Here is a 57,671-nt window from a genome sequence, read left to right on the forward strand (position 1 = left end):
CCCCCCCCCCCCCCCCCCCCCCCCCCCCCCCCACCGATCCGAAAGCCGCTGTCACCACTCGTCCGAAAGCCGCCATCACCGGAGATCCGGAAAGCCGCCGTTACCGGGGATCCGGAAGGCCGCTGTTTCCGGGGTCCGAAAGCCGCCGTCACCGGGATTCGAAAGCCGCTGTCGCCAGGGTCCGCGGACAGCACAGGGCCCCGGAACCGGCGCAAGGGTCCCGGGGCCCGGTCAGGACGGCGGGGCCCGGACGGGGCCCGCGCGCCGTGACGGTCAGACGCGGCGCAGCACCGCCACCACCTTGCCGAGGATGGTCGCGTCGTCGCCGGGGATCGGCTCGTACGCCGAGTTGTGCGGGAGCAGCCAGACGTGGCCGTCCTCGCGCTTGAAACGCTTGACCGTGGCCTCGCCGTCGAGCATCGCGGCGACGATGTCACCGTTCTCGGCGACCGGCTGGCGGCGGACCGTGACCCAGTCGCCGTCGCAGATGGCAGCCTCGATCATCGAGTCGCCGACCACCTTGAGCACGAACAGCTCGCCGTCACCGACCAGCTGCCGGGGCAGCGGGAAGACGTCCTCGACGGACTCCTCGGCGAGGATCGGGCCGCCGGCCGCGATGCGCCCGACGAGCGGCACGTACGACGCGGCCGGCTTGCCCGCGGTGTCCGTGGGCTGCACGGAGGCGGCCTGGTCGGAGCCGCGCACCTCGTAGGCGCGCGGGCGGTGCGGGTCGCGGCGCAGGAAACCCTTGCGCTCCAGCGCCATCAGCTGATGGGCGACGGAGGACGTGCTGGAGAGGCCGACGGCCTGGCCGATCTCCCGCATCGACGGCGGGTAGCCCCGGCGCTGGACCGAGTCCCGGATGACTTCGATCACCCGGCGTTGGCGGTCGGTGAGTCCTGAGCTGTCCGCCCTGATTCCTGGAGGTCGGCCCGGCATCGAGCGCTTGACCCCCTCGGGATTCGTGGCTTCGTTCATCGCGTGCACCGGCTCGATCCGCCCAGCGGAGCGGTCCTGGGCGGTGATGGCGGCACTGTCTGCGGTGGTGGTCACGTCGGCCCCTCTCGATGGTCTCCCTGCTGGACAACGGTAGTTGCTTTCGAAAGGTTGCGCCAAACACACGTTCGAGTGAAAAAACGCGGTTTGCCTGACGTGATCAGGTGTCCAGGTGTATCGCCTTATCGCCCCACGGGGTTCGGCGGACATAAAGGTCCATTGCTGTACCCTTCACCGCCGGGTGTGACCTCGCGAGCCGTGCCCCAGTCTGCCATTCGGCATTCCGTCGGACGGGGAGCGGTCCCCATCTGTGCGGGAGTCCCACCTCGCCTCCCCGCGGCGCCCACGGTATCTCCGCACGCGCCACGCCGGTAGCTGGTGCCCACGCGCGCGTGCCGTGCCGTCCGGCCCGCCGGATGCGCGGCCGTACGGGTCCCGGATTCGCGAACGCGCATGTTCCGGCTTTGCGGTCGCGCACGCGCGGCCCGGTCGGCGGCGCCGCGCCGGCGGACCGCGCGCGGTGCTGGGGACGGGCCCGGAAGCGGGCCCGGTGGCGGTCCCGGTGAGGACCCCGGCCGGGTGCGGTCCGGTTCGCCGAGGTGAACGGCCGGGTGGTGGGTGCCTGCCGGGGTGCGACACGCGTGACGGCGTGGATGTATGAGCCAATCCCCATATCTAGTGGTTGGATTGCATCAGTGGCCCACAAGTTGTGGTCCCCCCGGTCTTGAGGCTGGTGGCGATCGCCTATGCTGGGGGCTGCTTCGAGGGGCCTGAAGGCCCTTGTGAGGCTATTGAGTCTGCCGTGAGGAGGGTTGGAGCCCCATGCACTGCCCCTTCTGCAGGCACCCCGACAGCCGCGTCGTCGACAGCCGTACGACCGACGACGGCACGTCGATCCGCAGGCGCCGCCAGTGCCCTGACTGCTCCCGTCGGTTCACGACCGTGGAGACCTGCTCACTGATGGTGGTCAAGCGGTCCGGAGTCACCGAACCGTTCAGCCGCACCAAGATCATCAACGGTGTGCGCAAGGCGTGCCAGGGCCGGCCCGTCACCGAGGACGCGCTCGCCCAGCTCGGCCAGCGGGTCGAGGAGGCGGTGCGGGCCACCGGAAGCGCCGAGCTGACCAGTCACGACGTGGGGCTGGCCATACTCGGCCCGCTCCAGGAGCTGGATCTCGTCGCCTACCTGCGGTTCGCCTCGGTCTACCGGGCGTTCGACTCGCTCGAGGACTTCGAGGCCGCGATCGAGGAACTCAGGCAAGAGACGGGACGGCCCGGCGAGGGCGGCGGCGACGGCGCCGGCGCGGGGAGCCAGGAAGAAAACGGCCGCGGGCCCGAGGGGGCGACGCAGGTCCCCGAGCCCGCAGGCGCCGCCGACTGACCGGCGGGCCGGCCCTCGCCCCTCCAAGAGTGAGGACCGGGGCCCGGCCGGACGGCGGCGAAGAAGAGACCTGTTGCGGGCCGTGCCAGGGGGCTCGCAGCACCAGACAGAACACCGTGTCACGGGAACATCGTGGCACTTCAGGGCGTTTTCGCCCGTACAGGGAGGCGGCATGACAGAGACGGCGAGCGGTCCGGCACGGAGTTCCCGCGCCAAGGGCACGAAGGCGAGCAAGGGACTCCGCGTCGAGCGCATCCACACCACCCCGGGGGTGCACCCCTACGACGAGGTGGCCTGGGAGCGTCGTGACGTCGTCATGACCAACTGGCGCGACGGCTCGGTCAACTTCGAGCAGCGCGGCGTGGAGTTCCCCGACTTCTGGTCGGTGAACGCGGTCAACATCGTCACCAGCAAGTACTTCCGGGGTGCCGTCGGCACCCCGCAGCGCGAGACCAGCCTCAAGCAGCTGATCGACCGCATCGTGAAGACGTACCGGAAGGCCGGCGAGGACTACAAGTACTTCGCCTCGCCCGCCGACGCCGAGATCTTCGAGCACGAGCTGGCCTACGCCCTCCTGCACCAGATCTTCAGCTTCAACAGCCCCGTCTGGTTCAACGTGGGCACGCCCCAGCCGCAGCAGGTCTCCGCCTGCTTCATCCTGTCCGTCGACGACTCCATGGAGTCGATCCTCGACTGGTACAAGGAAGAGGGCATGATCTTCAAGGGCGGCTCCGGCGCCGGCCTGAACCTCTCCCGGATCCGTTCCTCCAAGGAACTGCTGTCCTCCGGTGGCAACGCCTCCGGCCCGGTCTCCTTCATGCGCGGCGCCGACGCCTCGGCCGGCACCATCAAGTCCGGCGGCGCCACCCGCCGCGCGGCCAAGATGGTCATCCTGGACGTCGACCACCCCGACGTCGAGGACTTCATCCAGACCAAGGTCTCGGAGGAGGAGAAGATCCGCGCCCTGCGCGACGCGGGCTTCGACATGGACCTGGGCGGCGACGACATCACGTCCGTCCAGTACCAGAACGCCAACAACTCGGTCCGCGTGAACGACGAGTTCATGAAGGCGGTCGAGCAGGGCGGCAAGTTCGGCCTGCGGGCCCGGATGACCGGCGAGGTCATCGAAGAGGTCGAGGCCAAGGGCCTGTTCCGCAAGATGGCCGAGGCCGCCTGGGCCTGTGCCGACCCGGGCATCCAGTACGACGACACCATCAACCACTGGCACACCTGCCCGGAGTCCGGCCGGATCAACGGCTCCAACCCGTGCAGCGAGTACATGCACCTGGACAACACGTCCTGCAACCTCGCCTCGCTGAACCTGATGAAGTTCCTGAAGGACGACGGCAAGGGCAACCAGTCCTTCCAGGCCGACCGCTTCCAGAAGGTCGTCGAGCTGGTCATCACCGCGATGGACATCTCGATCTGCTTCGCGGACTTCCCGACCCAGAAGATCGGCGAGAACACCCGCGCCTTCCGCCAGCTCGGCATCGGCTACGCCAACCTCGGCGCCCTGCTGATGGCCACCGGCCACGCGTACGACTCCGACGGCGGCCGCTCCCTGGCCGGTGCCATCACCTCCCTGATGACCGGCACCGCCTACCGCCGCTCCGCCGAGCTGGCCGCGGTCGTCGGCCCGTACGACGGCTACGCCCGCAACGCGGACGCCCACAAGCGGGTCATGAAGCAGCACTCCGACGCCAACGGCACGGCCGTGCGCATGGACGACCTGGACACCCCGGTCTGGGCCGCCGCCACCGAGTCCTGGCAGGACGTACTGCGCCTCGGCGAGAAGAACGGTTTCCGTAACTCCCAGGCGTCCGTCCTCGCCCCGACCGGCACCATCGGTCTGGCGATGTCCTGCGACACCACCGGTGTCGAGCCCGACCTCGCGCTGGTCAAGTTCAAGAAGCTGGTCGGCGGCGGCTCGATGCAGATCGTCAACGGCACCGTGCCGCAGGCCCTGCGCCGCCTGGGCTACCAGGAGGAGCAGATCGAGGCGGTCGTCGCCCACATCGCCGAGCACGGCAATGTGATCGACGCCCCCGGCCTCAAGCCCGAGCACTACGAGGTGTTCGACTGCGCCATGGGCGAGCGGGCCATCTCCCCGATGGGCCACGTGCGCATGATGGCCGCGATCCAGCCGTGGATCTCCGGTGCCATCTCCAAGACGGTCAACATGCCGGAGTCGGCGACCGTTGAGGAGGTCGAGGAGATCTACTACGAGGCCTGGAAGCTCGGCGTCAAGGCGCTCGCGATCTACCGCGACAACTGCAAGGTGGGCCAGCCGCTCTCGGCCAAGACCAAGGACACCAAGGCGGAGCAGGCCGAGGCGCCCGCGCCCGTCGAGGCCAAGGTCGAGAAGGTCGTCGAGTACCGCCCGGTCCGCAAGCGCCTCCCGAAGGGACGTCCCGGCATCACCACGTCCTTCACCGTCGGCGGCGCCGAGGGCTACATGACCGCCAACTCCTACCCGGACGACGGCCTGGGCGAGGTCTTCCTGAAGATGTCCAAGCAGGGCTCGACCCTCGCGGGCATGATGGACGCCTTCTCCATCGCGGTCTCCGTCGGCCTCCAGTACGGCGTGCCGCTGGAGACGTACGTCTCGAAGTTCACCAACATGCGCTTCGAGCCGGCCGGTATGACGGACGACCCGGACGTGCGGATGGCGCAGTCGATCGTCGACTACATCTTCCGCCGTCTGGCGCTGGACTTCCTGCCCTTCGAGACCCGCTCCGCGCTCGGCATCCACTCCGCCGAGGAGCGCCAGCGGCACCTGGAGACCGGCTCCTACGAGCCGTCCGACGACGAGGTCGACGTCGAGGGCCTGGCCCAGTCGGCGCCGCGCGCCCAGGAGCTGAAGGCGGTGGCCACGCCGAAGGCCGAGGTCGAGGCGGCCAAGCCCGCTCCCAAGCAGGCGCACACCAGCGCCGAGCTGGTGGAGATGCAGCTGGGCATCCAGGCCGACGCCCCGCTGTGCTTCTCCTGCGGCACCAAGATGCAGCGGGCCGGTTCCTGCTACATCTGCGAGGGCTGCGGCTCGACCAGCGGGTGCAGCTGACACCCGGTGACGCATGAGTAAGGGGCGCCGGCCAATGGCCGGCGCCCCTTACTCATGTACGGCGCTCAAGGCCGCCGGGTGGCTCCCATGGTCCTGGTGAAGTCGGCGGGATCGTCCTCGTAGCCGTGCACACCGGCGCGGAACTCCCACGCCCCGTCCGCGTCCCGGACGAACTCGGCGACCGTCGCCGCCGTCGACCCCAGGACCTCGCCGAAGTCGGTCGCGGCCAGCTCGGTGTAGCCCTCACGGATGCGCAGGCCCGGGTGGGTCACGCCGACGAAGGTGCGCCGGCCGGAGCGCTGCTGTATGACCACACCGACCACCACGCGCGCGTACCGCGCGTCGAGCCGTTCCACTTCCAGCGTCATGACCTCGTCGAAGCCGAAGCCCTTGCCGTCCTGGCTGTCCCGGTTGAGATAGATGGTGCCGTCCGGGGAACGGCTGTCGAAGTGCACCACATAGGAGGGATCACCGTACGGATCGCCCGCCAGGTAGGTCGCGGCGACCAGGTCCAGATCGGCCGGCGGCTCGCCCGCCGGGTTCGGGTCCCATCTCAGGGCGACCTCGACCTTGCCGATCCCCTTGCTGAGGCCGTTCACTCACTTCCCCTTCCCGGTAGCCCGTCCTGCCCGTGCACGCCAACTCCCGAACAGCGACGGCCGGTTGTCCATCCTGCCACGCATGCGCGGGCCGGAGCGGAAAGCAGACTTCGCAAGGGCGACCGGGGCCGTGTTTCCTGGCCGTACGATGGCGCGGTGCTGGTCAAGTGGATTCGCTGCACCGTGGTGGACCGCCGCGGTTTCGAGCGGGGGCAGCGAAAGTGGGCGGGGCTTCCGGGGGAGCCGGGTTTTCGCGGACAGGGCGGTGGCTGGAGCCGGATACGGCCGGACGTGGCGCACGTCTTCACCTTCTGGGAGAGCCGCACCTTCTACGACTCCTTCATGGCCCGTTCCCACGACCGGCTCGCGGCGTCCCAGTCGGGCACCTTCAAGAACGCCAGGACCAGGCTCTTCGACCACCGCTTCGATGTGAAGACCGGCTTCGAGCCGCGGTTCACGGACGCCGATCTGGTACGGGTGGCCCTCTGCCGGGCCCACGAGGAGCGCGCCGAGCACTTCGTCCTGATGCAGGAGAAGGTGTGGAACCCCGCGATGGCCGGTTCGCCCGGCATGATCCGCGGCCTGTTCGGCGAAGCGCCGGGCCACGAGTACCTGGTGCTGTCGATGTGGCAGGCCGCCGCCGAGCACGGCAAATACCGCGCCGAGCGGGTGGAGCGGCTCGCCCTGCGGGCCCAGACGGAGGCCGACATCGCGGCGCTCACCGGGGACATCGTGGAGCTGGAACCGTCCTGGACGGTGTGAGGCCCTGTGTGACGTACGCCGTATGGAGGCCGCCCGGGTGCTCGGCGGCGGCCGGCGCGATCTAGGGTCTTGGCATGGCACGACCACGGCGCATCGTCCTTGTCCGGCACGGAGAGTCAACCGGCAACCTCGACGACTCCGTGTACGAGCGCGAGCCCGACCACGCCCTGGGGCTGACCGAGCAGGGCTGGCGCGAGGCCGGGCGGACGGGCGAGAAACTGCGCGAGGTGTTCGGCCGCGAACGGGTCAGCGTGTACGTCTCCCCCTACCGGCGCACGCACGAGACCCTGCGAGCCTTCCGTCTCGACCCCGAACTCATACGGGTACGGGAGGAGCCCCGGCTGCGCGAGCAGGACTGGGGGAACTGGCAGGACCGCGAGGACGTACGCCTCCAGAAGGCGTACCGCGACGCCTACGGCCACTTCTTCTACCGCTTCGCCCAGGGCGAGTCCGGCGCGGACGTGTACGACCGGGTGGGCGGCTTCCTGGAGAGCCTGTTCCGCAGCTTCGAGGACCCCGACCACCCGCCCAACGTGCTCCTGGTGACGCACGGGCTGGCCATGCGGCTGTTCTGCATGCGGTGGTTCCACTGGACGGTCGCGGAGTTCGAGTCGCTGTCCAACCCGGGGAACGGCGAGATACGGATGCTCGTTCTCGATGACGACGGGCGGTATCGGCTCGACCGGCCGTTCCACCGCTGGCGCGATCCGGAACCGTACTGGATGACTGGATGACTGGATGACTCATGACTGGATGGCGGACCAGATGGCCGGTTCACCAGGTGACCAGGTGACCAGGTGACCAGGTGGACTGGATGAGCGGACCCGATGACTGGACGGGAGGGCAGGGCCATGACGACCGCACATTCTGCTGCCGAGGAGCGTCCTTTCCCGGCCGAGGAGCGCCTGGACCGGGCCCTGGCCAGTCTGCGCGGGCTGTCGGTGGGCGACGCGCTGGGCTCGCAGTACTTCGTGCCCGTCAACCTTCCCCTGCTGAAGCGGCGTGAGGTACCGCCCGGAATCTGGCAGTGGACGGACGACACGGAGATGGCCTGCTCCGTGGTGGCCGTGCTCGCCGCCCACCAACGCGTCGACCAGGACGCGCTGGCCCGCTCCTTCGCCGAGCACCACGACTTCGACCGGGGGTACGGCCCCGCGGTCAACCGGCTGCTGCGGCTGGTCCGCGAGGGCGGTGACTGGCGGGAACTCGCCGCCGCGCTCTTCGACGGACGGGGCTCCTGGGGCAACGGCGCCGCGATGCGGATCGCCCCGCTGGGCGCCTGGTACGCGGACGATCCCGAGCAGGCCACACATCAGGCGGAGATCTCCGCCTACCCCACGCACCAGCACCGGGAAGCGGTGGTCGGAGCCATGGCCGTGGCCGCTGCCGCCGCGCTGGCCGCGACGCCCGACGGCCCGCCGGACGTGGAGGCGCTCCTCGACGGGGTGATCGCCCTGGTACCGGGGAAGAGCGCGGTCGGCGCGGGACTGCGCCGGGCCCGGGACATGCTCGACTACGGTGACGCGGGCACGGTGGCGGCGGTCCTTGGCTGCGGGCGGCGTACCACCGCTCATGACACGGTGCCGTTCGCGATCTGGTCGGCCGCGCGAGCCCTCGGAGACTACGAAGGGGGCTTTTGGACCACGGCCCAGGTCGGTGGGGACGTGGACACGACCTGCGCCATCGTGGGAGGTGTGATCGCGGCGGGCCGGGCCGGGGCCCCGCCCACGGCCTGGGTGGAGCGGACGGAAGCGCTGCCGGACTGGCTGGCGGCGGAAGTCTGAGCCGCCGTGCCGGTAACTCACCGCATCCATCGGGAACTCTCTGTGACCGGCCACTCGTTGTCGTGGCAAGTGCGGTGTGACCTCCATGCATGAGGCAGGGAGGCCGCGCACCGATCGGCCGAGCGTCAGGAGGAGGTCATGGAGTCCCTGTCCGTCCTGATCATTTTCGTATCGGTCGCCTTGCTCGCCGTCCTGCTCGCCGTCTTGTTCGTCGTCTTGTTGTTCGTCGTCCCTTGGGTGTGGCCGGCCCTGGCGCCGTCGGCTGTGCCGCCCGGCGGGCGGCGGACGGGAAGCGCCCGCTCCCTGGCGTCACGGACGGTCATGAAACCGCCGGACGGAGCCGTGAGCCGACGAGACGACGGCCGGCAGGTGGCGGAGTACAGACCTGTCGGCCGGTCTCGGCCGGCCCGCGGGGTGGTCACCTCATCTGGCGGCGGGTCCGGCGGTCCCGGACAGAGCCTCCAGGTCGCTTTTGCGGACCCGGATCACCAGCCAGGCCGTGGCCAGGGCGAGCACGGCCATCACGGCGGCCGGGATGAACGACGCGGAGATGCCCTGTGCCAGTACGTCGTGCCCCCAGGGTGCGGGAAGCTGCTGGGTCCGGGCGAACTCCGCCTTCTGCTCCGGCGAGCTGTCGGCGAGGAAGCTCGGCAGTTGCTTCTCCGCCTCGTTCCTGCTCGCCGTGCCGAACACGGTCGTCAGGATGGACAGCCCGAGGGCCCCGCCGACCTGCTGCATGGTGTTGAGCAGGCCGGAGGCCGCGCCGGCCTCGTGCTGGGCGACGCCGGAGACCGCGGTGAGCGTCAGCGTGACGAAGTTCAGCCCCATTCCGAAACCGAAGATGAGCATGGGGCCCAGTACCCCGCCCGCATACGTGCTGTCGGAACGGATGAGCGCCTGCCAGGCCAGTCCGATCGCCGCGAGCGTCGAGCCGGCGACCATGAACGGCTTGGGACCGAGGACGGGGAGGAAGCGCTGGGACAGGCCGGCACCCAGCGCGATCACCACGGTGACCGGCAGGAAGGCGAGCCCGGCTTCGATGGGGGTGTAGCCCAGTACGTTCTGGACGAACAGCACGATGTAGAAGAACATCCCGAACATCGCGGCGGCCAGGCTCAGCATGATCACATACGTGCCGGAGCGGTTGCGGTCGGTGAACATTCGCAGCGGGGTGATCGGTTCCCGGGCCCGGGACTCGATGCGGACGAACGCCAGCAGCAGGACCACGGCGGCCCCGAAGGAGCCGATGGTCAGGCTGTCCCGCCAGCCCTCGTCCGCGGCCCTGATGAAGCCGTAGACAAGGGTCGCCATGCCCGCCGTGGAGGTCACCGCACCGGCGATGTCGAAGCGGCCGGAGTGCCGTTCGGACTCGTTGATGTACAGCGGGGCGAGGGCGGCGATCAGCAGGCCGATGGGCACGTTGACGAAGAGCACCCAGCGCCAGTCGAGCCATTCGGTGAGCATGCCGCCCGCCAGCAGGCCTATGGCACCGCCTCCCGCGGAGACGGCGGCGAAGACACCGAAGGCGCGGTTGCGCTCGGGACCCTCGGGGAACGTCGTGGTGATGAGAGCCAGAGAGGTGGGGGACGCGATCGCGCCGCCCATGCCCTGAAGCACCCGTGCGGCTAGCAACTGCCAGGGCTCCTGGGCGAATCCGCCGAGCAGTGAGGCGAAGGTGAAGATCAGGATGCCGGCCATGAAGACCCGGCGGCGGCCCAGGATGTCACCGGCCCGGCCGCCGAGGAGCAGCAGACCGCCGAAGGTGAGCGTGTAGGCACTGACCACCCAAGTGAGGTCGGTGGTGCTGAACTTCAGGGCGTCTTGAATGTGCGGGAGAGCGATGTTCACAATCGTCGCGTCGAGTACCACCATGAGTTGGCAGGCCGCGATGACGGTGAGCGCGATGCCGGGGCGTTGGTTCCTGCGGGCCTGGCCCGGCTTCGGGTCCTGGAGTAATGGAGAGGTTGTCACTGTGAATCCCCCACGAGAGACTTAGTGAACGCTGACGTTCACTGTCACGCCGACGGTAGTGACCCTCGGACAGTGAACGCAAGCGTTCACTGTCCCCGGTGTCGCGTTTCCCTCCCCCTCGCGGTCGCGCGGCGCCTCCCCGCAGCCCCCGAATCCCCGCTTCGCATGCCTCTGGAGGCAGCTGAATGACTACTTCGCAATGGGGGGTCGCCACCGCTCAGACGGCCTCTCGCCGACGTGGCGCGGTACTGGAACGCGCGATCCTCGACGCGGCGCTGGAGCAGCTCGGCACGGTCGGCTGGAACGGGCTGACGATGGAGGGTGTCGCGGCCGCCGCGCAGACCGGCAAGGCGGCCGTCTACCGGCGATGGCCGTCCAAGGAAGATCTCGTCGCGGACGCGCTGCGGTCCGGGCTGCCGCGTTTCGACACCGCGCCGGACCTGGGAAGCGTGCGCGAGGACCTCCTCGCCCTGTGCCGGCGGGCACGCGACGCCATGTTCTCCCGGCCTGGACTCGCCCTGCGTTCGGTCATTCACGAATGCGACACCGTCCAGGCGGAACGCTTCCACGCCGTGATCGCGGAGGTCGTGATCGAGCCGACCGTCAGGCTGCTGTGTGAGGTCATCAATCGCGGAATCGGGCGGAATGAGGTGCGCTCCGACGCGGCGAACGGCTATGTATTCGATGCTCTTCCGGCGATGATGATGTATCGCTCAAAGGTGTGCGGCTGCGAATGGCCGGACCAGGAGATAGAGAAGATGATCGACCAGTTGATGGTGCCGCTGCTGCGTCCTGCCGGCCCCTGACCATGCGGCGGGGAAAGCGGCGGAGAAGGGTGTCGCGCCGCTGAGGGAACCGGGGTGTCGCCGGCGGTTCGGGGCGGCGTACGCTATGAACGCCATGCCGTACGAACCACCCACCCACACCGTCGAGCGCTCTCTTCGCGCCACGACCGGAGCGAAGACCATTGCCGGTGTCGACGAGGTGGGGCGTGGCGCTTGGGCCGGCCCCGTCACCGTCTGCGCGGCCGTCACCGGTCTGCGCCGGCCCCCGGAGGGCCTCACCGACTCCAAGCTGCTCACCGTCAAGCGGCGGGGCCAGTTGGCCGAGGTGCTGCGTACCTGGGTGACGTCGTACGCCCTGGGGCATGCCTCGCCCGAGGAGATCGACGACCTGGGGATGACGGCCGCGTTGCGACTCGCTGCGGTCCGTGCCCTGGAGACCCTGCCGGTCCGTCCCGACGCGGTCATCCTCGACGGCAAGCACGACTACCTCGGGACACCATGGCGGGTACGCACGGTGATCAAGGGTGACCAGTCGTGCGTGGCGGTCGCGGCGGCCTCGGTGATCGCCAAGGTCCAGCGCGACAAAATGATGGCCGAACTGGGTAGCGACCATGCAGACTTCGGTTTTGCGGACAACGCCGGGTATCCGTCGCCCGTGCACAAGGCCGCACTGGCGGAGCGGGGCCCCACCCCGTACCACCGTTTGTCGTGGGCGTATCTTGATGCGCTGCCCCAGTGGCGGCACCTCAAGAAGGTCCGCAGCTTGGCGGAGGGAAGCGTTCCGGCGATCGAGGGTCAGCTCGGCTTCGACTTCTGACGCTTCCGTTCGTGCGTATGTGCCACCCGCTGGCGCGAGCCGCACCAATGTTTGATAAAAATCAGCTCATGCCTCTCATTCCCGAGGAGCCTCAGATTCACGAGAGTGCCCAGGGTCCCCGCGCCACTCCGGCCAGCGGCCGCGTCGCGCCGACCCCCCGCCCTGTTCCCGGTCCCCGCCCCGCGGCCCCGCCGCGACCCGGGCGTCCCGGCCCACTCCGCCCCGCGCCTCCGGCGCAGCGCACGCCACGTGACGCGGCTGCGGCCAAGCCCGGCCCGTCGGGTCCTGCGGCTCCCGCCGCACCCGTCGCGGGCTCGGCCGCTCCGCAGATCCAGCTGATCCCGGCCTCGGTCGAAGGCGCCCTCGACGCCGCCGAAGAGGCCGTGGACCTGCTGCTGGACGCGGGTCGCGCCCCCGGCGACGTGCTGGTGCTCACCACCGGCGAGTCACACCCGTGGGCCACCCACGAACTGTCCTTCGGTGAAGCCTCCTACTGGGCCCAGCACGACGCGGGCGACGACGTCTTCTACGCCGACGCGGTCGCCGCGGACCGTGCCGCCGTGCGGCCCGTGGTCGTCGTGGCGGTCAACGGCGGTTCCGAGGCCGTTGCCGCCACCGCGCTGTCGCTGGCCCACACCCGTGCCGGTGCCCTGCTGATCGTCTGCGGCGACCCGCAGCGCATCAACACGGTGCTGGGCGCGAAGGCCTGAGCCGGCTTTCGCGCGCCGGTTCCGCGCCGGGCTGACGAAGGGGTCGCCGTGCGGCATCCGTACGGCGGCGGCTTTCGCCTGCCCGGCGGACCCGCCCTCCGCTGGTCCTCGCACTGACCGGCGGCGGGTGGCGTGGTGCGGCCGCAACCGGCTTCTCCGACCGGCGACACCGGGCACGCGGCCCGCTTCCCCGATTCTGCCCTGGACCGTGACGCCGGGTCGGTGGGGCGTGGAGATGGCGGGGGCGCGTAGCCAGGGTGTTCGCGCGGAGGTGTGGCGGTCGTGCAACGGGGTCGCTTGTTCGGCGGTGCGAGCCGCGTGCAACAGGGGACTTGCGCCGAGGTGCGGTGTCCGCGCAACAAGGGCGCTTGCGCGGAGGCATGAGGGCCGCACGCGGCAGGTTTGCCGTCCAGCGTGCACGGGTCTGTTTCCCGGCGTATCCGAGTCGCGGCGGGCCGACCGGCTGGGTCTAGGCGGGCCGACGGCGCGATGTCCCGGCGTACGTGCGCGACGAATGCCGCCGACGCGGGGGACGTGCCGGGGCCGTCAGCGAGCGGCCGCGCGACGCAGTACCTCCGAGGCCACACCGCCCGTACGCGGCGGGGGCAGCGGCACCTCCGACGTGGCGAACGGCTCCGGCGCCGAAGCCGAGTTGGGCCGGCGCCCGCCCCGGCCCTCGCCCAGTACCTGCCACCCGTCCCGGGTCAGCGTGATGTACGCCCCGCAGCGCAGGCCGTGCAGGGTGCACGCGTCCCGCAGCCCCCACATCCACGCCCCGTCCTCCTCCGTCCAGCGGGCGTCGCCGTCGCGGCAGGACAACAGCACGGCGGTGCGCACCGGTGTGCGGCGGCGCAGGTCGTGCGGGATGACCCGGCGGAGCTGGGCGAGCAGGACGTTGCGGAACATCCACCCGTCGGCCTGGGCCGGACGGCCGGCGAACGAGGCGCTGGCGCGCAGGCGTTCGTCCGGGTCCAGTACGGCCACGATCGTGGTGGCGGGCCTGGGACGATGGCGCGCGTGCAGCCCGCTGACGATCTCCCGGGGGTTGCGCAGCAGGGGGATGCCGGCGGCGGCCCACTCCGCCGGTTCGAGTACACGGGTGGCGGACGTGGTGGACGGCGACAAGGACGCCGCCGAGGACGGAGCGAATCCGAAGGTCACGTTCCTCCCTTCGGCTACGCGCCCGCACGCGGGCAGGGTCTGATTCGGGGGACGCGCACCGCGGTGCGGCCCTGCCGGGTCACGGACGGGCCACGCGGGGAGCGGAGTCCAATTCTTCCTGTCGAACTGGGTTGCGGCAACGAGCAATTGGAACCGGCGACCGGTATCGGATGATGTGTGTTTTATATCCCTACCCAGGGCTTCCCCCGGTGACGCATGGAACAGCCAGAACCGGCACGGTCGTACGTCTCGTGCGGGCGCCGTCGGCTGTGCGGGTCCGCTGCTCCGTGCGCCCGTCCGGGGCGGTCAGCCCTGTACGGCCAGGACCAGCGGCAACACCTCCTCCGCGCCGGCCCGCCGGAGCAACCGGGCGGCGACCGCGAGGGTCCAGCCGGTCTCGGTGAAGTCGTCGACGAGGAGCACCGGCCCCGGCTGCCCGGCGAGGGCGGAGGCGAGCTGGGGCGGCACGGTCAGGGCCCCGTCGAGGACCTTGAGGCGCTGGGCGCTGTTGCTGCGCGTCGCCCGGGGCGCATCGGACGTGTACTCGACGGCGCCGAGCAACGGCAGCCGCCCCACCTCACAGATGCGCTCGCCCAGGGAACGGACGAGGTGCGGCCGGGTGCGGGAGGCGACGGTGACCACGCCGACCGGGCGCGACCGGGCTTCCGGCACACCCGGGGCCCAGCCGCCGGGAGCCCTCGCCCAGTCCGCCAGTACCCCGACGACCGCCTTGGCGACATCGTCCGGCACCGGGCCGTCCGGGGCCTGAGCCGCGAACATGGGCCGCAGCCGGTTGCCCCAGCCGATGTCGGACAGCCGCCCCAGCGCCCGGCCCGTCGCGGCCTGTTCACCGGCCGGGATACGCCCCTTCAGCTCGACCCCGATCGCCGGCAGGCCGGTCGGCCACATGCGGCGCGGCTCCACCTCCACGCCGGCCCGGCCCAGATCGGCGCGGGCGGCGTCGAGTGCGGCGTCGGACATCTCGGCGGTGAACCGCGGGCCCGCGCAGTTGTCGCAGCGGCCGCAGGGCTTGGCGCCCTCGTCGTCCAACTGCCGTTGCAGGAACTCCATCCGGCAGCCCGTCGTCGACGCGTAGTCGCGCATCGCCTGCTGCTCGGCCTTGCGTTGCCGCGCGACCCAGGCGTACCGCTCGGCGTCGTACGTCCACGGCCGTCCGGTGGCGGTCCAGCCGCCCTTGACCCGCTGCACCGCGCCGTCCACGTCGAGGACCTTGAGCATGGTCTCCAAGCGGGAGCGGCGCAGTTCGACCAGCGGCTCCAGGGCGGGCAGCGACAAGGGCCGGCCGGCGTGGGCCAGGACGTCGAGCGTGCGGCGTACCAGGTCCTCGGACGGGAAGGCCAGGGAGGCGAAGTACTCCCAGATCGCCTCGTCCTCCTTGCCCGGGAGCAGGAGCACTTCCGCGTGCTCGACGCCGCGGCCGGCGCGGCCGACCTGCTGGTAGTAGGCGATGGGGGAGGAGGGCGAACCGAGGTGCACCACGAAGCCCAGGTCGGGCTTGTCGAAGCCCATGCCGAGCGCCGAGGTGGCGACCAGTGCCTTGACCCGGTTGGCCAGGAGGTCGTCCTCCGCCTGCTGCCGGTCGGCGTTCTCGGTCTTGCCGGTGTAGGAGGCGACCGGGTGCCCGCGCCGGCGGAGGAAGGCGGTGACCTCCTCGGCCGCGGCGACCGTGAGGGTGTAGACGATCCCCGACCCCGGCAGCGCGTCGAGGTGGTCGGCGAGCCAGGCCATCCGGGCCGACGCGTCCGGCAGCCGCAGCACGGACAGGCTCAGGCTCTCCCGGTCCAGCGGACCGCGCAGCACCAGGGCGTCCGAGGCGGCTCCCGTGCCGAGCTGCTCGGCGACATCGGCGGTCACGCGCGCGTTGGCGGTGGCCGTGGTGGCGAGCACCGGCACCCCGGGCGCGAGGTCGGCGAGCATGGTGCGCAGCCGCCGGTAGTCCGGCCGGAAGTCGTGGCCCCAGTCGGAGATGCAGTGGGCCTCGTCCACCACGAGAAGGCCGGTGGCGGCGGCGAGCTTCGGCAGGACCTGGTCCCGGAAGTCCGGGTTGTTCAGCCGCTCCGGACTCACCAGCAGGACGTCGACCTCGCCCGCGGCGATCTCGTCCTGGACCGCCTCCCACTCCTCGGTGTTGGAAGAGTTGATGGTCCGGGCCCGGATGCCCGCCCGGGCAGCCGCGTCGACCTGGTTGCGCATCAGCGCGAGCAGGGGGGACACGATCACGGTGGGCCCGCCACCGCGCGCGCGGAGCAGCGCCGTCGCGACGAAGTAGACCGCGGACTTGCCCCAGCCGGTGCGCTGGACCACCAGCGCCCGGCGGCCGTCGGCGACCAGCGCCTCGATCGCCCGCCACTGGTCCTCGCGCAGCCGGGACGCGCCGGAGGGGTCCCCGACAAGACGGGAGAGGACCGTGTCGGCGGCCGTCCGGAGATCCGCGTTGCTCGTGTGCTCCATGCGGTCCATACAACAGGAAGCCACTGACAGCCGGGGCGCCGCCGCGGACGCCGGGCCGGCCCTTGGTACGGCTGACGTGCCCCTGATCGAAGTTATCCACAGGCAAAAGCGGAGCTTCACGTTCCGCGAGATCGTCGGGCCATGACGAACCACAGCGGATCGACCGGATCCTCCGAAAACGGCGACATCAGCGGGCGCGAGCGGTCGGACGCCCCGCCCATGTACGGGCATGAGGACGAGGGCCCGATCACCTTGCGGACCCCGGCCGAACTGGCCGACGCGCTGCCCTACCTCCTCGGCTACCGCCCCGAGGACAGCATCGTCCTGGTCGCCCTGTACGAACGGGACGGGCGCGGCCGGTTCGGCGGCCGGGCCCGGCTGGGCATTCCCCCGGACCAGGACGACTGGGACGCCGCGGCCAGGCAACTGGTCCACGGCCTCGTGACCGGCGGCGCGCGCCGGGGCGCCCGGCCCGGGCAGGTGGTCGCCTACCTCTGCCAGGAACCCGCGAAGGGCAAGACCGGGCAGCAGGTCATGACCCGGCTGCGGACACTGGCGCAGACACTGCGCGTCGAATGCGGCTCCCTCGACGTGCCGGTGGTCGAGGCCCTGTGCATCTCCGACGGACGGTTCTGGTCGTACTGCTGCGACGACCAGTCCTGCTGCCCGGCCGAGGGCACCGCGATGGGCCTGCCCGGCACATCCGTGCTGGCCGCCGCCGCCACCTACGCGGGCCTCCAGGTGCGGGGCACGCTGAGCGAACTGCACGCGAGGCTGCGTCCCCGGGAGGGCACTATCGTCCGGGAGCAGGAAGCCGCGCTCGACGCGGCCAGTGTGGCGCTGGTCTCCCGCATCCTCGACGACGGCAGCCGTACGGAGGTGGCCGAGGAGACCCTCGACCTGGCGGAGCGGCTGATGAGGCGGCTGGCCGACGCCCCAGCGGTGACCGGTACGGACCGGGCCGACCTTCGCGACGACGGACTCCTCGCCCACGACGAGGCCGCGCGGCTCATCCTCGGACTCCAGGACCGCACGACCCGTGACCGCGCGGCCGAGTGGATGGAGGGCGACGAGGCGCCCCGGGCCCTTCGGCTGTGGCGCGCGCTGGCCCGCCGCTGCGCCGGGTCGTACGGCGAGTACGCCGCCGCGCCGCTCACCTTGGCGGGATGGGTCGCGTGGTCCACCGGTGACGAACTGGAGGCGCGGGAAGCTCTGGCCATGGCCTTGGCGGCGGATCCCGACTACCTCTTCGCCCGGCTGCTGCACCAGGCCTGCAACGAGGGCCTGGACCCGGAGTCGGTCCGCACCTGTCTGCGCGGTGAACGGGGGAGCCGCGACCGCCCGGGCACCGGGACGCAGGACGCCGGCGCGACCACCGAGGAGGCGGAGGAGAACACAGCGGCCGGTCCCGGCGACGAACCTTCCTCGGCTCCGGATCCGGTGTCCTCGGCTCCGGATCCGGTGTCCTCGGCTATGGAACCGGGGCCCGCCGCGCCGGAAGTGGCTTCCGGCGCCCCGGCATCGGCGTCCTCCTCCGCGCCGGAAGCGGCCCCCTCCGCCCCGGCATCGGCGTCCTCGGCCCAGGAGGAACCCGCGTCCCTCGCTCCGAAACCCGCGTCCTCCGGTCCGGAACGGGCCTCCGGCCGGCCGGCGCGCTCGTGCGCGGCGGATTCGGCGGGCGGCACCCCTCGCCGTCCCGGAGCACAGGCCCGGGAGACGTCCATGAACCGCGTCCGTCCGCGCACCCCCGCGAGTGGCACCCGCCCGGGAAGGGCGCAGGCGGGCCGTACGCGGCGAGTTGGGCGGCGGCCTCATGAGTGAGAGCGGCGGGTGCCCGAGTGAGCCGCCTCCGCGGCGGGCGCCGGGCCGCGGGCGTGACCTGGAGGAGGCCGGCGCCGTTCACCTGGGTGGCGGAGCACCGGGACGGGCCGTGCTGCCGCGCCCCGCGCGCCCCGGTGGAGCACGCACCCGGCACCGCTTCCGCCCGAGTCCTGTCGAGCGCAGAGGAAGTCCCCGTATGCACCAGCCGACTCCGCCCCACGCCGCCGACGACACCGGTCCGGCTCCGGGCGACGCCGGGGTGTCTCGCGGGCTACGGGGTCAGGGGCAGGGACGAGAAATCGACTTACAGATGAATCGACCTCAGACCGCCGCCATTCCCCCTCATTATCCTCTTCCCCCTCTTCTCCCTCCTCCCTCTCCTCCTCTCCGGGGCTCCGTCCGTCCGGGAGGGCGGCGGTCCGGTGTGCTGCCGTCCGCCCACGACGTCATGATCTGCGTCGCGCTTCCGGGGCTGGCCGTCTCGACCGGCCAGGGTCAGCTGGCCGGCCGTGGGCTGGAGGGGTTCTACCGCGAAGGCCGGCGGCTGCTCTCCCGCTGCCGGCTCCTCGTGGCGGGCCGCGAACCGGTCCCCGTGCAGGCGCACCGGACCGCCGCCGACCGGGTCCGCTTCATCGGGACCGTGCGGATCTCCTCAGCACCGGGGCCGGACCCCGACGTGGTGGTCGAGCGGGTCCGGCAGGCGGACGGCACGGAGTGGATCACTCTGCGCAACTGGGCCCCCCGCTCGATACGTCTGCCCGTCGAACTGTCCCTCGGCACGGACCTGGCCGACCTCGGCGCGATCGCGGCGGGTGCCGAGGGGCGGGACCTGCCCGCCACCGTGCACGACTCGGGCCTGCGCTGGTCCTGCGCCAACGGCACGTCCTCGGTGACGGCGGACCCGTCCCCCGCGGACGCGCTGGCCTCCGCGGGAGTGCTGCGCTGGGAGTTCGAACTGCCGCCGGGCGGCAGCCGGACCTTGGAACTGCGCGTGCGGCCGGGTGGCGCGGGGCCGGTCAGGGCCGTCGGCCACGCGGCGAACAGCCCGTTCGCGCCCGCCGCCGCGAGGGGCGACGACCCGGGAGTGGCGGCGTTCCTCCGGGCTAGCGTCGAAGATCTTCGTGCTCTCCTGCTACGAGATCCCACCCACCACGCCGACCTCTACCTGGCGGCGGGGGCACCGTGGCGCTGCGGCCTGGCCCCCGCCGAGGCACTCGCGGCGGCCCGGACGGCGCTTCCCCTCGGCACCCGGCTCGCGGCGGGGACACTGCGCATCCTGGCCCGTACGCAGGTAACCGCCCCCGCGCCCCGCTCCGGCCTGATCCCCGGGCCGAGGCGGGACGCGGGCCCGCACCTGCCGCCGGGCTCTACCGGCACCGAGGCCACCCTGCTCTTCCCCGTCCTGCTCGCGGAGGCCCGCCGCTGGGGGCTTCCCGCAACCGAGACGGAGCAGCTGCTGCCGGCGGCCGAGCGCTGTCTGGCCTGGCTGCGGAACACGGCCGGGGACGGCGTATACGTGCGCGACCCGCATCCCGGTGGACCGATCCGCTGCGAGACCCAGGCCCATGCCCACCGGGCGGCCCTGCTCGGTGCCGATCTGCTCGACGCCTGCGGCAGACCGGGGGCTGCCGGACTGCGGCAATGGGCCAAGGAACTGCGGAGCGCGTTCCGGCGAGACTTCTGGATCGACGACCCGGGCGGTGGCCGGCCCGCCACTGCCTTGATCGTCGGCGGACACCGTGTACCCCATCTGGGGTCGGCCGCCGCGCACCTCCTGGACACCGGGCTGCTGGGCGGGGGCGTCCATGCCCCGGGCCTGCTGGACATGGCGCAGACCGAGCAACTGGCCCGGCTGCTGGGCAGCCCGGACATGGACTGCGGCTGGGGACTGCGCGGACTCGGTGCGAGGGAGCGGGGGTACAACCCGTTCGGCCACCGGGCCGGCGCCGTGCGGGTCCACGAGACGGCGATCGCGGTGGCGGGGCTGGCCGCCGCCGGGTTCGAGAAGCCGGCGGGCGCGCTGCTCAGAGGTGTGCTGGCCGCGGCCGCCCCCTTCGAGTACCGGCTGCCCGAGATGTACGCGGGGGAGCAGCGCACGGAGGGGAGCGTGCCCGTGCCGCACCCGGCGGCCTGCCGTCCGGCCGCCACCGCGGCGGCGGCCGGTGTGCTGCTGCTCACCACGCTCACGGGCATCCGCCCCGACGTCCCCGCCGGAACGGTGGCACTGCACCCCCTGCGCGGCACCCCCCTGGGAGAGATCGGCCTGACCGGGCTGCGGGTCGCGGGCGCCCCCTTCGCCGTACGGGTCGGCAGACTGGGTCTCGCCATGGTCGAGGAAGCGGCCGAAGGGCTTCAGTTGGGGGTGTGACCTGGCCGGACACGGCACCGAATGGCAACCGGGAGAAAACGGTGCGCCCCCGCTCGTGCCCTGCTGGACCAGCGGCCGGCGGACGCGTCGAAGGGCGTGTTTATCGTCAGGCAGACGACTATGATCGCGGCATGCCCTACGACCCGTCAGCCTTTCCGCCCTTCGCCGTCACAGTGGACCTGGTCGTGCTGACCGTGCGGCGCCACTCCCTGTGCTCGCTGGCGGTGCGCAGGGGCGAGTCGCCGTACCAGGGGCGCTGGGCCCTCCCCGGGGGCTTCGTGCGGGCCGACGAGAACCTGGCCCAGGCCGCGGCGCGCGAACTGGCGGAGGAGACCGGACTGTGCGTCCACGACCCCGCCGCACCCGCCCAGGACAACGGCGCCCACCTCGAACAACTGGCGACGTACGGCGACCCCGAGCGTGATCCCCGGATGCGGGTGGTGAGCGTCGCCCACCTCGCTCTCGCGCCCGACCTGCCCGCACCCCGGGCGGGCGGCGACGCCAGCAACGCCCGCTGGGCGCCGGTCGAGGAGTTGCTGGAACAGGGCTCCTACGGCCGTGAGGGCGAGTCCGGCGCCCCTCTGGCCTTCGACCACGCCCAGATCCTGGCCGACGGGGTGGAACGGGCCCGCTCCAAGATCGAGTACTCGTCACTGGCCACGGCGTTCTGCCCGCCCGAGTTCACGGTGGGCGAGCTGCGCCGCGTCTACGAGGCGGTGTGGGGAGTGGCGCTGGACCCGCGCAACTTCCACCGCAAGGTCACGGGCACGCCGGGCTTCCTCGTCCCCACCGGCGGCACGACCACCCGCCAAGGCGGGCGCCCGGCCCAGCTCTTCCGCGCGGGCGGGGCGACCCTGCTCAACCCGCCCATGCTGCGGCCCGAGGTCTGACGCCTCGCCCGCAGAGTGCGCCAGCCACAGAGCGCACCAGCCGCGGGGCGCCCCCGACGCCGAGCGAGGCGCCCGCGGGGGCGAGGGCCCGGAGCGCCGAGCCTCCGGTGCCGAGCGGGCCTTGCGATGCCTGGAAAACTGGACATACCGCGCTATCTTGCTGCGAGTGATCCAGGCCTTCGGACTGACCAGCACGCCACGCAAAGAGCTTCCGCCAGTTGTCGACGACGTCTCCTTCGAGGCACGCGCGGGTCGCGTCACCGCGCTGCTCGGAGCGCCGGGCGCCGGCAAGACGACGGTGCTCAGACTCATGCTCGAACTGCAACGGGGCCGAGGCATCACGCATTTCAGAGGCCGCCCCCTGCACCGGATCGCCCACCCGGCACGCGAAGTCGGCGTGCTGCTGGGGGAGGTGCCCGGACACCCGGCCCGTACCGTGCGCGGACATCTGCGCATGCTGTGCGCGGCGGCCGGTGTCCCGGTCCGGCGCGCCGACGAAGTGCTGGAAGCGGTCGGACTCGTGAGCCTGCGCGACGAACGCCTCGGCACCCTGTCGCGCGGCATGGACCGCCGCCTCGGTCTCGCCTGCGCCCTGCTGGCCGACCCGCACACCCTCGTCCTCGACGGCCCCGCCGAAGGGCTCTCCGTACGCGAGAGCCGCTGGCTGCACGACGCCCTGCGCACGTACGTGGTCCAGGGCGGCACGGTCCTGTACACCACGGGCGACCCCAAGGAGGCCGCGCGCGCCGCCGATCATGTCGTGACGCTGGAGCGGGGCAGGGTCGTCGCCGACCAGCCGGCGACGGACTTCGCACGTACCCGGCTGCGCCCTCGCGTCGCCGTTCGCAGCCCGCACGCCGCCCGCCTGGCCACGCTCCTCACCAAGGAGGCGCGCACCGCTCACCGTTCGGTCGAGGTGGTTTGCGACGGGGGCAACCGCCTCTCCGTGTACGGCAGTACGTGCGCGGACGTCGGCGAGACAGCGTTCCGCCACGGCATCCTCGTCCACCAACTGGCCCACGAGGTCGGTGACATGGGACCCGGCGAGGGGGCTGGAGCGCAGGCGGAGGGGCAGGCCGACCCGGAGTTCCGCGCGGTCACGGCCAGGGACGGGGCGGCGTCGGCACGCCCCGCGACCGTCACGGGCACGGTCACCGAGGGCGCCGAGCAGAGGACGGACCCGACCCTCCGGACCACCCCCGCGGTACCGGCCGGGACCGGCACGGAACCCGGACAGCCCAGTGGCCCCGCCGGGACCGGCACGGAATCCGGCGGACCGCCCGACACCGTAGCCATGACCGCGCTGTTCGCGCGGCAGCCCGGCCCCACGGCCGGGACTGGACCGGAGTTCGGCGGACCGCCCGACACCGTAGCCATGACCGCGCTGTCCGTGCCGACCTCGCCGACCACGCTGTCCGTGCCGACCGTGCCGACCGCGCCGTCCGCGCCGTCCGCGGAGCAGACGGCAGCCCACTCCCGACCGCCAGGCGCCGCGGCCGAGGCGGGGCGTCCAGCCGGGCCGGGCCACCCGGACAGCGCGTCCCGCCCGATCGCGTCGGCGTCAGGTCACCGCGCCCCCTCCCGTACCGGGCCCCGCCCCCCTTCCCGCACCGCCTCCCTCACCCCCGGCAACGGCCCCGGCGCCGCTACGTCGTCCGCCCTCCCGCCCCCCATTTCCGTCCGTTCCGCACCCAGCCCGCTCCGCCCCCTCCGCTACGAACTCCGCCGCGTCACCGGTGTCGGCACCGGGCTGGTCACCTGCGCGGTCGTACTCGTCCTGTCCGCCGCCGCCGCCGTACTCCTCGCCCGTATCGGACACACCCCGCAGCCGCGGCTGCTGGCCGGGTGGCCGCGGGAGGTGCCCCTGCCGCCGGCGGCGCTGGGGGCGGGGCTGCTGGGGGCGCTCGCGTTCGGTGACGAGTTCCGCCATCCCGCCCTGGCGGCGGATCGCGGCACCGTGCCCCGCCGGCTGGGGCTGCTGACCGCCAAACTCGTCGTCTCCGCCGGCACCGCACTGCTGCTGGCCGTCCTCACGGTCGGCTGCGACGCACAGGTGCTCCACCTGTTCTACGGACGGGAACTCGCGCGGGTTCCCGTCGACTGGTTCTCCCTCAGCGCGGGTTGGGCCGGTCTGATGATCGGCTGCGCCTGGGCCGGAGTACTGGCCGCGGGTCTTTTCCGGTCCACCACGGCCGGACTGGCGGCCGTGGTCGCGGTGCCCGTCCTCGTCGTCCCGCTCGTACAGAAGGTCTGGAACGGCCGGTCCGTACGCACCGCCGCGGATTTCCCGATGCGGGTGCGCGAGGTCCTCCTGACCCAGTGGCCCTTCGGCGGCGAGCGCTACGTGGCGGCGGTGCTGCGCGCGCTCGGCCAACCCGTGGGCAGCGCCCTGGCGTTGTCGCTGACGGCGCTGCTCTGTGCGTATCTGCTCACGACCCTGCGCGGACGGGTCCGATGACGACCGCCCGGACCCCTCCGGTCCGGGCCTGCGCGCAACTCCCCGGGGAAAGTCCATTTCTTTCCGATAAGGCGTCAATTGCGAAGGGGTGAGCGATCACCCTTTCGTGTGCTTTTCACCAAAGACCTCAAGGGAGTTGGGAACGGCGCCGACAAAGGATGCGTGAGTACCCTTGCGCACACCATGATGACCGCCGCCCGCTCCGCTGACTCCGGCCTCCAGAGCCCGGGCGAACTCGACCGCTACCCCTACGCCGAGACGCCTGGCGTCGACCGCGTCGGGGCCCCCGCCTGGGAAGGGGCGGACCCCGAACTGGGCCGCGTGGGCCGGCGCACCGCGGGCAACCGCGGCCGCGGACTGCACGGACAACTGGTTCAGCAGCTCGGTCAGATGATCGTTTCCGGCGACCTGGGCGCGGACCGCCCCCTGGTGCCCGAGGAGATCGGCCAGCGCTTCGAGGTGTCCCGCACCGTGGTCCGGGAGTCGCTGCGCGTCCTGGAGGCCAAGGGGCTGGTGAGCGCCCGGCCGAACGTGGGCACGCGCGTGCGTCCGGTCAGCGACTGGAACCTGCTGGACCCGGACATCATCGAGTGGCGGGCCTTCGGGCCGCAGCGCGACGACCAGCGCCGTGAGCTGACCGAGCTGCGTCTGACGATCGAGCCGCTGGCCGCGCGGCTGGCCGCCGGGCACGGCCGGGAGGACGTGCAGCAGCGCCTCTCCGACATGGTCGGCGTCATGGGACACGCCATGGCGCAGGGCGATGCCCTCACCTTCTCCCGCGCCGACGCGGAATTCCACATGCTGCTCATCCAGGTCGCCGGCAACCGCATGCTGGAGCACCTCTCCGGGATCGTGGGCGCCGCCCTCCAGGTCTCGGGCAACCCGGTCACGGGCTGTGACCGGCCGAATGACGTGTCGCTGGCGCAGCACGCGCGGATCGCCGACGCCCTCGCCGCCGGTGACGGCGCGGCGGCCGAGGCGGCCATGCGTCAACTGCTCACCGTCCACCCCGAGGTGGAGCGCGTGGTGCCCGCCCCGCGCGAGCACTGACCGCGTCCGCACCGGCGGCGCGGCCGGCCCCGCCATCCCCCTCCTGTGGCGGTGTCCGGCCGGGTCGCTGCCGCCGTCGACCCCGCAGTGCCTGGACGGCGCTGCGGGGTCGACGGTGTGACGTCGCACTTCTGGCGCGATCGGGCCGGACCGGTGTCATCGCTGATCCCATCTGACAGTATCTGGCCGAGTTTGCTCTCTTACGGGGTGTGACTCGGGCCACGCGGATTGGGCGTAACGCTCGTGGGAACAACGCGATGACCTAAGAGGTGACAGCCGCGGAGGGAATACGGACGCCGTTCACGGCGCTGTGCTTCTCCCCGGCCCCCGCCCGCGCCGTCGGCCCATCCCCAAGCCGGCGGTCGGCTCCTGTCCGCCAGGACGGGGCCGGAAGCCGTTTTCAACGTTCCGAGAGGTTGTTCGTGTCGGCCAGCACATCCCGTACGCTCCCGCCGGAGATCGCCGAGTCCGTCTCTGTCATGGCGCTCATTGAGCGGGGAAAGGCTGAGGGGCAGATCGCCGGCGATGACGTGCGTCGGGCCTTCGAAGCTGACCAGATTCCGGCCACTCAGTGGAAGAACGTACTGCGCAGCCTCAACCAGATCCTCGAGGAAGAGGGTGTGACGCTGATGGTCAGTGCCGCGGAGCCCAAGCGCACCCGAAAGAGCGTCGCAGCGAAGAGTCCCGCCAAGCGCACCGCCACCAAGACGGTCGCGGCCAAGACGGTGACCAGCAGGAAGACCGCCGCCAGCCCGGCGCCCCCCGCGGCCGAGCCCGCCGTCGAGGAAGAGGCGCCCGCCAAGAAGGCGGCGGCCAAGAAGACCACCGCCAAGAAGCCGGCGGCGAAGAAGACCACGGCCGCGAAGAAGACGGCGGCCAAGAAGACCACGGCCAAGAAGGACGACGCCGAGGTCCTCGAGGACGAGGTGATCGAGGAGACCAAGGCCGAGGGCGAGCCCGAGGGCACCGAGGCCGCCGGATTCGTCCTGTCCGACGACGACGAGGACGACGCGCCGGCCCAGCAGGTCGCCGCGGCCGGCGCCACCGCCGACCCGGTCAAGGACTACCTCAAGCAGATCGGCAAGGTCCCCCTGCTCAACGCCGAGCAGGAGGTCGAGCTGGCCAAGCGCATCGAGGCGGGACTGTTCGCCGAGGACAAGCTGGCCAACTCCGACAAGCTGGCGCCGAAGCTCAAGCGCGAGCTGGAGATCATCGCCGAGGACGGCCGCCGTGCCAAGAACCACCTCCTGGAGGCCAACCTCCGTCTGGTGGTCTCCCTGGCCAAGCGCTACACCGGCCGCGGCATGCTCTTCCTGGACCTCATCCAGGAGGGCAACCTCGGTCTGATCCGCGCGGTGGAGAAGTTCGACTACACCAAGGGCTACAAGTTCTCCACGTACGCCACCTGGTGGATCCGGCAGGCGATCACCCGCGCGATGGCCGACCAGGCCCGCACCATCCGCATCCCGGTGCACATGGTCGAGGTCATCAACAAGCTCGCGCGCGTGCAGCGCCAGATGCTCCAGGACCTGGGCCGCGAGCCCACCCCGGAGGAGCTGGCCAAGGAACTCGACATGACCCCGGAGAAGGTCATCGAGGTCCAGAAGTACGGCCGCGAGCCCATCTCGCTGCACACCCCGCTGGGCGAGGACGGCGACAGCGAGTTCGGTGACCTCATCGAGGACTCCGAGGCGGTCGTCCCGGCCGACGCGGTCAGCTTCACGCTCCTCCAGGAGCAGCTGCACTCGGTCCTCGACACCCTTTCCGAGCGCGAGGCGGGCGTCGTCTCCATGCGTTTCGGTCTCACCGACGGTCAGCCGAAGACCCTCGACGAGATCGGCAAGGTCTACGGCGTCACGCGCGAGCGGATCCGCCAGATCGAGTCCAAGACGATGTCCAAGCTGCGCCACCCCTCGCGCTCCCAGGTGCTGCGCGACTACCTCGACTAGGTCAGGACGATCCGGTCGGCAAGGGCCCGCCTCCCCCTTCGGGAGGCGGGCCCTTCGCCATGGCGCGCAGGCCGGCGGACTCGTTCGCGCGGGGTGCGGGGCGACGCCGAGTGGATCACTCTGGGTGTTTCACGAACACACGGAGTGAGGAGTCTGTATGCGCCGTCCTTTCGCTCGGACGCTGGCCCGGCCGCTGGTGCTGGCGGCCGCCGCGACCGCCATACCGCTGGTGTCACCGCTGGCGGCCGCGCACCCCGCGGCCGCCGACAGCGTCGTCGTCGGGGGCTTCCCGGTGGAGGCCGCCGACAGTCCGTGGACGGTGGCGCTGTCCAGCCGTGACCGGTTCGGGGGGACGCGGGCGGGGCAGTTCTGCGGGGGAGTGGCCGTCGGCCGGACCACCGTGCTCACGGCGGCCCACTGCCTGGGCCAGGAGGTCCTCGGGACACCGCCCGAGCAGGTGGGCGACCTGAAGGTCGTCGCGGGCCGTACGGATCTGCTGGCGGACGGGGGTGCGGAGATCCCGGTGCGCGATGTCTGGGTGAACCCGGACCACGACGACGTCAGCAACACCGGCGACTTCGCGGTGCTCACCCTCTCCAAGGCGCTGCCGGCCGGCTCCGTCCTGGCCATGGCGCCCGACGGGGACGCCGCGTACGAACCGGGGACGGCCGCGGTGGTCTACGGCTGGGGCGACACCTCGGGGGCCGGGGACTACGCGAACAGCCTGCACGGGTCACGTGTGCAGGTGCTTCCCGACTCCGTCTGCGAGCAGGCGTATCCGGGCAGTGACGAAGGGCAGTACCGCCCCGCGACGATGCTGTGCGCCGGAGACCGGGCCGGTGGCCGGGACGCCTGCCAGGGTGACAGCGGCGGGCCGCTGGTGGCCGGGGGCAAGCTGATCGGGCTGGTGTCCTGGGGGAGCGGCTGCGGGCAGACGGGCAGCCCGGGGGTCTATACGCGCGTCTCCGCCGTCCTGGGCAGCCTTGGGTGGAACCAGGTCGCCGCCGCCTCCAAGGGCGGCACGAGGGCGTCCGGCAGGGCCTGAGGGGTCTTCGCGCCCCACCGGCGGCCCGGCCGCGAGTCCTGGACGAAAGCGAGGGCGGCCCGCCTCCTGGTAGGGAGGCGGGCCGCCCTCACCGGCCTGTGCCGGGTTCGCTCGTCGTGGGACGCGAAAGGTCAGCGCTCTTCTTCTGAGTCGCTTGCCGGAACGGAGGTCAGGCGTTCGCTCTCGTCCTGTATCTCAGCGGCGATTTTCTTGAGTTCCGGCTCGAACTTGCGCCCGTGGTGGGCACAGAAGAGCAGTTCTCCGCCGCTCAGCAGGACGACGCGCAGGTAGGCCTGGGCGCCGCAGCGGTCGCAACGGTCGGCGGCCGTAAGCGGGCTCGGGGAAGTCAGAACAGTAGTCACGTCGCCTCTTCTCTAGCTCGACGAGCTGTCGTACCAGGGTCAACATCCAACCAGCCCCAAAACGTTCCCGCTCGTGGCTTTTCCTCGAAACTTTTTTCCGAGGAGGCTGGCTGTTGCCGGTTGGCGGCGAATGTGCCGTATTGCGTGTCTATGTGTCTTACGGGTTCGCGCTGTCGGTCGGTGTCGGTCCCCGCCGGCTGGCTTGCCGGTTGTTCATGAGGACGTGCCCGGAGCCTAAATGGTTCATGCCTCGAAGGGAACGTGATGTGTACTTCACTCCATCGAGGGATCGAACAGGCATGCGACCGTGGACTAGGCTGCCTCTGCGACGAGGGTGGCGTTACAGCGGCTCTACCAGGGCTCGGTACCCTCTGAGCGGTGAACGAAGCCGCGCCCTTACCCAACAGGGCCCCATCTGAAATTCAGCGAGGAGCGAACCGCGTGACCGCCGAGACGTCCGTGCCGTCCACTGCGCTGCTGGCAGGAGCAGACCGGGACGGTTCCAACTACACCGCGCGGCACCTGCTCGTCCTCGAGGGGCTCGAGGCCGTACGCAAGCGCCCCGGTATGTACATCGGGTCGACCGACAGCCGCGGTCTCATGCACTGCCTGTGGGAGATCATCGACAACTCCGTCGACGAGGCCCTGGGCGGCTACTGCGACCACATCGACGTGACCCTCCACGACGACGGCTCGGTGGAGGTCCGGGACAACGGCCGGGGCATCCCGGTCGACGTCGAGCCCAAGACCGGCCTCTCCGGTGTCGAGGTCGTCATGACCAAGCTGCACGCCGGCGGCAAGTTCGGCGGCGGCTCGTACGCCGCCTCCGGCGGTCTGCACGGCGTCGGCGCCTCCGTGGTGAACGCCCTGTCCGCGCGCCTGGACATCGAGGTGGACCGCAGCGGGCACACCCACGCCATCAGTTTCCGGCGCGGTGTCCCCGGCGCCTTCGCCGGTGCCGGGCCGGACGCCGGGTTCGAGGCCGCCAGCGGACTGCGCAAGGCCAGGAAGATCCCGAAGTCCCGCACCGGCACCCGGGTGCGCTACTGGGCGGACCGGCAGATCTTCCTCAAGGACGCCAAACTCTCCCTCGACACGCTGCACCAGCGGGCCCGCCAGACCGCCTTCCTGGTGCCCGGCCTGACCATCGTCGTCCGGGACGAGTTCGGCCTCGGCGAGGGCGGCAGCAAGGGCGAGGAGTCCTTCCGCTTCGACGGCGGCATCAGCGAGTTCTGCGAGTACCTGGCCAATGACCGGGGTGTCTGCGACGTCCTCCGCTTCACCGGGCAGGGCACCTTCAAGGAGACCGTCCCGGTCCTGGACGAGCACGGCCAGATGACACCCACGGAGGTCACCCGCGACCTGGGCGTCGACGTGGCGATGCGCTGGGGGACCGGCTACGACACGACGCTCAAGTCGTTCGTCAACATCATCGCCACGCCCAAGGGCGGCACCCACGTCGCCGGCTTCGAGCAGGCCGTCGCCAAAACCATGAACGAGGTGCTGCGAGCCAAGAAGATGCTGCGCGTAGCCGAGGACGACATCGTCAAGGACGACGCGCTCGAAGGGCTCACGGCGGTCGTCACGGTACGGCTGGCCGAGCCGCAGTTCGAGGGGCAGACCAAGGAGGTGCTCGGCACCTCGGCGGCCCGCCGCATCGTGAACAACGTGATCACCAAGGAACTCAAGGCGTTCCTGACCTCCACCAAGCGCGACGCCGCCCAGCAGGCCCGGGTCGTCATGGAGAAGGCGGTTGCCGCGGCGCGCACCCGCATCGCCGCCCGCCAGCACAAGGACGCCCAGCGCCGCAAGACGGCCCTGGAGTCCTCCTCGCTGCCCGCCAAGCTGGCCGACTGCCGCAGCGACGACGTCGACCGCAGCGAGCTGTTCATCGTCGAGGGGGACTCCGCGCTCGGCACGGCCAAGCTCGCCCGGAACTCCGAGTTCCAGGCGCTGCTGCCGATCCGCGGCAAGATCCTCAACGTCCAGAAGTCGTCCGTGACCGACATGCTGAAGAACGCCGAGTGCGGCGCGATCATCCAGGTCATAGGGGCCGGCTCGGGACGGACCTTCGACATCGACACAGCGCGCTACGGCAAGATCATCATGATGACCGACGCCGACGTCGACGGCTCGCACATCCGTACGCTGCTGCTGACCCTCTTCCACCGCTACATGCGGCCGATGGTCGAGGCCGGCCGGGTCTTCGCCGCGGTGCCGCCGCTGCACCGCATCGAGATCACCCAGCCGAAGAAGGGCCAGGACAAGTACGTCTACACGTACTCGGACCGCGAGCTGCGCGACAAGCTCATGGAGTTGCAGAGCAAGGGCGTCCGGTACAAGGACTCCATCCAGCGCTACAAGGGGCTCGGTGAGATGGATGCCGACCAGCTGGCCGAGACGACCATGGACCCGAGGCACCGGACCCTGCGCCGGGTCAACCTCACCGACCTGGAGGCCGCGGAGCAGGTCTTCGACCTGCTGATGGGCAACGACGTCGCGCCGCGCAAGGAGTTCATCTCGAACTCGGCGGCGACGCTCGACCGGTCGCGGATCGACGCATAACCCGGTGGCGGATCGAAGCGGAGCCGGGTGATCGAGCGGTCACGGAGAGGTTACGGACCGTCCGGAGGCCGTGCTGAGCGGGAGCACGGAGCCGTCACCGAGAACGGAGCCGTCACCGAGGCGTCTCCACCCGTGGGTGGAGCCCCGCCGAGATGAGGCTCCACCCATGATCCACCCGGGCTCCGATCATCCGGCCTGGCGTTTTCCGTAGCGTCGGGGGTGTCGGCAGGACTCGCTGCCGACACCCCCTTCTCGCACACGGAGGCTTCGATGTCCGGCGTTGTCGACGCATTGGCGATCATGGTCGTGGTCGGTGTGGTGATCTCTCGCCAGCTCCGCCCGAGCCGGATCAACACGGAGAAGCGCTGGTGGATAGCGCCCGTGGTCCTGGGCCTGGTCGCACTGCGGCAGCCGGGACTGCTCGGCGCCGACCATCACACCGCGTCGGCGGCCCTGCTCGGCACCGAACTGCTCCTCGGAGCGGCCGTCGGAGCCGGCCTGGCCTGGACCACCCGCATATGGACGGAGGCCGACGGCACCGTCTGGAGCAAGGGCACCAGGGCGACCGCCTCGGTGTGGGGAGCCGGCATCGCCGTCCGCGCCGCCGTGTTCGTCCTCGGTTCGGTCCTGGGCGTGCACCAGGACACCTCCGCCCTGCTGCTCGCCGTCGCGGCCACCCTGCTGGCCCGCTCCGCGACGCTGGCCTGGCGGCTGAGCACCGTGCGCCCGGCGGTCCCGGCGGCCGCGGGGTACGGTGCCGGCCTGCCCCGGTCCGCGCCCGCAGGGAAGGAACGTGTGTGACGGAGAACGCCTGGACGCGGTGGCCGTCCAAGGAAGCGCTCGGGCGGGAGCGGCGCTCGGGGCACCGGCGCCTGCTGGCCGTGGTCGTGCGGGTACTGGGGATCGGCGCGCTCCTGTGGGGTGCCGTCGCCGGCGGCGAGGACGGGTGGGGCGCGGTCGGCGCCACAGCGCTGGTCCTGCTGTCCGTGATGGTGGTCTGGGCGCTTTTCCGGACCACGTTCGCCCACCGGCTCCGGCCGTCCCTGGGCCTCGCGGCGGCCCTCCTCGGCCTCGCGGGCACAGCCCAGGCCGCCGGCTTCGAGGTCCCCGCGGCGGTCCTCTGGTGCGGGTGCGCGGTCGTCGCGCTGGAGCGGCTGCCCTTCACGGCGGCGTTGCCCGTGGCCCTGGCGGCCTTCACCGCCTACGCCGCGGTCAGCGACAACGCCTGGCCGAGCAGCGCCGCCCTGGCGGCCGGGCTGGCCCTGGGCGGATATGTCCTGCGGCTCGACGCGGAGGCCCGGGGACACGCACAGCGACTGCTGGTCCAGGAGCGTGCCGCGCGGGCGGCCGAGGCGGAGTCGGCGGCGCTCGCCGAGCGGGCCCGCATCGCGCGGGAGATCCACGACGTGCTGGCGCACAGCCTGTCGGCCCAGATGGTGCACCTGGAGGCGGCGCGGCTGCTGATCGAGAGGGGAGCGGACCGGGACCGGATCCTGGAACGCGTGGTGGCGGCGCGGGGAATGGCCCGCGACGGCCTGGCCGAGACCCGGCAGGCGCTGTCCGCCCTGCGCGGAGAACTGACGCCGCTGGAGGACTTCCTGGAGCAGCTCGTCGGCATGGCGGACGGCGCGCACACGAAGGTCACCATTACGGGTGAGCGTCGGCCGCTGCCGGCCGAGACGTCGCAGACGGTACGCCGGGTCGCCCAGGAGGCGATGACCAACGTCCGCAAGCACGCTCCGGGCGCCCGGGTACGGATGGTCCTCGACTACGGCACGCGGGAAGTGACCCTGGACGTCCGGGACTCGGGCGGCGGTTCCGGCGAACTCGCCGACGCGGGGGGCGGATACGGTCTCCTGGGCATGCGGGAGCGTGCCGAACTGCTGGGTGGCTCGCTGCGGGCAGGACCGGGCGAGGAGGGGTTCGTGGTGACGTTGAAGGTGCCCGTATGACGGGGGAGGTCCGGGACAAGGACGCCCGGGTCGTGGTCGTGGACGATCAGACGGTGGTGCGCGAGGGCATCGTCATGCTGCTCGGGCTGCTGCCGGGCGTCGAGGTGGTGGGTGCCGCGGGCGACGGTGAGGAGGCGGTGCGACTGGTGGCCGAACTCGCTCCGGACGTGGTGCTGATGGACCTGCGCATGCCGCGGTGCGACGGGGTCGAGGCGACCCGGCGGATCCGGGCCGACCACCCGGGAACGCAGGTCGTGGTGCTCACGACGTACGTGGACGACGAGTCGCTGTTCCCGGCGCTGCGAGCGGGGGCACGCGGTTATCTCACCAAGGACGCGGGCGGGGAGGAGATCGTGCGGGCCGTGCACAGCGTGCTCTCCGGGGACGCCGGTCTGTCCCCCGGCATCCAGCGGCGGTTGCTGGAGCGGCTGTCGGAGCCGGAAGCGCGCCCGGCAGCGCCGGCCGAGGCACCGGACGGGCTCACCACGCGGGAGACCGAGGTGCTGGTACTGATCGCCGAGGGGCTCAGCAACCAGGAGATCGCCCGCAGACTGCATGTCTCGACCGCGACGGTGAAGACCCACATCAACAACCTGTTCGCCAAGACCGGGATCAAGGACCGTGCGCAGGCGGTGCGTTACGCCTACGGGAAGGGGCTTGTGCGGCCTCCTGCGGGGTGAGTCACCTGAAGGGGTGAAGAGCGGAGGGAAGAAGAGTCGGGGATCTTCCCGTTCTGTCCATCCTTGGGCATGCAGTCAAGCAACGATCGCCTCCACGAGGCGGGGGCCTATGACGACCCTTGGTACGACGCCCTCGCCTCCGGATGGGGTGAGGCGGTGGGTGCCGCCGCCCCCGCGGCACCGGGTTCCCCGCCGCCGTCGCGACAGGAGCCGGGCAACGGGGCCCCGGCGAGAGCCACGGCCCACGCGACGACCACGGCCACAGCTACGGCTGCGGCTACCGCCGAGGTGTACGTGGAGGTGCAGGAGAGCGCGGCGTTCCGGGAGGTGCGGAGCCGGTACCGGAGGTTCGTGGTGCCGGCGGGGATCGGCTTCCTCGTGTGGTACCTGGGGTACGTGGTGGCGGCCACGACCGCGCCGGAGCTGATGGGCCGGCCGGTGGCGGGGGCGGTGAACGTGGCGATGCTCGCGGGGCTCGGCCAGTTCCTCAGCACCTTCCTGCTGACCTGGGCCTACGCCCGGCATGCCCGGCTGCGCCGGGACCGGGCGGCACTGGAGCTGCGCTGGCTCACCCAGGAGCGGGCCCGGGCCCGGGGCGGTGCGGTATGACCGAGGAGCATCAGACGCTGGCGTTGGCGCTGTTCAGCTGCTTCGTGGCGGTCACGCTGGGGATCACCACCTGGGTGAGCCGGCACCGGCGGGGATCGGCGGAGGAGTTCTACGCGGGCGGCCGTCTCTTCTCCCCGTTGGAGAATGGTTTTGCCATCGCGGGCGACTACATGTCCGCCGCGTCCTTCCTCGGCATCTCGGGCCTCATCGCGCTCTACGGCTACGACGGCATGCTCTACTCGGTGGGCTTCCTGGTGGCATGGCTGGTGGTGCTGTTCCTCGTCGCCGAACTGGTGCGCAATTGCGGCCGGTTCACCCTCGCCGACGTGGTGGCGGCCCGGATGCGGGAGCGTCCGGTGCGGATCGCGGCGGGTACTTCCTCGGTCACCGTGTCCGTGCTGTACCTGGTGGCGCAGATGGTGGGCGCCGGCAGTCTGGTCGCGCTGCTGCTCGGCGGCACCGGGGAGGCGGCGCGGGCCTGGACCGTCGTGGGCGTCGGCGCGCTCATGGTCGTCTATGTGTCGCTGGGCGGGATGCGGGCCACCACCTGGATCCAGATCGTGAAGGCGGTGCTGCTGCTCGGCGGCACGCTGGCGCTGACCGCGCTGGTCCTGGTCCGGTTCCACGGCGACTTCAACCAACTGCTGCTCAGCGCGGCCGGGCGCAGCGGGCACGGGGAGGCGTTTCTGGCGCCGGGGCTGAAGTACGGCGGGGACTGGACCGCCCGGCTCGACTTCATCAGCCTCGGACTCGCCCTGGTCCTGGGCACCGCCGGGCTGCCGCACATCCTGTCCCGTTTCTACACCGTGCCCACGGCCCGGGCGGCCCGGCGGTCGACGGTCTGGGCCATCGCTCTGATCGGCGGGTTCTACCTGATGACAATCGTCCTCGGGTTCGGCGCCGCCGCGCTCGTCGGGCCGGACGCCGTACGGCAGTCCAACGCGGCCGGGAACACGGCCGTGCCGCTGCTGGCGCTCGACCTGGGCGGCGGACCGGACTCCACCGGCGGGACCGTGCTCTTCGCGGTCGTCGCCGCGGTCGCCTTCGCCACGATCCTCGCGGTGGTCGCCGGAATCACCCTGGCCTCCTCCGCGTCCGTCTCCCACGACCTGTACGCCTCGCTGCGCCGCCGCCGGGCCAAGCCGCGCAGCGAGGTGGCCGTGGCCCGCTGCGCCGCGGTCGGCGTCGGGGCGGTGGCGATCGCTCTCGGACTGCTGGCCAAGGACCTCAACGTCGCCTTCCTGGTGGGCCTCGCCTTCGCCGTGGCCGCCTCCGCCAACCTGCCGGTCCTGCTGTACTCGCTGTTCTGGCGCCGCTTCACCACTCGCGGCGCCGTCTGGGCGGTCTACGGCGGACTCGTCCCGGCGGTGCTGCTGGTGCTGGTGTCGCCGGTGGTGTCGGGCGGTCCGGGGGCGCTGTTCCCGGACGCCGACTTCCGGTACTTCCCGTTGCAGAACCCCGGCCTGGTCTCGATCCCGCTGGGTTTCGTCGCGGGCTGGCTCGGCACCGTCACCTCCGCCGAGCCCGCGGACCGGGCCAAGCACGCGGAGACCGAGGTACGGGCGCTGACGGGGGCGGGGGCTGTGTGACGGAGCGCGCTCCGCGGTGCCGTACCGGCCGACGCGGGATCGCGGCGGTTGCCAGGGGAAGGCCGCTGTCCGTCCAAGCCGGTCGCTCGTCCATGCCGGTCGTCCGGCCGGCCCCTCGGCCGCTGGGCTTCAGGTGCGGGTCGCCCACACGTAACGGTGTTCCGGGCGGCCCGCGTCGCCGTAGCGCAGGGTCAGTCTGGCCCGCCCGGTGCGCTCCAGGAGCTTGAGATACCGCTGGGCGGTCTGCCGGCTCACGCCGGTCCGCTCGGCGATCTCCTGGGCCGACAGCGACCCGTCGGCCCGCATCAGACACTGACGCACCAACTCCACGGTGGTGGGGGAGTGGCCCTTGGGCAGACCGGGCTCCGAGGGTGCCGACAGGGCCCCGAACATCCGGTCCACCTCGGCCTGTTCCGCCTCGCCGCCGCCGTCCAGGGTGCGGCGCAGCTCCGCGTACGCCTCCAGTTTGACCCGCAGCCCCGCGAAGGCGAACGGCTTGACCAGGTACTGAAGCGCGCCCTGCCGCATCGCCGCCTGCACGGTCGCCACGTCCCGCGCCGCCGTCACCATGATCACGTCGGACTGGTGGCCACGCCGCCGCATCTCCTGGACCACCGTCAGACCGGTCCGGTCCGGCAGATAGTGGTCCATGAGCACGAGGTCGAGGCGCGGCAGTGTCTCCAGCCGGTGCAGCGCCTGGGCCGCGCTGTGCGCCTCGCCGGCCACATGGAAGCCCGGCACCTTCTCGACGTAGGCGGCGTTCACGCGCGCGACGCGGGTGTCGTCGTCCACGACCAGGACCTCGATCATCGCGCGTCCTCCTCGCCGCCGGCCCCGACGGTTTCCGGCCGCGGCGAGGGCAGCGTGACGTCCGCCGCGGGACCGGGCTCGGCCAGTGCCTCGGGCAGGACGACGGTGAACTCGGCGCCCCCGCCGGGCGCCGCACCGGCCACCGCGCTGCCGCCCTGCCGTTCGGCGAACGTCCTGACCAGGGACAGCCCGATGCCGCGGCGGCGATGCGCCGGCGGTTCCTTGGTGGACCACCCCTCGGTGAAGATCGTCTCGCGCTGCCCGGCGGGCACCCCCGGCCCGGTGTCGCGGACGCGCAGTACCGCCGTACGCCCCTCGCCCCGGAACTCCACCTCCACGCGCGCGTGCCGAGTGCCGGCGGCGGCGTCGACGGCGTTGTCGACCAGGTTGCCGACGACGGTGACCAGTCCCCGGGGGTCGATCAGCCGGTCCGGCAGCAGGGTGCGGTCCGAGACCCACAGGGTGACGCCGCGCTCGGCCGCGACGGTGGCCTTGCCGACCAGCAGGGCGGCCAGCAGGGGGTCGGTGATCCGTTCGGTGATCTGTTCCGCGGTGGCCCGGTGGTTGCCGACCACCTCGCCGACGAACTCCGCGGCGTCGTCGTACATCTCCAGCTCCAGCAGCCCGAGCAAGGTGTGCATGCGGTTGGCGTGCTCGTGGTCCTGGGCGCGCAGGGCGTCGATCAGGCCGCGGGTGGAGTCCAGTTCGCGGCCGAGCTGTTCCAGTTCGGTGCGGTCGCGCAGGGTGGCGACGGCGCCGTCGTCGTCGGTGGGCATCCGGTTGGCGACCAGCACCCGCGGGCCGCGGACGGTGAGCAGGTCGGTGCCGGTCACCCGGCCGGCCAGCACATCGGCGGTACGTCCCGCGCCGAGGGCCTCGCCGGGGGTTTGGCCCACGGACTCGTCGCCGAGGTCCAGCAGGCGCCGCGCCTCGTCGTTGAGGAGGCGGATCCGGCCCGCTCGGTCCAGGGCGACGACGCCCTCCCGGATGCCGTGCAGCATCGCCTCGCGCTCCGCGAGCAGCGCCGCGATGTCGGAGAAGGCCAGGTCCCGGGTCTGCCGCTGGACCCGGCGCGCGATCAGCCAGGCGGCCAGCGCGCCGACCGCCAGCGCGCCCCCGGCGTACGCGAACAGGCCGGGAACGGCGTGCAGCAGCCGCGCCCGGACGCTGTCGTAGGCGATGCCCACGGAGACCGCTCCGACGATGTCGCCGGTGCCGTCGCGCAGCGGGACCTTGCCGCGGGCCGAGCGGCCCAGGGTGCCGTCGTCGATCTCCATCACCTCGTGCCCGGCCAGGGCCTCGCCGGGGTCGGTCGACACGGCCGCGCCGATCCGGCCGGGATCGGTGTGCGACCAGCGCACTCCCCGCCGGTCCAGTACCACGACATACTCCGCCCCGGTGGCCTTCCGGATCCGTTCCGCCTCCCGCTGCACCGGACCGTCCGCCGTCGCGGGGGTAGCGCGCAGGTCCGCCGCGAGCTGCGGCTGCTGTGCGGTGGTCTGCGCGATGGCGAGCGCCCGGCGCATCGCCTGGTCGTCCAGCTGATCGCCGAGCGGCGCGAGGAACAGCCCGGTGGCGAGCACCGCGACTCCGGCGGCGATCGCCAGCTGCATCAGCAGTACCTGCGAGAACACTCGCCGGGGCAGACCGAGGCGCAGGCGGCGCGGGGGAGTAGTGCGGCTCATGGCCCTCGACGGTACGTGGTGCGGACGCGGGGCCGAAAAGGGGTATGACCACGGAGACGCGCATCCTTCGCGGCGAGCACGGCGAGCACGGCGAGCGGTGAGCCCGTACGGGCTTCCGTACGGGCTTCCGTACGGACTTCCGTATGGAAGCCCGGGACTCGGTCACCCGGCGAGTGCCACCGCCCCCACCACCGCCAGTTCACGGATCCCGGTGACCTCCATCCGCGCGGGTGAGCCGAGCACCGACGCGCCGCAGCTTTCCGGGCGCGGCGGCAGCGACGCGCCCTGGGCCACCGTGACCCGCCAGTGCCGTCCGTCGACGTGCGCCACGGTCACCTCCCAGTGCGGTGCCGCTCCGTCGGTGCGCACGACGCCGAGCGTCTCGGCCGCGTATTCGCCCACCGCCGCGCGGACGGCCAGTTCGGCGGCCTGCCCGGGCCGCTCCCAGGCCGAGCTGCCCCGGCACCCGGTCAGGACGATCCGCCGCTCCCGCACGCCCCGCAGGATCTCCCCGACGGCGTGCGCGTCGACCCGGCCGTACGCGTAGCCGTACGGCAGGACCAGCACGGTCGGCGAGAACCGGTGGCCGCCCAGATGCGTGACCTCCCAGACGCCCTCGGTCCCGGCGGCGGCGAGGTCCGCGGCCAGCGGCCGGCCGAGCAGCGCGCAGCACCGGTCGCGCTTGCCGTTGGTGCAGACCAGCACCAGCGGGTCGCCGGTGTGCGGCCCGCCCCGCAGCACAGTGTCGAAGCCGCGCCCCTCGCCCCGGCCGAGCGCGGCGAAGTCCAGGTCGAGCAGCCGGGACGGGTCGGCGACCGTGGCGGCGCGCAGCCAGGTGGACCCCGGTGCGCTGTGGGCCGCGTAGACGCGCCGTTCGGCGGACGTACCGGAGTCCGCGTGGCGTCCGGGGCGTCGGATGAGCGCGATCCGCACGCCCGTGCCGCGTGTGGCCTTTTCCAGGGCACGGCCCAGGGCGGGGTCCAGGTGGCTCGCGGTGAGCGCCTTGGCACCCCACGGGCCGGGCTGCTCCAGCAGCAGCCAGGTCCGGGCGGTCGCCGCGGTTCCCGAAACGGGCTCGTCGAGGTCCTGGGAGACGGTTGAGCACCTACTCACAGAGGTGAGCCTAACCTGAGTTGACAGCGCTGACCTCCCGCCGCACTCGGACAGCCGCCGGTGGAGTGACGTCGGTGGAGTGACGCCGGCGCCGGTACCCGCCCGGGGGCCGGGCTACTCGGGCAGCGGCCGGGGCGGGCGCGGCCCCACGTACAGCCCGCTCGGCCGCATCCGCAGCGGCCGTTCCGCGTACTCCTCCAGGGCGTGTGCGATCCAGCCCGCCGTACGGGCCACCGCGAAGATCGTCTCGCTCGCCGAGGACGGCATGCCGCAGGAGACGGTCAGTGCGGCGAGCGCCAGGTCGACGTTGGCGTGCAGCGGGGTGTGCCGGGCCGCGGTGGCGACGACGTCCTGGGCCGCCGACAGTACGGGCGCGGCCCGGGGGATCTCCGCCAGGAGGGCGAACAGGGCACGCGCGCGGGGATCCTCGCCCGGGTACAGGCGGTGCCCGAGCCCGGGGATCCGGCGCCCCGCCCGCAGCTCCTCCGCGACCACCGGCGCCGCGCTGCCCCGGTCGAGCACGTCGGCCAGCATCCGGTGGGCGAGGCCGCCGGCCGCGCCGTGCAGCGGCCCCTCGAGCACGCCCAGCCCCGCGGACACGGCGGCGTACGGGTGCGCCCGGGCCGACGCGGCGACCCGCACGGCGAGTGTCGAGGCGGCCAGGTCGTGGTCGGCGAGCAGGGCGAGGGCGGTGTCCAGCGCCTCCAGCGACTCCTCGTCGGCGGGCAGCGCGCTGAGCCGTGTCCACAGCCGGTGGGCGATCCGCTGCTGCCCGGCGGGTTCGCGCGACACCGGCGGAAGGGCGGCGACCAGGGTGGGGACGAGGGTCCGGGCGGTGCCGAGCACGGCCTCCTCGGTCAGGTCGAAGCGCAGCGGGTCGGCGGTCGCGGCGGCGATGGCGGCGACCCGCAGCCGGTCGGTGGGCCCGGTGTGCTCGGGCAGGGCGTCGGCGGCGCGGCGGGCGACGGCGACGGAGGCCGCGGGCGCGGTGAAGACGGCCCCGGGGTGCGGCCGCCCGGTCCACAGCCACTCGGCGACCTCCTCGTAGCTGTGCCGCCGGGCCAGGTCGACCGCGTCGACGCCCCGGAAGTAGAACCGGTCCCGGTCGATGAGCGTGAGGTGCGTCCGTACGGCCGGTTCGCCGCCGGGCGACGGGCCGGCGTCGCCCTCGCGCCGGTTGCGCCGGGCCAGGGCCCGCACCTCCTTGGCGTCGAAGGTGCTGCCCCGGCCGCCCGGAACCCGCCGGCTGCCGAGTAGACCGCGGCTGACGTACGCGTACACGGTCTCCGGTTTCACGCCGAGCAGTTCGGCGGCCTCCTTGGTGCTCAGCCGGCCGGGCTCCTGATCGCGCATGGAGGTCACCGTATCCACCTTCGTCCCTCACTCGATACCGCTGATATGCATTGACTGAATCAATATTGACACAGCACCAATCAATTATGGACAGTCACATCAATACAAGGAAGAGGCCACGAAGAAGAGGCCACGAAGAAGAGGCCACGAAGAAGAGGCCATGCGGAAGAGGCCACGAGGAGGAGCACATGTCCCGAAACACGTCCGCGCACCTGACCGAGGTGCCGCGAGGGCTCGCGGGAGTCGTCGTCACCGACACCGAGATCGGTGACGTACGCGGAACCGAGGGCTTCTATCACTACCGCCAGTACTCCGCGGTCGAACTCGCCGAGACCCGCGGCTTCGAGGAGGTCTGGCACCTGCTGGTCCACGGCGACCTGCCGGACGCGCCGCGCGCCGCCGCGTTCGCCGCCGAGACCGCCGCCCTGCGCCGGCTGCCCGCCGAGGTGCGGGCGGCGCTGCCCGCCGTCGCGGCGGCGCAGGGACGCTCGGGCCCGCTCACCGGCATGCGTACGGCCCTGTCCCTGCTGGGCGCGGCGCGCGGCTTCCGCCCGGTGTACGACATCGACGCCGGCCGCCGCCGCGCGGACACCCTCGTCGCGGTCGCCGCCGTCCCCACGCTGCTCGCCGCGCTGCACCGGCTGGGGCAGGGCCAGGAACCCGTTGAGCCGCGCGAGGACCTGCCGTACGCGGCGAACTACCTCTACATGCTCACCGGCAGCGAGCCGGACCAGCGGCGGGCCCGGGCGATCGAGCAGTACCTGATCTCCACCGTCGACCACGGTTTCAACGCCTCGACGTTCACCGCGCGGGTCATCGCCTCGACCGGAGCGGATGTCGCGGCCTGCCTCGCGGGCGCGGTGGCGGCGCTGTCCGGGCCGCTGCACGGCGGAGCGCCGAGCCGCGCCCTGGACACCCTGGACGCGATCGGCGCGCCCGACCGCGTCGACGGCTGGATCCGCGAACGCGTCCTGGCGGGCGAGCGCATCATGGGGTTCGGCCACGCCGTCTACCGCACCGAGGACCCCCGTTCCCGGATGCTGCGCGAGGTGGCCCGGGGATTCGGCGGCCCCCGCGTCGAGTTCGCCGTCAAGGTGGAGCGCCGGGTCGAGGCCGTCCTCGCCGAACTGAAACCGGGCCGGGAACTGCACACGAACGTGGAGTACTACGCGGGTGTCGTCATGGAACTCTGCGGTCTGCCCCGCGAGATGTTCACCCCGACCTTCGCCGCGGGCCGGGTCGTGGGCTGGAGCGCCCACATCCTGGAGCAGGCCGAGGACACGAAGATCATCAGGCCGTCGGCGCGGTATGTGGGGCCGGGGGTGGCGGTGCGGGCGGATGCCCGGGGCTGAGGAACGCGTGCGGCCTGGTGCCGTGTTCCGGCGCCAGGCCCAGGCGGTGGAGGGCCGAGCAGGGACGGGGTGCCGGGCTGCTCGCCGGAAGGTCCGGCCCGGCCGACGGTGGTGCGGCCGGCCGGCGGAGCGAGCGGTGCTCAGGCGTCGGGGATGTCCGCCTTGGCACGGATCAGGGTTTCCCGGCTCACGACGACGATGCGTTCGTAGTCGGCGCGGGCGGCGTCGGCGGGCAACTCGCGTTCCAGCGCCTCGGTGGCCTCGGTGCCGATGACGGCGAAGTTGCCGTCACTCAGTTCGAACAGGTCGGGACAGGTGGATCCCGAGGCACTGCCCCGCGCGCTGGGAGGCACACCGATGCGGCGCACGATCTTCAAAGGTACTGATCCTTAGGTGCAGAGGGACTGAATGAAGCAGTATCGACCACACGCTACTGGTGCCGCGGAGGCGGGAGTGACCGGATGGTCGAAGACACTCCGTCGTGTCCTCCGCGCGTATGTGTTGACCTGCGGCGCCGCAGGTTGCCGCCAGCCGGTCCGGGCGGCTTTCAGACGACCCACCACTCATCGGTGTCGGCCTCGTCGAGTTCCTTCACGAGGTCGTCGACGAGCCGCCCGAGCCGGGCCTCCTCCGCCCCGTTGAGGGCCGCCCGCGGGCGTTTCGAAGCCTCCCAGTACTCACGGAAGATCGGGTTCTGGAGGAACTCCCGCAGATGCCCGGAGAACTCCTCGTCTCCGATCAGCCCCGCTCGATGGATGTGATACAGGTTCACGTACCACGCGTTGGCGTAGAAGAACTGACGGCGCCGCTCCGCCGGGATGCTCTTGTCGTAGGTGTCGATGACGTCGGCCAGGGACGGATCGTCGATCGCCCGCATCAGCAGTTCCCAGTGCATGAGCTGCTGGTGCGCCAGTGACTTGCGACGGATCGCCAACTCCTCCAGTTCCAGCTCTCGTTCCCGCTGCCGGGCCTCCACTCGCCGCCGGCGCGCGGCCAGTGTCAGCGCGGCCGTGGCGAGCAGCAGACCGGCCGTGGTGGAGCCGAGCCCTCCTGCACTGTCTTTCCGTGTGACCATGTCAACCCCCGATTCACGCAACCGTCCGCCGGTCGTCGCGTGCGGGGCGGCTGACGGGGACCGGCGAGCGATAGGCGGCGCTTGCCACCTCCAGAGTGCCGAGCGGCTCTGATCGGCGGGGAGGCGGAGAGGCGGCGCACGGAGGGAAGCGGGGTCGCACGCACCGGCGCCTTCTCCAACGTCTGCCCCCTGCACGCTGCTAACAATCGTTCACTTCGAGGCGTTTCCGGGACTCGTATCCTGAGGCTGCACACGGTCCGGCAGGCGTGAGAGAGGCAGCACATTGGGGCAGAGTCCGACCCCGCGGGTACCGACCCGGCAGATCCCGGTGGTCATCCTCGCCGGATTCCTGGGTTCCGGGAAAACCACGCTCCTCAACCACCTGCTGCACCGCTCCGGCGGCAGCCGCATCGGCGCGATCGTCAACGACTTCGGTGCCATCGAGATCGACGCCATGGCGGTGGCCGGCGCGCTCGGCGACTCCACCGTCTCGCTCGGCAACGGCTGCCTGTGCTGCGCCGTCGACCCCGGTGAACTGGACGTCTACCTGGCCCGGCTGGCCCGCCCGGAGACCGGCGTCGACGTCGTCGTCATCGAGGCCAGCGGCCTGGCCGAGCCCCAGGAACTGGTGCGCATGCTGCTCGCCAGCGAACTCCCGGGGATCGTCTACGGCGGCCTGGTCGAGGTGGTCGACGCCGCCGAGTTCGACGACACCCGGGCCCGGCACCCCGAGATCGACCGGCATCTGGCCCTCGCCGACCTAGTCGTGGTCAACAAGCTCGACCGGGCTCCGGACGGCGGCCAGCGGGTACTCGACCTGGTCGGCTCGCTCACCGACCGGGCCGCCGTCGTCCCGGCCGGCTACGGCCGGATCGATCCCGAGTTCCTCTTCGACTGCCGGCCGGCCGAGGAGCGGGTCGGGCAGCTGTCCTTCGACGACCTGCACGACCACACCGCGCCCGGCGGGCACGCCGACCATCTGCACGCCGCCTACGACAGCCTGTCGTTCGTCTCCGACGTCCCGCTGGACCCGCGGCGCCTGATGCGGTTCCTCGACAGCCGGCCCGAGGGCCTGTACCGGATCAAGGGGTACGTCGACTTCGGCCCGTACGACGCGCACAACCGGTACCTCGTGCACGCCGTCGGACGCTTCCTGCGCTTCTACCCGGAGCCCTGGCCGCCCGCCGGCTCCGGCCCCGGCGCCGAACGGCTGACCCAGCTCGTCCTGATCGGCACCGGCATCGACGCGCCCGCCCTCACCAAGGAACTCCAGGAGTGCGTGCGCCCCGCCCCGCACGCCGACGAGCACGGCATGTGGGGCGTCCTGCGCTACGTACAGGGACCGGCGGACGACCCGGACCCCGACGGCGGAGCGGAGCCCGATCCCTGCTCGGACCCCGACCCCGACCCCGACCCCGACCTTTAGGCCGGTCCGGCCACCACCGCCACCGTCTTCGGCAGGGACACGCCCGAGCCGTCGCGGCGCGGGTCGGTCTCCGGGAGCTGGGCCGGTGTGCCGTTCTTCTGCGCGGCCCGGGTCGGCGTGGGACCTGCCCAGGCCAGGGCCAGGCAGTCCTCGCCCTTCAGGAACCGCTGGCAGCGCACCCCGCCGGTGGCCCGGCCCTTGCGCGGATACTGGTCGAACGGCGTCAGCTTGGCCGTGGTCTGCACCGAGTCGTCCAGCGTGCCGCGCGAGCCCGCCACGGTGAAGACCACCGCGTCCGCCGCCGGGTCGACCGCCGTGAACGAGATGACCTTGGCGCCCTCGGTGAGCTTGATGCCGGCCACCCCGCCGGCCGGCCGGCCCTGCGGACGGACCTGCGACGCCTGGTAGCGCAGCAGTTGGGCGTCGTCGGTGATGAAGACCAGGTCCTCCTCGCCGGTGCGCAGCTCGACCGCGCCGACGATCCGGTCGCCCTCCTTGAGGGTGATGACCTCCAGCTCCTCCTTGTTGCCCGGATAGTCGGGCACCACTCGCTTGACGATGCCCTGTGCCGTGCCGAGCGCGAGCCCCGGCGAGGACTCGTCGAGCGTGGTCAGGCAGACCACCGTCTCGTCGTCCTCCAGGGAGACGAACTCCGCCAGCGGCGCGCCGCCCGACAGGTTCGGCGGGGACATGTCCGCCGGCAGCTGGGGCAGGTCGACCACGTTGATCCGCAGCAGCCGCCCGGCCGACGTCACCACGCCGAACTCACCGCGGGCCGTGGCCGGCACCGCCGAGACGATCAGGTCGTGCTTGACCCGCTTGGCGCCGCCGTCCGAGGCGAACGGCTCGCCGTTGGCCGTACGGGCCAGCAGTCCCGTCGAGGAGAGCAGCACCCGGCACGGGTCGTCCGCCACCTGGAGCGGCACGGCGGCGACCGGGGCGGACGCCGACTCCAGCAGGACGGTCCGGCGGTCGGTGCCGAACTTCTTGGCCACCGCGGCCAGTTCCGCCGAGACCAGCTTGCGCAGCTCCGTGTCGGAATCCAGGATGCGGGTCAGCTCCTCGATCTCCGCGTTGAGCCGGTCCTTCTCGGCCTCCAGCTCGATGCGGTCGAACTTGGTGAGCCGACGCAGCGGCGTGTCCAGGATGTACTGGGTCTGCACATCGCTCAGCCCGAAGTGCTCGATCAGGCGCTCCTTGGCCTGCGCGGAGTTCTCGCTGGAGCGGATGAGGCGGATCACCTCGTCGATGTCGATCAGCGCGGTGAGCAGGCCCTCGACCAGGTGCAGCCGGTCACGGCGCTTGCCGCGGCGGAACTCGCTGCGTCGCCGCACCACGGTGAACCGGTGGTCGAGATAGACCTCCAGCAGCTCCTTCAGACCCAGGGTGAGGGGCTGGCCGTCCACCAGGGCGACGTTGTTGATGCCGAAGGACTCCTCCATCGGCGTCAGCTTGTAGAGCTGCTCCAGGACCGCCTCCGGCACGAAGCCGTTCTTGATCTCGATGACCAGGCGCAGTCCGTGCTCGCGGTCGGTGAGGTCCTTGACGTCCGCGATGCCCTGGAGCTTCTTCGCGCCCACCAGGTCCTTGATCTTGGCGATCACCTTCTCCGGGCCGACCGCGAAGGGCAGCTCGGTGACGACCAGGCCCTTGCGGCGGGCGGTCACCGTCTCCACGGTCACCGACGCGCGGATCTTGAACGTGCCGCGGCCCGACGCGTACGCGTCCCGGATGCCCGGCAGTCCGACGATCACGCCGCCGGTGGGCAGGTCGGGGCCGGGGACATGCTTCATCAGGGCTTCGAGATCGGCGGCGGGGTACCGGATCAGGTGCCGGGCGGCGGCGATGACCTCGCGCAGGTTGTGCGGCGGCATGTTGGTGGCCATGCCGACGGCGATCCCGGAGGCGCCGTTGACCAGCAGGTTGGGGAAGGCGGCGGGCAGCGCCTGCGGCTCCTGCTCCTGGCCGTCGTAGTTGGGGGCGAAGTCGACGGTGTCCTCGTCGATCGACTCCGTCATCAGGCCGGCCGCCTCGGCCATCCTGCACTCGGTGTACCGCATGGCGGCGGGCGGGTCGTCGTTGCCCAGCGAGCCGAAGTTGCCGTGGCCGTCGACCAGCGGGACGCGCATCGAGAACGGCTGGGCCATGCGGACCAGGGCGTCGTAGATCGACGCGTCGCCGTGCGGGTGCAGCTTGCCCATCACCTCGCCGACGACGCGGGCGCACTTGACGTAGCCGCGCTCGGGCCGCAGCCCCATCTCGTTCATCTGGTAGACGATGCGGCGGTGCACCGGCTTGAGCCCGTCGCGTGCGTCCGGCAGGGCACGGGAGTAGATGACCGAGTACGCGTACTCGAGGAACGAGCCCTGCATCTCGTCGACGACGTCGATGTCGAGGATCTTCTCCTCGAACGGATCGTCGGGCGGCGGGGTCTTCGTACTACGGCGGGCCATCGCTGCCGGCTCCTTGCTGAAGCGTGAACGGTGAACGGTGATCTGACGCGGTCCATTGTGGACCGCGGCACTGACAGCGACCGACCAGGACCCGTCGCGGGCGCCCGGCCCGGTGCTGCCCGCAGGGTACGCCCTCACCCCCGCCGACCTGACGCGCACGCCGGTGCGCCCCTGCCGGCCGCCTGCCCGACCACGACCGCCTCCTCGGCCCGGGGCCGGCCTTCTGGCCCCCGGGGCACCCCTCCCCCGTCAGCTCCCCCCGCCCCACCGCCGGAGGCGCTCGCTCTCGGCGTACCCGCGGCGGGAACTTCTCCGGTGCTCCGCGCGCTTGCATACAGTGGCAGGATCGGTAGGAATTCCGCAGTTCCGACCAGTGATTCGGTTCGGACCAGCGATTCCACCCAAGGTTTCCGCGATCGAAGGGACGTACATGCCCATGGGTCACACGGCCACCGCCGAGGCAGGCTCCGGCGGGCTGACAGCGACCGAGTACCGCCTGGCCAACGGCCTGCGCGTGGTGCTCTCCGAGGACCACCTGACCCCGGTCGCGGCGGTGTGCCTCTGGTACGACGTCGGCTCCCGCCACGAGGTCAAGGGCCGTACCGGTCTGGCTCACCTTTTCGAGCACCTGATGTTCCAGGGCTCCGCCCAGGTCAAGGGCAACGGCCACTTCGAACTGGTGCAGGGCGCCGGCGGCTCCCTCAACGGCACCACCAGCTTCGAGCGCACCAACTACTTCGAGACCATGCCCACCCACCAGCTGGAGCTCGCCCTCTGGCTGGAGGCCGACCGCATGGGCTCGCTGCTCGCCGCCCTCGACGACGAGTCGATGGAGAACCAGCGCGACGTCGTCAAGAACGAACGCCGCCAGCGCTACGACAACGTGCCCTACGGCACCGCGTTCGAGAAGCTGACCGCCCTCGCCTACCCGGCGGGCCACCCCTACCACCACACCCCGATCGGCTCCATGGCCGACCTGGACGCGGCCACCCTGGAGGACGCCCGCGCGTTCTTCCGTACGTACTACGCGCCCAACAACGCGGTGCTGTCCGTGGTCGGCGACATCGACCCCGAGCAGACCCTCGCCTGGGTGGAGCGGTACTTCGGCTCCATCGCCTCGCACGACGGCAAGCCCGCCCCCCGGGACGGCGCGCTGCCCGAGGTGATGGGCGAGCAGGTGCGCGAGGTCGTCGCGGAGGAGGTCCCGGCCCGCGCCCTGATGGCCGCCTACCGCCTGCCGCACGACGGCACGCGCGCGTGCGACGCCGCCGACCTGGCGCTCACCGTCCTCGGCGGCGGCGAGTCCTCCCGCCTCTACAACCGCCTGGTGCGCCGCGACCGGACCGCCGTCGCGGCCGGCTTCGGCCTGCTGCGGCTGGCCGGCGCCCCCTCGCTCGGCTGGCTGGACGTGAAGACCTCCGGTGACGTCGAGGTGCCGGTCATCGAGGCCGCCATCGACGAGGAGCTGGCCCGGTTCGCCGAGGAGGGCCCCACCGCCGAGGAGATGGAGCGGGCCCAGGCCCAGCTGGAGCGCGAGTGGCTGGACCGGCTCGGCACGGTCGCCGGACGCGCCGACGAACTGTGCCGCTACGCCGTCCTGTTCGGCGACCCGCAGCTCGCCCTGACCGCCGTACAGCGGGTCCTGGAGGTGACGCGGGAGGAGGTCCAGGAGGTCGCCAAGGCCCGCCTGCGCCCCGACAACCGCGCGGTGCTCGTCTACGAGCCCACCGCCCCGGCGGCCGACGCCGACGACGCCACCGACGAGAACGAGGAGGCGGCCAAGTGACCGAGCTGGCCACCATGGAATTCCACCCGCGGCCGCAGGCCGGCGAGCCCAGGCCCTGGGCCTTCCCGGCCCCCGAGCGCGGCACCCTCGGCAACGGTCTGACGCTGCTGCGCTGCGACCGCCCCGGCCAGCAGGTCGTGGCCGTCGAGGTGTTCCTGCGGGCGCCGCTGGACGCCGAGCCGGCCGGCCTGGACGGTGTCGCCACCGTCATGGCGCGGGCCTTCTCCGAGGGCACCGACAAGCACACCGCCGAGGAGTTCGCCGCCGAACTGGAGCGCTGCGGGGCCACCCTGGACGCGCACGCCGACCACCCCGGCGTCCGCCTCAGCCTCGAAGTGCCCGTCTCCCGCCTCGCCAAGGCGCTCGGTCTGGTCGCCGACGCGCTCAGGGCGCCCGCGTTCGCCGACAGCGAGATCGAGCGCCTGGTGCGCAACCGGCTCGACGAGATCCCGCACGAGCTGGCCAACCCCGCGCGCCGGGCCGCCAAGGAACTCTCCAAGGAGCTGTTCCCGGCGGACTCCCGGATGTCCCGCCCGCGCCAGGGCACCGAGGAGACGGTGGCGGGCATCGACTCGGCGGCCGTCCGCGCCTTCTACGAGAAGCACGTACGCCCCGCCACCGCCACCGCCGTGGTGGTCGGCGACCTCACCGGCGTCGACCTCGACGCGCTGCTCGCCGACACCCTCGGCTCGTGGACCGGCTCGGCCGCCGAGCCGCGCCCGGTGCCGCCGGTGACCGCCGACGACACCGGCCGGGTCGTCATCGTGGACCGCCCCGGCTCGGTGCAGACGCAGCTGCTGATCGGCCGCACCGGCCCGGACCGGCACGACAGCGCCTGGCCCGCCCAGGTGCTCGGCACGTACTGCCTGGGCGGCACCCTCACCTCCCGCCTGGACCGGGTGCTGCGCGAGGAGAAGGGCTACACCTACGGCGTCCGGTCCTTCGGGCAGGTGCTGAGGTCGGCGCCCGACGGCACCGGCGCCGCGATGCTCGCCATCAGCGGCTCGGTCGACACCCCGAACACCGGGCCGGCCCTCGACGACCTGTGGAAGGTGCTGCGCACGCTCGCCGAGGGCGGCCTCACCGACGCCGAGCGGGACGTCGCCGTGCAGAACCTGGTGGGCGTCGCGCCGCTGAAGTACGAGACCGCGGCGGCTGTCGCGGGCACCCTGGCCGACCAGGTCGAGCAGTACCTGCCCGACGACTACCAGGCGGCGCTGTACCAGCGGCTCGCCGCGACCGGCACGGTGGAGGCCACCGCGGCAGTGGTGAACGCCTTCCCGGTGGACCGGCTGGTGACCGTCCTGGTGGGCGACGCGGCGCAGATCAAGGCGCCCGTCGAGGCGCTCGGCATCGGCGAAGTCACGGTCGTGAGCGCTGAGTAGCGCCACGCGCGCGCGGGGCGGCTCCGGTGACTGTTCTGTCACCGGAGCCGCCCTATGTCCGAATAGGGCAATTTAATACAGAGGTTGCCTGTCTGCCCTGTGGGATGAGCAACAAAAACCCTGTTGCGTTTGAGTCTTGAACGGACGCCCGCTTAGCGTCTCCCCGGCTGTTCGTCAGGCAGTGCGCCGCACCCGCGGCACCGGACAGTCATCGCCGAGTCCCCGTACGGCGCGAGCCAGGGGAGCCGGGGACCCACCGTCCCTGGGGTGAATCGGACGCCCGCGCGGAAGCGAGGGGGCCCGTAGGAGACCTTCCTGCTCCGAACCCGTCAGCTAACCCGGTAGGCGAGAGGGAAGGAAAGGACCAGCCTCTACATGGCGTTCACGCGCGCCACCGGGAAGCACCGTCGTCCCGGCCGGATCCACCGCAGCACCGTCCGCGCGGCGGGTGTCGCGACCCTCACCACCACCGGCGTCCTGGGCACCCTCGCGGCCCCCGCGCTGGCCGCCGAGCCGTCCCCCGAGGACACCGGCCTCATCCCCGTCATCACCCTCGGCGACTCGGTGGCCGAGAAGGTCGGCGCCCAGGCCGCCGCCCAGCGGCAGGCCGCCGAGGACGCCGCCGCCCGGGAGCAGGCCGAGGCGGACGCCCGGCAGCGGGCCGCCGAGGCCGCCGAGCAGGCCCGCGAGGCCAAGGAGCGCGCCGCCCGCGCGGCCGAGCGCGAGCGCCTGACCACCTACGTGGCGCCCATCAGTGCCTCCTACGTCTCCACCGCCTACCGGGCCAGCAGCGGCCTGTGGTCCTCCGGCACCCACACCGGCATCGACTTCCACGCCGCGTCCGGCACCACCGTCCACGCGGTCGGCGCCGGCACCGTCGTCGAGGCCGGCTGGGGCGGCGCGTACGGCAACCAGGTCGTGATCAAGATGCACGACGGGACGTACACGCAGTACGGCCACCTGTCGTCCATCGGGGTCTCGGTCGGCCAGACGGTCGACCCCGGCGAGCAGATCGCCCGCTCCGGCGCGACCGGCAACGTCACCGGACCGCACCTGCACTTCGAGGCCCGCACCGGCCCGGAGTACGGCTCGGACATCGACCCGGTGGCCTACCTCCGCTCCCACGGCGTCACCGTCTGACCCCGCACTCCCCTTCGAAAGCCCCGGCTCCCCGAGCCGGGGCTTTCGGCGTTAAAGGTGACCAAAAACAGCCCAAGAACAGCCACCGAAACCGACCCCCCATCGGAAAGTGCGGCGCATTGCAATAGAGTCACTGAACACGCGTCAATCGTCGACGTTTCACGGGGATTAAGGCGGAGGTCGGTCATGCGTATTCCGGCGCACTCGGTATGCACGGCGATCCGGGACGACATCGTCGCCGGTGTCTACGAGCGCGGCAGCCGGCTCACCGAGGAACTGCTCGCCCGCCGCTACGGCGTCTCCCGCGTCCCGGTGCGCGAGGCCCTGCGGACCCTGGAGGCCGAGGGCTTCGTGGTGACCCGGCGGCACGCGGGCGCGTGCGTGGCCGAACCGACCGAGCAGGAGGCCGCCGACCTGCTGGAGATGCGGCTGCTGCTGGAACCGCTCGGCGCCGCCCGGGCCGCCCAGCGGCGCAGCGAGGCCCATCTGAAGGTGCTGCGCGGCCTGGTGCGGCTGGGCCAGGAGCGGGCCAGGCGGGGCAACAGCGACGACCTGCGCTCGCTGGGCGGCTGGTTCCACGAGACGCTCGCCCAGGCGGCCGGCAGCGCGTCCCTGACCACCACGCTGACCCAGCTGCGGCACCGGATCGCCTGGATGTACGCCGTGGAGGCGCCGGCCAGCCCGGCGGACACCTGGGCGGAGCACGGTGCGATCGTCGACGCGGTGGCCCGGGGCGACGGCGAGCGGGCCCGGTCGCTCACCGCGCTGCACACCGAGCGGTCCACGGCCGCGCACCGGCTGCGCTTCGCCGCGGCCGCCGACCGCGCGGAGCGTGTGAGGAACTCGCAACGTGCCGTAAACATGCCGAGCCTGCGTCATTAACACGGCCGCCGTATACAAAGAGGAGCTATTCGGCGAGACCTCGGCGGGGTCTATTTCCGCTGCCTATTTGTCGTGACCCGGCGGATGCTTTCGCCAGAGGTCCGGTGAATTCCCGGCGTCCGTGCGCGGAAATACGGAAGCCGCGCCGGCCCCGAAGGGCCGGCACGGCTTCACCGTGTTGCGCGCGGTGGCTCAGACGGTTTCCGGAAGCTCCTCGAGCCCCTCGGCGACCAGCTTCGCCAGCCGCTCCAGCGCGGCGTCCGCGCCCTCGGCGTCCGAGGCCAGGACGACCTCCTCGCCGCCCTGGGCGCCCAGCCCCAGCACGGCCAGCATGGAGGCCGCGTTGACGGGGGTGCCGTCGGCCTTGGCGATCGTCACCGGCACGCCGGTGGCCGTGGCGGCTCGGACGAAGATGGAGGCGGGGCGGGCGTGGAGACCCTCGGCCCAGCCGACGTTGACGCGGCGCTCAGCCATGTGTTGCTGCCCTTCAGGTGATCAGGGTTGTCTGGATCACGGTTGTCTGCACCAAGGTTGTCTAGACCAGTGATCGGTACCAGTGTTCCATACGGTGTCCCCCCAGACTGCCCCAGTCGGCCCCGAGCCGTTGTCGTACCCGCGCCGTACGCTGGGCCTCATGGAGACCGTGCCGGACCGGCAGGAGTACCCCGCCCACTGGGAGGCGGACGTGGTGCTGCGCGACGGCGGCACCGCGCGGGTGCGTCCCATCACCGCCGCCGACGCCGAGCGCCTGGTCAGCTTCTACGAGCAGGTCTCGGACGAGTCGAAGTACTACCGCTTCTTCGCGCCCTACCCCCGGCTGTCCGCCAAGGACGTGCACCGCTTCACCCACCACGACTTCGTGGACCGGGTGGGGCTCGCGGCCACGGTGGGCGGCGAGTTCATCGCCACCGTCCGCTTCGACCGGATCGGCCCCGACGGCGCGCCCGCGCACGCCCCGGCCGACGAGGCCGAGGTCGCCTTCCTGGTCCAGGACGCCCACCAGGGCCGCGGGGTCGCCTCCGCGCTCCTGGAGCACATCGCCGCGGTCGCCCGGGAGCGCGGCATCCGCCGCTTCGCCGCCGAGGTGCTCCCCGCCAACACCAAGATGATCAAGGTGTTCACGGACGCCGGGTACACCCAGAAGCGCAGCTTCGAGGACGGCGTGGTCCGCCTGGAGTTCGGTCTCGAACCCACCGACCGCTCGCTCGCCGTGCAGTACGCGCGCGAGCAGCGCGCCGAGGGCCGTTCGGTACGGCGGCTGCTCGCCCCCGGCTCCGTCGCGGTGGTCGGCGTCGGCCGCACCCCCGGCGGCGTGGGCCGCTCCGTCCTCGACAACATCCGGAACGCCGGCTTCACCGGCCGGCTGTACGCGGTGAACCGCGCCTTCGACAAGGAGCGCGCGGAACTCGACGGGGTGCCCGCGCACCGCTCCGTACAGGAGATCGACGCACCCGTGGACCTCGCGGTCGTCGCCGTCCCCGCCGAGCAGGTCCCCGAGGCCGTCGCCGACTGCGGGCGGCACGGCGTACGGGGACTGGTCGTGGTCTCCGCCGGATACGCCGAGAGCGGCCCCGAGGGGCGCGACCGGCAGCGCGCCCTGGTGCGGCAGGCGCGCGCGTACGGCATGCGCATCATCGGCCCCAACGCCTTCGGGATCGTCAACACCGCACCCGGGGTCCGGCTCAACGCCTCCCTCGCCCCCGAGATGCCGCGCCCCGGCCGGATCGGGCTGTTCGCCCAGTCCGGCGCCATCGGCATCGCCCTGCTCTCCCGGCTGCACCGGCGCGGCGGCGGGGTCACCGGCGTGACCGGCGTCTCGACGTTCGTCTCGTCCGGCAACCGCGCCGACGTCTCCGGCAACGACGTCATGCAGTACTGGTACGACGACCCGGACACCGACGTCGTCCTGATGTACCTGGAGTCCATCGGCAACCCGCGCAAGTTCACCCGCCTCGCGCGGCGCACGGCGGCGGTCAAGCCGCTGGTCGTGGTGCAGGGCGCCCGGCACGGCGGCGCCGCGCCGCAGGGCCACGCGGTGCGCGCCACCCGGCTGCCGCACGCCACGGTCTCCGCCCTGCTGCGGCAGGCCGGCGTGATCCGCGTCGACACCATCACCGAGCTGGTCGACGCGGGGCTGCTGCTGGCCCGGCAGCCGCTGCCCGCCGGGCCCCGGGTGGCGATCCTGGGCAACTCGGAGTCGCTGGGCCTGCTCACCCACGACGCCTGCCTGGCCGAGGGGCTGCGGCCGCTGCCCCCGCTGGACCTGACCACGGCCGCGGCCCCGGCGGACTTCCGGGCGGCACTGGCCCGGGCGCTGGCCGACGACGCGTGCGACGCCGTGGTGGTGACCGCGATCCCGGCCCTCGGCGAGGGCGCGGCCGGCGACGCCGCTCTGGCCGAGGCCCTGCGCGCGGCCACCGTCGAATCGCCCGCCAAGCCGGTCCTGGTGGTCCACGTGGAACTGGGCGGCCTGGCGGAGGCCCTGTCGGCGGCCACCAGTACGGCTCCGCAGGCCCGGACGAGCGCGGTCGCCCAGTCGGACACCGGGGAAGCGCCCGCCCCGGCCGACGGACCCCCCGCCCCGCAACCCCCCGACGGCACCCACCTCATCCCCGCCTATCCCGCCGCCGAGCGGGCCGTCCGGGCCCTCGCGCAGGCCGTCGCCTACGCCCGCTGGCGGCGCGACACCGCGGAGCCGGGCAAGGTGCCGGAGTACGAGGCCGTCGACGAGAAGGCCGCCGCCGAGCTGATCGGCGGCCACCTCGCGCGCGGCGCGGGGCTCACCCTCGGCGACGAGCAGACCTGCGAGCTGCTCGCCCGTTACGGCATCCACGTCCACCGCACCCTGCCCGCCCCCACCCCCGACGCGGCCGTGGCCGCTGCCCGCGCCCTCGGCCGGCCGGTCGCCCTCAAGGCCACCGCCCCGCACCTGCGCCACCGCGCCGACCTGGGCGGCGTCCGGCTGGACCTGGCGGACGAGGAGCAACTGCGCCGGGCGTACGAGGAGCTGACCGACCTGTTCGGGACGCCCGCCGAGCTGCGCCCGGTGGTGCAGGCCATGGCACCGCGCGGCGTCGACACCGTGGTGCGGGCCGTCATCGACCCGGCGGCCGGCGCCGTGCTCTCCTTCGGACTGGCCGGCGCCGCCACCCAGCTGCTCGGCGACATGGCGCACCGGCTGGTCCCGGTCACCGACCGGGACGCGGCATCACTCATACGTTCGATACGCACCGCTCCGCTGCTCTTCGGCTGGCGCGGCTCGGACCCGGTGGACACCGCCGCCCTGGAGGAACTGCTCCAGCGCGTCTCCCGCCTGGTCGACGACCACCCGGAGGTCGTCGCCGTCACCCTGGAACCGGTGGTCGTCGCCCCGCGCGGCCTCAGCGTCCTCGGCGCCTCGGTGCGCCTGGCCCCGCCGCCCGCCCGGGACGACCTCGGCCCGCGCACGCTCCCGGCGTACTGACCGCCCCGCCCGACCGCCCCCGCGAGGAAGCGGCCGGCGGAACCGGCCGGCGGAACCGGGACGGCCACGACCGTGCCGGGCAGTCAGTGGGCCCCCGTAGGATGGACGGCATGGCCAAGACCAGTACGACGACCCAGGGGCTGCGTGCGGCGATCGAGCGCAGCGGCTACTACCCGGCCCTCGTGGCCGAGGCGGTGGAGGCCGCCGTGGGCGGCGAGCCCGTCCGGTCGTACCTGGTCCACCAGGAGACCACGTTCGACCAGAACGAGGTGCGGCGGCACGTGACCGTGCTCGTCCTCACCGGCAACCGCTTCATCGTCAGCCACACCGACGAGCAGGCCGCCGACGACACCTCCCCGTCCCCCTACGCCACCACGTCCACCGAGTCCGTCAAGATCGGCCGGATCTCGTCCATCGTGGTCAGCCGGGTGGTCGCCAACCCCGAGCAGTACAAGCCGGGCACGCTGCCCCGCGAGATCGTGCTGACCATCGGCTGGGGCGCCGTCGCCCGCATCGACCTGGAGCCCGCCGCCTGCGGCGACCCCAACTGCGAGGCGGACCACGGCTACACCGGCAGCTCGACGGCCGACGACCTCAGCCTGCGGGTCAGCGAGGCCGGCGACGGCCCGGAGACGGTGCGCCAGGCCCTCGCCTTCGCCCAGGCGCTCTCCGAGGCGACCGCGGACACCGCGCACTGATGTCCCAGTCCACCGCCTGGGACATCCCCGAACCGCTCCCCGTCGACTCCGCGCCCGTCCCCGAGTACGGCACCGGCTCGCTCGCCGACCTGCTGCCCACGCTCGCGGCCGGCCTGGCCGTCCCCGGCATGACCGCGGCGATCGAGGAACTGACCCCCGCCGACCGGAACTGCGTCTTCCTGATCGACGGCCTCGGTTGGGAGCAGTTGCGCGCCCACCCCGAGTACGCCCCCTTCCTGACCTCCCTCCTCGGCAGCTCGCGCGGCGGCACCGGACGTCCGGTCACCGCCGGATTCCCGGCGACCACCGCCACCTCGCTGGCCTCCGTCGGCACCGGCCTGCCGCCCGGCGCGCACGGCCTGCCCGGCTACACCGTCCGCGACCCGGCCACCGGCGAGCTGATGAACCAGCTCCGCTGGCAGCCCTGGACCGACCCGCACCTCTGGCAGCCCCGCCCCACCGTCTTCCAGCTCGCCCACGCCGCGGGCGTGCACGCGGTGCAGGTCTCCGCCCCCGCCTTCCAGCACACCCCGCTGACCAAGATCGCGCTCAGCGGCGGCACCTTCCTGGGCCGCGAGTCCGGCGAGGACCGCATGGACCTGACCGCCGAGCAACTGGCCGGCGCCGACCGCGCCCTGGTCTACACGTACTACTCGGAGGTGGACGGCGCCGGCCACCGCTTCGGCGTCGACTCCGACACCTGGCGCGGCCGGCTCTCCCAGGTCGACCGGCTGGTCCAGCGGCTGGCCGAACAGCTCCCGCCGCGCACCGCCCTCTACGTCACCGCCGACCACGGCATGGTCGACGTGCCCTTCGACGAGGAGCACCGCGTCGACTTCGACGCCGACTGGGAGCTGCGGGCCGGCGTCGCCCTGCTCGGCGGCGAGGGCCGCGCCCGGCACGTCTACGCCGTACCCGGCGCCCACGACGACGTGCTGGCCTGCTGGCGCGAGGTGCTCGGCGAGCAGTTCTGGATCGCCTCGCGCGACGAGGCGATCGAGGCGGGCTGGTTCGGCCCGCGGGTGGAGCAGCGGGTGTACGACCGGCTCGGCGACGTCATCGCCGCCGCCCGGGACGACGTCCTGCTCATCGCCTCCGACCGGGAGCCCAAGGAGTCGGCGATGGTCGGCAACCACGGCTCGATGACCCCGGCCGAGCAGCTCGTCCCGCTCCTCGAAGTACGCTCCTGAACCGCCCTGCCGTCCCGTTGCCGA

Annotated in this window: 44 protein-coding genes and 1 riboswitch; of the genes, 30 read left to right on the top strand and 14 right to left on the bottom strand. The window is 72.2% G+C overall.

The genetic code is table 11. The features are described from left to right. Positions 1–273: 273 nt before the first annotated feature. Complete coding sequence (gene lexA, locus ACTT8P_RS06125; RefSeq protein WP_361162973.1) at positions 274–1,053, bottom strand: transcriptional repressor LexA; 780 nt, start codon at positions 1,051–1,053, stop codon at positions 274–276. Positions 1,054–1,818: 765 nt separating this feature from the next. Between lexA and nrdR the strand changes: the two genes are divergently transcribed. Both nrdR and ACTT8P_RS06135 read left to right on the top strand, forming a co-directional pair. After that, a complete protein-coding gene (gene nrdR, locus ACTT8P_RS06130; protein ID WP_442830494.1) occupies positions 1,819–2,376 on the top strand; it encodes a transcriptional regulator NrdR in 558 nt (185 codons plus the stop codon). Between the two features lie 172 nt (positions 2,377–2,548). Continuing rightward, positions 2,549–5,437 carry a vitamin B12-dependent ribonucleotide reductase gene (locus ACTT8P_RS06135; protein ID WP_442830495.1) on the top strand — a complete coding sequence of 963 codons (2,889 nt, stop codon included), beginning with the start codon at positions 2,549–2,551 and terminating at the stop codon, positions 5,435–5,437. Positions 5,438–5,502: 65 nt separating this feature from the next. Here ACTT8P_RS06135 and ACTT8P_RS06140 read toward each other — a convergent pair whose 3' ends face one another. Further along, entirely contained in the window at positions 5,503–6,036 is a 534-nt protein-coding gene (locus ACTT8P_RS06140; RefSeq protein WP_442830496.1) for a TerD family protein, read from the bottom strand. Between the two features lie 156 nt (positions 6,037–6,192). On the opposite strand from ACTT8P_RS06140, the gene ACTT8P_RS06145 reads away from it, so the two are divergent. The 3 genes from ACTT8P_RS06145 (at position 6,193) to ACTT8P_RS06155 (ending at position 8,582) form a co-directional block, all read left to right on the top strand. After that, on the top strand, positions 6,193–6,798 hold the full coding sequence (locus ACTT8P_RS06145; protein ID WP_442830497.1) for a YdbC family protein: 606 nt from the start codon (positions 6,193–6,195) through the stop codon (positions 6,796–6,798). A 74-nt stretch (positions 6,799–6,872) separates the two neighbouring features. Beyond that, entirely contained in the window at positions 6,873–7,532 is a 660-nt protein-coding gene (locus ACTT8P_RS06150; protein WP_442830498.1) for a histidine phosphatase family protein, read from the top strand. Between the two features lie 117 nt (positions 7,533–7,649). Then, entirely contained in the window at positions 7,650–8,582 is a 933-nt protein-coding gene (locus ACTT8P_RS06155) for an ADP-ribosylglycohydrolase family protein (protein ID WP_442830499.1), read from the top strand. 423 nt (positions 8,583–9,005) lie between these two features. Here the strand turns inward: ACTT8P_RS06155 and ACTT8P_RS06160 are convergent, their stop codons facing one another. Then, positions 9,006–10,553 (bottom strand): MFS transporter, encoded by a 1,548-nt coding sequence (locus ACTT8P_RS06160; protein WP_442830500.1) that lies wholly within the window; start codon positions 10,551–10,553, stop codon positions 9,006–9,008. A gap of 185 nt (positions 10,554–10,738) precedes the next feature. On the opposite strand from ACTT8P_RS06160, the gene ACTT8P_RS06165 reads away from it, so the two are divergent. The 3 genes from ACTT8P_RS06165 to ACTT8P_RS06175 all read left to right on the top strand — a co-directional run bounded on the left by ACTT8P_RS06165 (position 10,739) and on the right by ACTT8P_RS06175 (position 12,865). Further along, complete coding sequence (locus ACTT8P_RS06165) at positions 10,739–11,359, top strand: TetR/AcrR family transcriptional regulator (RefSeq protein WP_442830501.1); 621 nt, start codon at positions 10,739–10,741, stop codon at positions 11,357–11,359. Positions 11,360–11,453: 94 nt separating this feature from the next. Then, positions 11,454–12,155, top strand: coding sequence for a ribonuclease HII (locus ACTT8P_RS06170; RefSeq protein ID WP_442830502.1), 702 nt, complete (start codon positions 11,454–11,456; stop codon positions 12,153–12,155). A gap of 68 nt (positions 12,156–12,223) precedes the next feature. Next, positions 12,224–12,865, top strand: a complete 642-nt coding sequence (locus ACTT8P_RS06175; protein ID WP_442830503.1) for a hypothetical protein — start codon at positions 12,224–12,226, stop codon at positions 12,863–12,865. A gap of 546 nt (positions 12,866–13,411) precedes the next feature. Here ACTT8P_RS06175 and ACTT8P_RS06180 read toward each other — a convergent pair. Further along, the gene (locus tag ACTT8P_RS06180) at positions 13,412–14,026 is read right to left on the bottom strand and encodes a hypothetical protein (protein WP_442830504.1); all 615 of its coding nucleotides are present in this window, start codon (positions 14,024–14,026) and stop codon (positions 13,412–13,414) included. A gap of 306 nt (positions 14,027–14,332) precedes the next feature. Then, positions 14,333–16,498, bottom strand: a complete 2,166-nt coding sequence (locus ACTT8P_RS06185; protein ID WP_442830505.1) for a RecQ family ATP-dependent DNA helicase — start codon at positions 16,496–16,498, stop codon at positions 14,333–14,335. 141 nt (positions 16,499–16,639) lie between these two features. Here ACTT8P_RS06185 and ACTT8P_RS06190 point away from each other — a divergent pair, with 141 nt between their 5' ends. The 7 genes from ACTT8P_RS06190 (at position 16,640) to ACTT8P_RS06220 (ending at position 28,079) form a co-directional block, all read left to right on the top strand. Beyond that, a complete protein-coding gene (locus ACTT8P_RS06190) occupies positions 16,640–18,319 on the top strand; it encodes a DUF4192 family protein (RefSeq protein ID WP_442830506.1) in 1,680 nt (559 codons plus the stop codon). Between the two features lie 448 nt (positions 18,320–18,767). Further along, entirely contained in the window at positions 18,768–20,687 is a 1,920-nt protein-coding gene (locus ACTT8P_RS06195) for a glycogen debranching N-terminal domain-containing protein (protein ID WP_442830578.1), read from the top strand. Positions 20,688–20,818: 131 nt separating this feature from the next. After that, positions 20,819–21,577, top strand: a complete 759-nt coding sequence (locus ACTT8P_RS06200; RefSeq protein ID WP_442830507.1) for an NUDIX hydrolase — start codon at positions 20,819–20,821, stop codon at positions 21,575–21,577. A 166-nt stretch (positions 21,578–21,743) separates the two neighbouring features. After that, entirely contained in the window at positions 21,744–24,035 is a 2,292-nt protein-coding gene (locus ACTT8P_RS06205) for an ATP-binding cassette domain-containing protein (protein WP_442830508.1), read from the top strand. Positions 24,036–24,197: 162 nt separating this feature from the next. Then, a complete protein-coding gene (locus ACTT8P_RS06210) occupies positions 24,198–25,085 on the top strand; it encodes a FadR/GntR family transcriptional regulator (RefSeq protein WP_442830509.1) in 888 nt (295 codons plus the stop codon). Positions 25,086–25,507: 422 nt separating this feature from the next. Beyond that, positions 25,508–27,034 (top strand): RNA polymerase sigma factor, encoded by a 1,527-nt coding sequence (locus ACTT8P_RS06215; protein ID WP_442830510.1) that lies wholly within the window; start codon positions 25,508–25,510, stop codon positions 27,032–27,034. Positions 27,035–27,191: 157 nt separating this feature from the next. Beyond that, complete coding sequence (locus tag ACTT8P_RS06220) at positions 27,192–28,079, top strand: S1 family peptidase (protein WP_442830511.1); 888 nt, start codon at positions 27,192–27,194, stop codon at positions 28,077–28,079. Positions 28,080–28,210: 131 nt separating this feature from the next. Here ACTT8P_RS06220 and ACTT8P_RS06225 read toward each other — a convergent pair whose 3' ends face one another. Then, positions 28,211–28,441 (bottom strand): DUF7455 domain-containing protein, encoded by a 231-nt coding sequence (locus ACTT8P_RS06225; RefSeq protein WP_361163014.1) that lies wholly within the window; start codon positions 28,439–28,441, stop codon positions 28,211–28,213. Positions 28,442–28,882: 441 nt separating this feature from the next. On the opposite strand from ACTT8P_RS06225, the gene ACTT8P_RS06230 reads away from it, so the two are divergent. From ACTT8P_RS06230 to ACTT8P_RS06255, 6 genes are all read left to right on the top strand, one after another. Beyond that, a complete protein-coding gene (locus tag ACTT8P_RS06230; RefSeq protein ID WP_442830512.1) occupies positions 28,883–31,006 on the top strand; it encodes a DNA gyrase/topoisomerase IV subunit B in 2,124 nt (707 codons plus the stop codon). A gap of 270 nt (positions 31,007–31,276) precedes the next feature. Further along, positions 31,277–31,807, top strand: coding sequence for a DUF1453 domain-containing protein (locus tag ACTT8P_RS06235; RefSeq protein WP_442830513.1), 531 nt, complete (start codon positions 31,277–31,279; stop codon positions 31,805–31,807). Continuing rightward, the gene (locus ACTT8P_RS06240; protein WP_442830514.1) at positions 31,804–32,958 is read left to right on the top strand and encodes a sensor histidine kinase; all 1,155 of its coding nucleotides are present in this window, start codon (positions 31,804–31,806) and stop codon (positions 32,956–32,958) included. The genes ACTT8P_RS06235 and ACTT8P_RS06240 overlap by 4 nt, the downstream gene beginning before the upstream one ends. Further along, complete coding sequence (locus ACTT8P_RS06245; RefSeq protein ID WP_442830515.1) at positions 32,955–33,638, top strand: response regulator; 684 nt, start codon at positions 32,955–32,957, stop codon at positions 33,636–33,638. Before ACTT8P_RS06240 ends, ACTT8P_RS06245 begins: the two co-directional genes overlap by 4 nt. 69 nt (positions 33,639–33,707) lie before the next feature. Further along, complete coding sequence (locus ACTT8P_RS06250; protein ID WP_442830516.1) at positions 33,708–34,247, top strand: DUF485 domain-containing protein; 540 nt, start codon at positions 33,708–33,710, stop codon at positions 34,245–34,247. After that, a complete protein-coding gene (locus ACTT8P_RS06255; RefSeq protein ID WP_442830517.1) occupies positions 34,244–35,836 on the top strand; it encodes a solute symporter family protein in 1,593 nt (530 codons plus the stop codon). The genes ACTT8P_RS06250 and ACTT8P_RS06255 overlap by 4 nt, the downstream gene beginning before the upstream one ends. A 129-nt stretch (positions 35,837–35,965) precedes the next feature. Here ACTT8P_RS06255 and ACTT8P_RS06260 read toward each other — a convergent pair whose 3' ends face one another. The 4 genes from ACTT8P_RS06260 to ACTT8P_RS06275 all read right to left on the bottom strand — a co-directional run bounded on the left by ACTT8P_RS06260 (position 35,966) and on the right by ACTT8P_RS06275 (position 40,797). Continuing rightward, entirely contained in the window at positions 35,966–36,646 is a 681-nt protein-coding gene (locus ACTT8P_RS06260) for a response regulator (RefSeq protein ID WP_442830518.1), read from the bottom strand. Then, positions 36,643–38,331, bottom strand: coding sequence for an ATP-binding protein (locus tag ACTT8P_RS06265; protein WP_442830519.1), 1,689 nt, complete (start codon positions 38,329–38,331; stop codon positions 36,643–36,645). The genes ACTT8P_RS06260 and ACTT8P_RS06265 overlap by 4 nt, the downstream gene beginning before the upstream one ends. Before the next feature lie 162 nt (positions 38,332–38,493). Beyond that, positions 38,494–39,444 carry a sucrase ferredoxin gene (locus ACTT8P_RS06270; RefSeq protein ID WP_442830520.1) on the bottom strand — a complete coding sequence of 317 codons (951 nt, stop codon included), beginning with the start codon at positions 39,442–39,444 and terminating at the stop codon, positions 38,494–38,496. A gap of 114 nt (positions 39,445–39,558) precedes the next feature. After that, on the bottom strand, positions 39,559–40,797 hold the full coding sequence (locus ACTT8P_RS06275) for a citrate synthase (protein ID WP_442830521.1): 1,239 nt from the start codon (positions 40,795–40,797) through the stop codon (positions 39,559–39,561). 188 nt (positions 40,798–40,985) lie between these two features. On the opposite strand from ACTT8P_RS06275, the gene ACTT8P_RS06280 reads away from it, so the two are divergent. Next, positions 40,986–42,149 (top strand): citrate synthase, encoded by a 1,164-nt coding sequence (locus tag ACTT8P_RS06280; protein ID WP_442830522.1) that lies wholly within the window; start codon positions 40,986–40,988, stop codon positions 42,147–42,149. Between the two features lie 140 nt (positions 42,150–42,289). On the opposite strand, the gene ACTT8P_RS06285 is transcribed toward ACTT8P_RS06280, so the two are convergent. Together ACTT8P_RS06285 and ACTT8P_RS06290 are read right to left on the bottom strand one after the other, a co-directional pair. Further along, complete coding sequence (locus ACTT8P_RS06285) at positions 42,290–42,526, bottom strand: hypothetical protein (RefSeq protein ID WP_361163038.1); 237 nt, start codon at positions 42,524–42,526, stop codon at positions 42,290–42,292. 170 nt (positions 42,527–42,696) lie between these two features. Further along, positions 42,697–43,224 (bottom strand): DUF6082 family protein, encoded by a 528-nt coding sequence (locus ACTT8P_RS06290; RefSeq protein WP_442830523.1) that lies wholly within the window; start codon positions 43,222–43,224, stop codon positions 42,697–42,699. A 283-nt stretch (positions 43,225–43,507) separates the two neighbouring features. Between ACTT8P_RS06290 and ACTT8P_RS06295 the strand changes: the two genes are divergently transcribed. Further along, positions 43,508–44,650 (top strand): CobW family GTP-binding protein, encoded by a 1,143-nt coding sequence (locus tag ACTT8P_RS06295; RefSeq protein ID WP_442830524.1) that lies wholly within the window; start codon positions 43,508–43,510, stop codon positions 44,648–44,650. Here ACTT8P_RS06295 and ACTT8P_RS06300 read toward each other — a convergent pair. Beyond that, positions 44,647–47,103: a DNA gyrase/topoisomerase IV subunit A gene (locus ACTT8P_RS06300; RefSeq protein ID WP_442830525.1), complete on the bottom strand. Its 2,457-nt coding sequence runs from the start codon at positions 47,101–47,103 to the stop codon at positions 44,647–44,649. The two genes, ACTT8P_RS06295 and ACTT8P_RS06300, sit on opposite strands and share 4 nt — an antisense overlap. Positions 47,104–47,533: 430 nt before the next feature. On the opposite strand from ACTT8P_RS06300, the gene ACTT8P_RS06305 reads away from it, so the two are divergent. The 4 genes from ACTT8P_RS06305 (at position 47,534) to ACTT8P_RS06320 (ending at position 52,296) form a co-directional block, all read left to right on the top strand. Beyond that, positions 47,534–48,889, top strand: coding sequence for a M16 family metallopeptidase (locus ACTT8P_RS06305; protein ID WP_442830526.1), 1,356 nt, complete (start codon positions 47,534–47,536; stop codon positions 48,887–48,889). Continuing rightward, positions 48,886–50,274 carry a M16 family metallopeptidase gene (locus ACTT8P_RS06310; RefSeq protein WP_442830527.1) on the top strand — a complete coding sequence of 463 codons (1,389 nt, stop codon included), beginning with the start codon at positions 48,886–48,888 and terminating at the stop codon, positions 50,272–50,274. The genes ACTT8P_RS06305 and ACTT8P_RS06310 overlap by 4 nt, the downstream gene beginning before the upstream one ends. Positions 50,275–50,476: 202 nt before the next feature. Continuing rightward, positions 50,477–50,637: riboswitch (cyclic di-AMP (ydaO/yuaA leader) on the top strand. Positions 50,638–50,649: 12 nt separating this feature from the next. Further along, positions 50,650–51,414 (top strand): M23 family metallopeptidase, encoded by a 765-nt coding sequence (locus ACTT8P_RS06315; protein ID WP_442830528.1) that lies wholly within the window; start codon positions 50,650–50,652, stop codon positions 51,412–51,414. Between the two features lie 186 nt (positions 51,415–51,600). Continuing rightward, the gene (locus tag ACTT8P_RS06320) at positions 51,601–52,296 is read left to right on the top strand and encodes a GntR family transcriptional regulator (protein WP_442830529.1); all 696 of its coding nucleotides are present in this window, start codon (positions 51,601–51,603) and stop codon (positions 52,294–52,296) included. Positions 52,297–52,488: 192 nt separating this feature from the next. On the opposite strand, the gene ACTT8P_RS06325 is transcribed toward ACTT8P_RS06320, so the two are convergent. Further along, a complete protein-coding gene (locus tag ACTT8P_RS06325) occupies positions 52,489–52,770 on the bottom strand; it encodes an HPr family phosphocarrier protein (protein ID WP_361163054.1) in 282 nt (93 codons plus the stop codon). 160 nt (positions 52,771–52,930) lie between these two features. Between ACTT8P_RS06325 and ACTT8P_RS06330 the strand changes: the two genes are divergently transcribed. The 3 genes from ACTT8P_RS06330 to ACTT8P_RS06340 all read left to right on the top strand — a co-directional run bounded on the left by ACTT8P_RS06330 (position 52,931) and on the right by ACTT8P_RS06340 (position 57,647). Beyond that, on the top strand, positions 52,931–55,759 hold the full coding sequence (locus tag ACTT8P_RS06330; RefSeq protein WP_442830530.1) for a bifunctional acetate--CoA ligase family protein/GNAT family N-acetyltransferase: 2,829 nt from the start codon (positions 52,931–52,933) through the stop codon (positions 55,757–55,759). 101 nt (positions 55,760–55,860) lie between these two features. Beyond that, positions 55,861–56,457 carry a DUF5998 family protein gene (locus ACTT8P_RS06335; RefSeq protein ID WP_215170084.1) on the top strand — a complete coding sequence of 199 codons (597 nt, stop codon included), beginning with the start codon at positions 55,861–55,863 and terminating at the stop codon, positions 56,455–56,457. Beyond that, complete coding sequence (locus ACTT8P_RS06340; RefSeq protein ID WP_442830531.1) at positions 56,457–57,647, top strand: alkaline phosphatase family protein; 1,191 nt, start codon at positions 56,457–56,459, stop codon at positions 57,645–57,647. The genes ACTT8P_RS06335 and ACTT8P_RS06340 overlap by 1 nt, the downstream gene beginning before the upstream one ends. Positions 57,648–57,671: the final 24 nt, after the last annotated feature.

The organism is Streptomyces sp. JW3 (genome assembly GCF_052216785.1).
Lineage (GTDB): Bacteria > Actinomycetota > Actinomycetes > Streptomycetales > Streptomycetaceae > Streptomyces.

What these genes read in the sequence shown, in the direction of transcription:
- ACTT8P_RS06190 (WP_442830506.1), top strand. Translation starts at nt 16,640, where the DNA reads ATGACGAACCACAGCGGATCGACCGGATCCTCCGAAAACGGCGACATC.
- ACTT8P_RS06290 (WP_442830523.1), bottom strand. Translation starts at nt 43,224, where the DNA reads ATGGTCACACGGAAAGACAGTGCAGGAGGGCTCGGCTCCACCACGGCC.
- ACTT8P_RS06195 (WP_442830578.1), top strand. Translation starts at nt 18,768, where the DNA reads ATGATCTGCGTCGCGCTTCCGGGGCTGGCCGTCTCGACCGGCCAGGGT.
- ACTT8P_RS06165 (WP_442830501.1), top strand. Translation starts at nt 10,739, where the DNA reads ATGACTACTTCGCAATGGGGGGTCGCCACCGCTCAGACGGCCTCTCGC.
- ACTT8P_RS06315 (WP_442830528.1), top strand. Translation starts at nt 50,650, where the DNA reads ATGGCGTTCACGCGCGCCACCGGGAAGCACCGTCGTCCCGGCCGGATC.
- ACTT8P_RS06185 (WP_442830505.1), bottom strand. Translation starts at nt 16,498, where the DNA reads ATGGAGCACACGAGCAACGCGGATCTCCGGACGGCCGCCGACACGGTC.
- ACTT8P_RS06320 (WP_442830529.1), top strand. Translation starts at nt 51,601, where the DNA reads ATGCGTATTCCGGCGCACTCGGTATGCACGGCGATCCGGGACGACATC.
- ACTT8P_RS06250 (WP_442830516.1), top strand. Translation starts at nt 33,708, where the DNA reads ATGCAGTCAAGCAACGATCGCCTCCACGAGGCGGGGGCCTATGACGAC.
- ACTT8P_RS06265 (WP_442830519.1), bottom strand. Translation starts at nt 38,331, where the DNA reads ATGAGCCGCACTACTCCCCCGCGCCGCCTGCGCCTCGGTCTGCCCCGG.
- ACTT8P_RS06235 (WP_442830513.1), top strand. Translation starts at nt 31,277, where the DNA reads ATGTCCGGCGTTGTCGACGCATTGGCGATCATGGTCGTGGTCGGTGTG.
- ACTT8P_RS06175 (WP_442830503.1), top strand. Translation starts at nt 12,224, where the DNA reads ATGCCTCTCATTCCCGAGGAGCCTCAGATTCACGAGAGTGCCCAGGGT.
- ACTT8P_RS06200 (WP_442830507.1), top strand. Translation starts at nt 20,819, where the DNA reads ATGCCCTACGACCCGTCAGCCTTTCCGCCCTTCGCCGTCACAGTGGAC.
- ACTT8P_RS06245 (WP_442830515.1), top strand. Translation starts at nt 32,955, where the DNA reads ATGACGGGGGAGGTCCGGGACAAGGACGCCCGGGTCGTGGTCGTGGAC.
- ACTT8P_RS06305 (WP_442830526.1), top strand. Translation starts at nt 47,534, where the DNA reads ATGCCCATGGGTCACACGGCCACCGCCGAGGCAGGCTCCGGCGGGCTG.
- ACTT8P_RS06220 (WP_442830511.1), top strand. Translation starts at nt 27,192, where the DNA reads ATGCGCCGTCCTTTCGCTCGGACGCTGGCCCGGCCGCTGGTGCTGGCG.
- ACTT8P_RS06170 (WP_442830502.1), top strand. Translation starts at nt 11,454, where the DNA reads ATGCCGTACGAACCACCCACCCACACCGTCGAGCGCTCTCTTCGCGCC.
- ACTT8P_RS06300 (WP_442830525.1), bottom strand. Translation starts at nt 47,103, where the DNA reads ATGGCCCGCCGTAGTACGAAGACCCCGCCGCCCGACGATCCGTTCGAG.
- ACTT8P_RS06155 (WP_442830499.1), top strand. Translation starts at nt 7,650, where the DNA reads ATGACGACCGCACATTCTGCTGCCGAGGAGCGTCCTTTCCCGGCCGAG.
- nrdR (WP_442830494.1), top strand. Translation starts at nt 1,819, where the DNA reads ATGCACTGCCCCTTCTGCAGGCACCCCGACAGCCGCGTCGTCGACAGC.
- ACTT8P_RS06280 (WP_442830522.1), top strand. Translation starts at nt 40,986, where the DNA reads ATGTCCCGAAACACGTCCGCGCACCTGACCGAGGTGCCGCGAGGGCTC.
- ACTT8P_RS06335 (WP_215170084.1), top strand. Translation starts at nt 55,861, where the DNA reads ATGGACGGCATGGCCAAGACCAGTACGACGACCCAGGGGCTGCGTGCG.
- ACTT8P_RS06275 (WP_442830521.1), bottom strand. Translation starts at nt 40,797, where the DNA reads ATGCGCGATCAGGAGCCCGGCCGGCTGAGCACCAAGGAGGCCGCCGAA.
- ACTT8P_RS06150 (WP_442830498.1), top strand. Translation starts at nt 6,873, where the DNA reads ATGGCACGACCACGGCGCATCGTCCTTGTCCGGCACGGAGAGTCAACC.
- ACTT8P_RS06260 (WP_442830518.1), bottom strand. Translation starts at nt 36,646, where the DNA reads ATGATCGAGGTCCTGGTCGTGGACGACGACACCCGCGTCGCGCGCGTG.
- ACTT8P_RS06135 (WP_442830495.1), top strand. Translation starts at nt 2,549, where the DNA reads ATGACAGAGACGGCGAGCGGTCCGGCACGGAGTTCCCGCGCCAAGGGC.
- ACTT8P_RS06340 (WP_442830531.1), top strand. Translation starts at nt 56,457, where the DNA reads ATGTCCCAGTCCACCGCCTGGGACATCCCCGAACCGCTCCCCGTCGAC.
- ACTT8P_RS06330 (WP_442830530.1), top strand. Translation starts at nt 52,931, where the DNA reads ATGGAGACCGTGCCGGACCGGCAGGAGTACCCCGCCCACTGGGAGGCG.
- ACTT8P_RS06325 (WP_361163054.1), bottom strand. Translation starts at nt 52,770, where the DNA reads ATGGCTGAGCGCCGCGTCAACGTCGGCTGGGCCGAGGGTCTCCACGCC.
- ACTT8P_RS06255 (WP_442830517.1), top strand. Translation starts at nt 34,244, where the DNA reads ATGACCGAGGAGCATCAGACGCTGGCGTTGGCGCTGTTCAGCTGCTTC.